Source organism: Flavobacterium rhizophilum (assembly GCF_046000485.1).
GTDB classification, from domain to species: Bacteria; Bacteroidota; Bacteroidia; order Flavobacteriales; family Flavobacteriaceae; genus Flavobacterium; species Flavobacterium rhizophilum.
The window spans coordinates 288,358-332,171 of record NZ_JBELQB010000004.1; the positions used below are offsets into that span (position 1 = coordinate 288,358).

Sequence of the window (43,814 nt, forward strand, 5' to 3'; positions counted from 1 at the left end):
TTGTACAGGCACAAAGCATTCATGTAGAGGGTACCATTAAAGATTCTACCGGAACAGGTTTGGAAATGGCTAATATAATGGCGGTTAACAAAACTACTAACGAAATGGAGTCGTATGCCATTACCAATGAGAAAGGTAAATATCAGCTTACCCTGAAAACCAATACCAGCTATATTTTAAAATCAAGCTATATAGGTTATACACCAAAGGAAGAAGTAATAACCACAACCACCGATGATATGGTAAAAGACCTTGTGCTTCAGCAGGGTGTAGAACTGGCAGGACTTGAAATTACCTATGAAATGCCGGTTACCATAAAAGGGGATACGATTGTGTATAATTCTGACTCTTTTACAAACGGTAGTGAGCGTAAATTGGAAGATGTGCTTAAAAAACTTCCGGGGGTTGAGGTGAATGACGACGGAGAGGTAACGGTGGAAGGTAAAACCGTATCCAAACTTATGGTTGAAGGGAAGGATTTTTTTGACGGAGATACCAAGCTGGGGGTTAAAAATATTCCTGCCGATGCGTTGGATAAGATTGAGGTACTTCGTAACTACAATGAGGTCAGCCAGCTAAAAGGACTTGAAAACAATCAGGACAATGTAGCAATGAATATCAAACTGAAAGATGGTAAAAAGAATTTTTGGTTTGGTGATGTTACTGCCGGAGCCAGTATAGGTGAGGGTGAGCGTTACCTTGTGAACCCTAAGTTGTTTTACTACAGTCCTAAATACAGTATTAATGTAATAGGTAACCTTAATAATAACGGTGAACTGCCGCTTACTATTCAGGATTATATGAAGTTCTCGGGTGGCTTTCGTAACATGATGCGTAAAGGTGGTACCAGTTTTAATATTGGTTCTAACGATTTGGGTATATCACTGCTAAGAAATAACAGGGCTAAGGAGATTGAAACCAAATTTGGCGCAGCTAACTTCAGTTATAATCCAACCGAATCGTTAACCATTAGCGGTTTTGGTATTTACAATTCAAGCCGTACGGAGACAGAAACTCAAACTCGTAACCAGATATTAGATCCTGAAACAGGGGAGACACAAACTACACAGGAAACAGATGAAAGATCACTGCAAAAAAGTGATTTTGCCCTATTTAAACTAAGCGGAAGTTATATTCCGAATAAAAATCTTCATGTTGATTACGATGCTTTCCTGAAGGCCTCAAGCCAACAGGAGGATAATGGTTTGTTCTCGTCGGTTTTTCCGGAAACAGAACAGGATCAGGAAATTTATTCGGTTAAAAAGCAAAAGCCCTTTTCGTTCAATCAAAACTTTAACCTGTACTATACTTTAGATGATAAGAATGTATTTGCCTTTGAGGCACAACACCTGTATCAGGATGAAGATCCGTTTTATAATGCCAACCTGGGTAACAATCCGTTCCCTGATTCCGGTATCGGAGACACATCGCTTAACTTAGGATTATCACCTGCTACCCGTTATGATATTTCGCAGGAGCGTTTTGTGATTACCAATAAGGTCGATGTTAAAGCTGACTATTATTATATGGTTACGCCTAAAAGTAATATCAACCTGACGCTGGGCGATACATATTCTTACCAAAGCTTTAATTCTGATATATTCCAGATCTTAGATGATGGCTCTCAGGATAATCTGGATGATAATAGTAAAAATGATGTGAACTATAGTTTTAACGATGTCTTCCTTGGATTACATTATAAGTTCATAACCGGTAAGTTTACTTTTAATCCAGGGGTGAGCCTGCACAGTTATAATGTATACAATGAGCAAAAGGATATTAAAGTAAATAATGATTTTTACAGGGTATTGCCGGATGTGTATGCGCTTTATCAGATTAAAAAATCAGAAAGCCTTACCTATACCTACAATATGACCACTCAGTTTACCGATGTGACCAACTTTGCACAGGGGCTTATATTTACCAACTATAACTCGCTTTTCAGAGGTAATCCATATCTTGAAAATGCACTTTATCAAAGTCATAATCTGCGCTACTTTAAGTTTGACATGTTCAACTTTACGCAGGTATTCGGTTCTCTTACCTATAATCATCGTATGGATGCTATTAAAAGCCTTGCGGGGTATAACGGGGCTAATAGTATAAGCACTATGGAGAACTCTAATTTTGCCGATGAGTCCTTAAGTGGTATGATAGGTTATAACAGGAGTTTCTGGCGTTACTATAAAGCCTCTGTAGGGGCTAATCTAAATTGGAATAAATACAACAACTTCAGGTTTGATCCGCAAAGCGGGGTGCAGGGAGTGCCATCACTGGAAAACTCAATAAGGCAGACTAACGAGCAGTTTACACAAAGTTATTCGGTTAGTTTCTCTACCAACTATAAAACGATGCCTAACTTAGAGCTTGGTTACAGTATAAGTATAAATGACTATGCTAATAACAAGTTCTATAATCATAGACCGTTTGCCAAATTGGATTATTATTTCTGGGATTCGTTTACCGTTACTGCTGATTATCAGTTTAATCATTACTATAATGATACAAGGACATCAGATAACAAATATGACTTTCTGGATGCTTATGTTATGTACAGGAAACCGGGAAGCAAATGGGAGTTTAAAGTAGGTGGAACCAACCTGCTTAATACCACTTCGCTTAATGATGACAGCTTTAACCAGTTCAGGACAAGCGTATCTCGATACAGGGTGCAGCCACGATATTTAATGCTTACTATAAAATATGGTTTATAAAAAATATTATTTGAAAACATTTTTAATTCTTTTTTTATGTCTTTCTGCAGGGTTGTCTTCTCTTCAGGCCCAGGTTATTCATGGTGTTGTTAGAGATAGTGTTACCGAAGAACCAGTATCGTTTGCAAATGTTACGCTGCTAAAAAAAGACCGTGGAGTATCTTGTGATGTTGAAGGTAGATTTGAGTTTGACCTTAATGATGAGAAAGATGATTTGCTGATAAGTTCTGTAGGTTATGAAAATAAAGTAATTAGCCCTCAGAGTTATAAAGGGGAACTATATATTGCTTTGGTTCAAAAAGCTTTAGTGCTTAATGAGGTGGTAATTGATTACAAAAAGAAAAAATATTCCGGCACTAAACATTTGGGTTTAAGCAGGAAATACAAGGTGCAGAAATCGATCCCTTTTGGAACTGAATTTTGCTCCTATATTGAAAATACAGAATACAAAGAAGGGAAAGTGAAGGCTGTATATCTGGATTTAAAAAATGAAAAAGAGTTTGATTACCAAGCAAGTTATAATATAAGGTTTTACGAATATGACAAACTGGAAAAGAAGCCTGGAAAAGAATTGTACGGGCAAAACCTTATGGTATTCCCTGATAATAAAACTTATGAGCTAAAAATAGATGTTGACAGTCTCAATATTATTTTTCCCCGAAATGGTATTTGTGTAGGTGTAGAAGTAATAAATACGCGTTATGAAGGTAAGCTTAAAAGTATGGCTGTAGTTGCTCCACGTATACTTTTTACTCATACTGAGAGAAAAATTATAACATGGAATCGATACCGAAACAAGGAATGGCGGATTGGTACAACAAAATCTCAGGTAAGGGAGGATTTTGTAAATGCCATGATAAACATAGATGTAGTGATAGAAAAATAAAAGAAAGGCAGCCAATTGGCTGCCTTTCTTTTATTTTTATCAATCGGGATATTAAAGCCCGAATGCTTCTTTTACTTTTTCTACATAGTCTAATTTTTCCCATGTAAACAATTCTACTTCCATCGTTTTTTGTTCCCCGTTTGGAGAAGTGAAAGTTTTTGTCACGGTTTCCGGCTTGCGGCCCATGTGTCCGTAGGCGGCAGTTTCACTGTATATAGGGTTTCTTAGCTTAAGGCGCTGCTCAATAAAGTAAGGTCTCATATCAAAAATCTCTTCTACTTTTTTAGCGATTTCACCATCCTTAAGGTCAACTTTTTTAGTTCCGTAAGTGTTTATGTAAATACCCATTGGTTTAGCAACTCCAATAGCATATGATACCTGTACTAAAATCTCATCGGCAACACCTGCAGCAACAAGGTTTTTGGCAATATGGCGGGTTGCATAGGCAGCACTTCGGTCTACTTTACTTGGATCTTTACCCGAGAAAGCACCACCACCGTGAGCACCTTTACCACCATAAGTATCTACAATAATTTTCCTTCCTGTAAGTCCGGCATCACCGTGAGGTCCGCCAATAACAAATTTACCGGTAGGGTTAATGTGGTACTCAATCTCATCATTAAACAGGTAAGCATACTGAGGATTCTTTTCCAGTATTCTCGGTATAAGGATGTTCAGTATATCTTGCTTAATTTTAGCAAGCATAGTTGGCTCATCAGCAAAATCATCATGCTGGGTTGAAATAACTATACTCTTTATTTTTACAGGTTTGTTGTCATCGTCATACTCAAGCGTTACCTGAGATTTAGCATCAGGTCGCAGATAAGTAATCTCTTTATCCTCACGGCGCAAAGCAGCAAGTTCCTGCAATAATTTGTGTGATAGGTTAAGTGCCAAGGGCATATAATCTTCGGTTTCGTTTGTAGCATAACCAAACATCATACCTTGGTCACCGGCTCCCTGTTCTTCCTTAGTAAGCCTGTCTACCCCCTGGTTAATATCCTGAGACTGCTCGTGTATGGCAGATAATACACCACAGGAGTTAGCCTCAAACATATATTCGCTTTTTGTGTAGCCTATTTTCTTAATTACATCGCGTGCAATTTGCTGCACGTCAAGGTAAGTTTTTGATTTTACTTCACCTGCAAGTACAACCTGTCCTGTTGTAACAAGAGTTTCACAGGCTACTTTTGAATCGGCGTCAAAAGCCAGGAAGTTATCAATCAGCGCATCCGAAATCTGGTCAGCAATTTTATCAGGGTGCCCTTCGCTCACTGATTCTGACGTAAATAAATATGCCATAAAATGTTTACTAATTTATGTAATGAAAAACAGTGCTGAATGCGGCAAGTGCTAAAGGGAAGTGGTCCTGCTTTAGCATTTTTTATTGAGGTTGCAATCAGTACAAATCTTTCCTCTAATTTTTTCTCCTGCAAAGGTATAAAACCTATTTGGAATAAAAAAAACTGCTTAGGATTTTAATATTTTTAAAAGAGTTTTTTAACGCTGTTTGTTTAAATACGTAGTATTTAAGTGCCAGCTTATGTGTTTTTAAAATGTTAATTTTTACTTTAGGTATTGTTTATGTCAGGAATTGTTCGGATGTTTGTTGTTCAAAATCAGAGAAATGAAATTTATTATTTGCAATATGTCATACTTTACGTGGAAAATTTCCGCAGGGGTGACTGTTGACTAATTTTAAATTAAAATTATATATGACAAAAAGCCCCTGCCAACAGCAGGGGCTTTTTTATTTTAATTATTTGGCAATAACCGTTATAGGGCATGAAAGTTTTTAATTCGTTTACATCGTTTACCACAACCATTTGTAAGTTCATCTGTATCTCGTATACCTGGATGTGGAAGCCCTATGTATATTGCCAAAAGCGAACGACTTAAATATTTAGTTTTATAATTCAAGTGTAAGGTCCTTTTGGTAAACTCCAGGAGGACCTTTTTTTATTTCAATCATTCTCATTTAAAAATAACAATATTATGAACACAACATCTATTAACGTACTGGGGTATACAGGTAACAATAAGCAATTTGTAGTTAAAACACTTAATACCGATTTAAGGATAAGCGAGAACGAAAAGTTCCCTGAACTGCAGGGGCCTAATCCTTACGAATACATTTTGGCAGGATTTGCAGGTTGTATCAATTCACTGGGACAACTGGTAGCAGAAGAGCAGGGTATAGCGCTGAACTCATTACAGGTAGAAATTACAGGAAATTTCAATGCGGCTAAATATGAAGGCAGGAACACGAAAGAAAGAGCCGGTTTCAGTAAACTGGAAATTACCCTTAAACCGTCAACAAAAGCTTCTTTAATAGCTTTACAGCGATGGGTAAAAGAGATTCAGGCGCGAAGCCCTGTGTATGATAACCTGGTCAACACTACACCTGTCGACCTCATACTCTACAAGGAATACCATTACTAATCGCGTAATGGTTTGATATAAAATATTTTAAGTTGTTTTTGTTTGTTTGTGAAGAATTGGTCTTTCCCCTGCGCCATAACAGGGGGGAGTCCATTCTTAAAAAAGGAAAAAGTAAAAAAGAAAATGAATAACAGGATAAACATAGTGCTCTTCGGTATAGGAAACGTGGGGAGCGCGCTCATAAATAAGGTTTTAAAAGAAAGAAAAGGCCTTGCTTTGGATAATAAAATAGACCTTAGGTTTCCGGTGATTACTAACTCATCAGTAGCCTTTTTTGAAAAAGAGGGCGTGAACTTTTCATGGGAGGCCAACTTTATACAGTTTGGCATTCCGTTCAAAATGGAGGATGTATTGCACTACCTGCATGCTAATAATATTAGCAATCTGATTGCGGTTGATGCTTCGGGAGATGACAGCCTTCCGTTAGATTATACAAAGCTGCTTAAAAGCGGGTTTAATGTAGTATCGGTAAATAAAAATGCAACAGGGTTACCTGCATCTTTTAAAGATGAGGTTAAACTGGCAGCATCGGTACACGGGTTGGAAGCCCTTTTTATAGGTACTCCTAAAGACAGCAGAGGTGAAATAGTACAAAAGCTATATGAAGCTCTGGTAGAGGTTGCCGAAAAACAAAAGAAACTGGCGGCTTAATAAAATAGGGACTAATAATTCATTATCATGTGTGTTTAAAGGGCAGGCCTAAGGGCCTGTCTTTTTTCTTGAATTGAATGGACGTTGCTGTAACTGTTTTGGAATTATATACTTGCAATTCAGTATGCTATTTTTATTTGCATAATATTAATTTATTACATTACTTTGCAGGGTTCTTATACAAATTGATTTGTTATCACGAAAGGCAGAGGGAATAGACCCGATGAAGCCTTAGCAACCCTTTAATCTTTTAAAGAAGGTGCTAAATTCTACCGCAAGCGCGGATAGATAACACAAGGAAAATACTCCCGTATTTTCTCTCTCCACTTTTTTGATGACATATTGATATTATAACGGAACATTAATCCGAATATAAACTATTATGTCAAAAATACATCAGGCTCTTAACGAAAGGATACTTATACTGGATGGTGCTATGGGTACCATGCTGCAGCGGTATAATTTTACGGAAGAAGATTTTAGGGGCGAAAGATTTGCAGATTTTCCGCATCCGTTAAAAGGGAATAACGACCTTTTATCACTAACCCAGCCACAGGCTATAAGGGATATTCATGCCTTATACTTTGAAGCAGGGGCTGATATTGTGGAAACCAATACCTTCTCTGGCACTACCATCGGTATGGCCGATTACCACATGGAACATTTGGTATATGAGCTTAACTATGAATCAGCTAAAATTGCCCGTGAGGTTGCCGATGAATATACTGCCAAAAATCCTGATAAGCCCCGTTTTGTGGCAGGCTCTATAGGGCCTACAAACCGTACAGCAAGCATGTCGCCCGATGTGAACGATCCAGGATCCAGGGCTATTACTTTCGACCAACTCCTAATTGCTTATAAAGAACAGGTACGTGCCCTTATTGACGGGGGTAGTGACCTACTTTTGGTGGAAACCATTTTTGACACACTTAATGCTAAAGCTGCGCTTTTTGCTATAGAGGAAGTAAAAGAGGAATTAGGGCTGGATATACCTGTAATGGTAAGCGGTACAATTACCGATGCTTCGGGCAGGACACTATCAGGACAAACGGTTGAGGCATTTTTGATATCCATTTCACATATACCGCTGTTGAGTGTTGGTTTCAACTGTGCACTGGGTGCCGATCAGTTAAAACCATACCTGAAAAGACTGGCTCACAATACATCATTTAATGTATCGGCACACCCTAATGCGGGACTGCCAAATGCATTTGGGCAGTATGACCAGACAGCAGAGGAGATGCAGGTGCTTATTAAAGAGTATCTGGATGATAATCTGATTAATATTATAGGAGGATGCTGTGGTACAACACCAGAGCATATTAAGTTAATTGCAGAAGTCTCGGCAAACTATGAACCGAGGAAGTTGCCGGTTGTTAGCTAAGAAGAAACATGAAGGAGAATATTCAAAGATATTTAAAGCTGTCGGGGCTGGAGCCGTTAATCGTTACACCCGAGAGTAATTTTATAAATGTAGGGGAACGTACTAATGTTACGGGATCCCGGAAATTCCTGCGTCTTATAAAGGATGAAAAATATGAAGAGGCGTTAGATATTGCCCGTGCCCAGGTTGAGGGTGGTGCCCAGATTATAGATATTAATATGGACGAAGGAATGTTGGACGGCGTTAGTGCCATGACAACATTTCTTAACCTTATAGCATCTGAACCTGATATTGCCCGTGTGCCTATTATGATAGACAGCTCCAAATGGGAGATTATAGAGGCAGGGCTTAAGGTGGTGCAGGGTAAAAGTGTGGTAAACTCCATCAGCCTTAAAGAGGGTGAGGAACTGTTTATTGAACACGCTAAAAAAGTAAAACGCTATGGTGCTGCCGTAATTGTAATGGCTTTTGATGAGGTAGGTCAGGCTGATAACTACCAAAGGCGTATTGATATCTGTAAACGATCATACGATATACTGGTTGATAAGGTGAATTTTCCTCCGGAAGACATCATTTTTGACCCGAACATTTTCCCTGTGGCTACCGGTATGGAGGAGCACCGCAAAAATGCGATTGACTTTTTCCGGGCAGCACAGTGGATACGGCAAAATCTGCCTTATGCCCATGTAAGTGGAGGAGTGAGTAATGTATCATTCTCTTTTAGGGGCAACGATAAGGTAAGGGAGGCAATGCACTCGGCGTTTTTATACCATGCCATTAAGCATGGTATGGATATGGGAATTGTGAATCCTGAAATGCTGGAGGTATATGATGAAATCGATGCGGCCCTTTTAGAGCACGTGGAAGATGTACTGCTTGATCGTAGGGACGATGCCACCGAGCGTCTTTTGGCTTTTGCCGAAAATGTAAAAGGCGATGCTAAGTCGGGAGAGAAGCAGGTGCAGGAATGGCGCTCGCTTCCGTTGCAGGAAAGAATTACCCATGCTCTTGTTAAAGGAATAGATGAATTTATAGAAGCCGATGTGGAAGAAGCACGCCTTTCTGCTGTAAAACCTATTGAGGTTATTGAGATAAACCTAATGGCAGGTATGAATGTGGTGGGCGACTTGTTTGGTAGTGGTAAAATGTTCCTGCCACAGGTGGTTAAGTCGGCACGTGTAATGAAAAAAGCAGTGGCATACCTACTGCCTTTTATCGAAGAAGGTAAAGGCAAGGGGACATCGGCCGGTAAGGTTTTGATGGCAACCGTAAAAGGAGATGTGCACGACATTGGTAAAAATATAGTATCGGTAGTATTGGGGTGTAACAATTTTGAGATTATAGACCTTGGGGTAATGGTGCCGCCGGAAAGGATTATTGAAACCGCCATAAAAGAAGAGGTGGATATTATAGGTTTGAGCGGACTGATAACTCCGTCACTTGATGAAATGGTGTATCTGGCAAAAGAACTGGATAAACTGAATATAAGTATTCCTATCATGATAGGCGGAGCCACAACATCAAGGGCACATACAGCAGTAAAGATAGCGCCTGAATATAGGGAAACAGTAGTGCATGTTAACGATGCTTCGAGGGCTGTAACCGTAGCCGGAAACCTTATTAATACAGGTACAAAAACCGAATATTCCAAAACTATAAGGGAAGAGTATGATAAGCTTAGGGAAGGCTACTTAAACCGTTCGCGCGATAAGGATTTTCTGTCTATAACCGATGCAAGAGCAAATAAGCTTCAGTTGGATTGGGAGAACTACACTGCCTATAAACCAAGGAAAACAGGTATACATACCATTTCACCTTCGTTAAAGGAGTTGGTGACTTATATTGACTGGACACCTTTTTTCCGTACATGGGACCTGCATGGTAAGTACCCCGATATACTTACAGATGAGGTAGTAGGGGAACAGGCAGTAGTCCTGTTTGATGATGCTAAAAAAATGCTGGCCTCTATTATTGATGAAAACTGGATGGAAGCAAAAGGGGTATACGGAATATTTCCGGCAAATCAGGTGAATGACGATGATGTTGTCGTGTATGACGAAAACGGAAACGAACTGGTTACGTTCCTTACGCTAAGGCAGCAGTCGCAAAAAACCAAAGGAGCACCAAACATTGCCCTGTCTGATTTTGTTTGCCCTAAAGAAACAGGTAAAACAGATTATATGGGTGCGTTTTGTGTAACTACCGGTTTTGGTGTGGATGAAAAAGCTACCGAATTTGAAAAGAATCATGACGATTACAACTCCATAATGGTTAAGGCACTGGGCGACCGTTTTGCAGAGGCCTTTGCCGAGTACCTGCATGAAAAGGTTAGGAAGGAATTTTGGGGATATGCCTCTAATGAAGACCTGAGTAATGAGGCACTTATAAAAGAAGAATATAAAGGTATACGCCCGGCACCGGGATATCCTGCCTGCCCGGATCACTTAGAGAAAACAACAATCTGGGAATTGCTGGATGTAGAGAAAAATACGGGTGTAACACTAACCGAAAGTCTTGCTATGTGGCCTGCCTCATCGGTATCGGGGTATTATTTCGGGAATTCTGAAAGTAAGTACTTCGGACTTGGAAAAATTAAACAGGACCAGGTGGAGGATTATGCCAAAAGAAGAAATATAACTATTGATGAAGCCATAAAATGGCTTAACCCAAATATTGCAGATTAAATGAAAGTTACTGAACATATAGAAAATGCAAACGGCAAAACATTGTTCTCTTTCGAGATACTACCTCCGTTAAAGGGACAAAACATACAGTCTATTTTTGATAGTATCGATCCGTTAATGGAATTCAATCCACCTTTTATAGATGTGACCTACCACAGGGAAGAGTATACCTATAAAGAGTTGGCAAACGGACTTTTGGAAAAAAAGGTAGTTAAAAAGCGTCCCGGTACAGTAGGGATATGTTCGGCTATACAAAATAAGTATGGGGTAGATGCTATTCCGCACATTCTTTGCGGTGGTTTTACCAAAGAAGATACCGAGAACTTTTTAATTGACCTTGACTTTTTAGGGATAGACAATGTAGTAGCCTTAAGGGGAGATGCAGTAAAAAGCGAAATTTATTTTAAGCCGGAAAAAGAGGGTAATCAATATGCCAGTGAACTGGTATCACAAATTGTGAATCTTAATAAAGGGATTTACCTGGATGACGATTTGCAAAACACATCGGCAACAGATTTTTGTATCGGGGTGGCAGGGTATCCTGAAAAACACATGGAGGCACCTAGCCTTGATAGTGATATTTATTTCCTTAAGCAAAAAATAAAAAATGGGGCATCATACATAGTAACCCAGATGTTTTTTGACAATAAGAAGTTTTTTGATTTTGTAGACAAATGCAGGAAAGAGGGTGTTACCGTTCCTATCATTCCGGGGTTAAAGCCGCTGTCTACAAAAAAACAGCTTAACCAGGTGCCACACCGCTTTAAGGTAGATCTTCCGGATGAACTTATTATGGAAGTAGTAAAGGCAAAAGATAACGATGCCGTTAGGCAAATAGGTATAGAGTGGTGTATTGCCCAAAGTAAGGAGCTGGTAAAAGCAGGTATACCTGTGTTACATTACTATTCTATGGGCAAGTCAGATAATATTAAGGCTATTGGTAAGGAAGTTTTTTAAACTTACTTCTTGGTCATTTCCCTGAAAACAGACTCCAGGTTTCTGTTTTTCAAATTAAGTTGTAACGTCTTGATGCCGTTATTTTGTGCAAAGTCAAAAATTACAGGGCGCATGTCTTTATCCGTACTGAACGTAAGTTCCCATATGTGTCCCTGTATGTTTTTGGCGATTGTAAGGTTGTCAAGTGTTTTTAGCTTTGCCTCTTCTACGGCAGTATCAAACTCCACCTCGATTATTTGCTGAGAATCCTGTACAAGGTTGTTCAGTTTTTTGTCGGTTACAATTTCTCCTTTATTAATAATGATAACGCGATCGCAAATGGCTTCCACTTCCTGCATAATATGTGTAGAGAGGAAAACGGTTTTATCTTTACCTATATTCTTTATAAGATCACGTATCTCTACGAGTTGGTTTGGGTCAAGCCCGGTTGTAGGTTCATCCAGTATAAGTACCTCAGGGTCGTGAAGTAATGCAGTAGCCAGTCCTACACGCTGACGGTACCCTTTGGAAAGCGAACCTATTTTTTTGTGTGCTTCCGGGGTAAGTCCGGTAAGCTGTATTACTTCCTCAATACGGGATTTAGCAACTTTATAAACATCGGCATTAAAAGCCAGATATTCCCTAACATACAGGTCAAGGTAAAGCGGGTTGTGCTCCGGTAGGTAACCTACCGATTTTTGTACCGCTTTCTCTTCGGTAGTAACATCATGTCCGTTTACACTTGCTGTACCTTCATCGGCAATAAGATAAGTGGTAAGGATTTTCATTAATGTAGATTTTCCGGCACCGTTAGGACCTAAGAAACCAACAATTTCTCCTTTTTTTACTGAAAATGAAACAGCATTAAGCGCTTTTTGTTCGCCGTAGCTTTTAGAAATACCCTTAACCTCGATTGACATATGTTGTGATTTTGAACAAAAGTACTAAGAAAAATAAATGTTGGGTATATAAGCTGTTAATTTTATGAAATTGTGTCATGCACTTGTTTAACCCTTATATACTTAGTATTTATAACGGGTAAATGCATTAAATTTGTATCCGGATGCAAAAAATGGAAAATAATATTGAAGTTAGAAGGTGGCTGGAAGATTTTAATCTTTCGCACCCGTTAGTTATAGCAGGCCCCTGCAGTGCAGAAACAGAGGAGCAGGTACTGGATATTGCAAAGCAGTTAAAACAATCGGACGTTACAATATACCGTGCCGGGATATGGAAACCACGTACCAGGCCGGGAGGTTTTGAAGGTGTAGGTGCCATAGGACTTAAGTGGCTGCAAAAGGCTAAGGAAGAAACCGGACTGCTGATGGCTGTTGAGGTGGCAAATGCCCACCATGTACAACTGGCACTGGAACATGATATAGATGTACTTTGGATAGGTGCCCGTACTACAGTTAACCCTTTTGCAGTTCAGGAAATTGCCGATGCGCTTGCAGGTACCAATAAGATTGTTTTGGTGAAAAATCCTGTGAATCCTGATTTAGCCCTTTGGATTGGCGGCATTGAAAGATTGTACAATGCCGGTATTGAAAAACTGGGGGTAATACACAGGGGATTCTCTACTTATGAGAAAACGAAATACAGGAACATACCGGAATGGCAGCTTGCGATAGAGCTTCATGAAAGATTTCCTAACCTGCCTATTATCTGTGATCCTTCACATATAACAGGTAAGCGGGATATGATTCAGCAGGTGTCACAACAGGCACTTGATCTTAATTATGACGGATTGATGATTGAAACCCATAATAATCCGGATAATGCCTGGAGCGATGCAGCGCAGCAGGTAACACCTGCTGCGCTTAAACAGATATTGAAAAATCTTGTGGTGCGCCATAAATCGGTAGAGGGGGATGCCTTTAATGATAAACTTGAGAAATTAAGGCTTCGCATTGATGAGTATGATACAAAACTGATAGAAATATTAGGTAACCGTATGCGTATTGCTGATGAAATTGGTGTTATTAAAAAAGAAAATAATGTAGCCATACTTCAAAACCGCCGTTGGAAAGCCATATTGGAAAAGATGAAAGCGGGCGGTAAGGAAGAAAGCCTGAGTGAAGAATTTATTCTTCAGCTTTTCAGGGCAATTCATCAGGAAAGCATCAATCATCAGCAAAACATTATTAATAAGGAAGAATAGCAAAACTCATGGGTTTAAAATAATTATCTTTGCCGAATGACAGGACTTGTTTATAAATCTACCGGAAGCTGGTATACCGTTAAAACGGAAGCCGGCGACTTTTATGAATGCCGTATTAAGGGTAAATTCCGTATTAAGGGAATTAAGAGTACTAACCCTGTAGCGGTAGGCGATGTGGTGGATTTTGAACTTGATGAGACTTCAGATGATACTACAGGTACCATTAATAACATCCACGAACGTAAGAATTATATCATTCGTAAATCGGTAAACCTTTCAAAGCAGGTACACATTATAGCTTCTAATATTGATAAGCTTTTCCTGTTGGTGACCATAAATAACCCTGTTACCACTACCAGTTTTATAGATCGTTTTTTAGTAACGGCAGAGGCTTATGGTATTGAAGCAGTAATTGTTTTTAATAAGATTGATACTTTTACCGAAGAGATGCTGGACGAACAGCTTTATCTGCAATACATATACACTACTATAGGTTATAAATGTTTAAGAGTTTCGGCTACAGAAAACAAAGGCATTGATGAGCTTAAAGAATTGATGAAAGGCAACGTGAACATGTTCTCCGGTCATTCGGGAGTTGGAAAATCAACACTTATCAATAAGCTACAGCCTTCTCTAAATCTTAAAACAAAAGAAATATCTGAACAACACAGTCAGGGACAGCACACCACAACCTTTGCCGAAATGTTTGAGCTTGATTTTGATGCCAAAATAATAGATACTCCCGGTATAAGGGGCTTCGGGGTTGTGGATATGGAGAAGGATGAACTGGGGGATTATTTTCCGGAGTTCTTTGCTCTTAAGGATCAGTGTAAGTTTAATAACTGCCTGCATAAAGATGAACCTCATTGTGCCGTTAAAGATGCTCTTGAAAATGATGAGATATCATGGTCACGTTATAAGAGTTACCTGCAAATGTTGGATGGTGAAGACGAGAATTACAGAACCGATATTTACGGCGATGGCCGTAACAGTGATAATCAGGAGTAATGAGAGTAGTAATACAAAGAGTAAACGAAGCATCTGTAACCATAGAGGGCAGAAAAACTGCCGATATTCAAAAAGGACTTTTAATACTTGTAGGTATTGAGGACGCAGACACTAATGAAGATATAAACTGGTTGTGTGCCAAAATAGCAAAGCTCAGAATTTTTGAAGATGATAACGGAGTGATGAACCTAAGTGTTACCGAAGCGGATGGCGATATCATTGTGGTAAGTCAGTTTACCCTGCATGCGGCTACCAAAAAAGGAAATCGCCCATCGTACATAAAAGCGGCAAAGCCAGATGTAGCAATTCCGCTGTACGAAACCTTTGTCAAAACACTACAACAGGAAACAGGTAAGGCTATTCAAACGGGTGAATTTGGTGCCGATATGAAGGTAGCGCTTATAAATGACGGACCTGTTACTATTTTGATTGATTCAAAAAACAAAGAATAATTTTCTGTTTTGTTAAAAACGGTTATTTTTGGATAAAAGTTTTAACAAAATGTTTTTAAGAATTTACACACCTTTACTGCTACTGTTCTTTTTTTATAATCTTAAAGCTCAGGAAAATCTTTCTGCATTTTCCATTCCGGCAGAGTTAAAAGAACATGCCAATGCCGTTGTGCGTTTAAATACTACAAATGTTGAGGTTTCGTCACGTAAATCCATGAAAGTTAGTGAGAAAAAAGTGATTACTTTTTTAAACGAAACAGGATTTGAAAGCGCCGGTTTTTATGAATATTTTTCTGATTCTGAAAAAGTTAAATCCTTACAGGCTGTAATATATAATGCGGCAGGGAGTGAGGTAAAGAAAATTAAGAAAAAAGATTTTAAAATGGCTTCGGTCTCTCAGGGTGCAGGTATTACAGATAATAAAGTGCTGTATCTTGATTATACTCCGGTACAATATCCTTTTACAGTGGTTTATGAAAGTGAAGTAGAAACTATAAATACAGCTTTTATCTCTCCATGGATTCCTGTAGAAGGGCTTTTCACTTCGGTAGAGAAGTCAGAATATACTATTACTTATGACCCCGGTCTTGGATTTAGATATAAGGAATATAGTACCGATGGTATTACAATAACTACAGAGGAGCAGGAAGGTCAGCTTAAATTGATATGTGAAAATGTTCCTGCGATCAAATCGGAGGCGTATACTCCATATTCTTCTATTATGCCAAAAGTAATGTTCTCGTTAACCAGTATCCACCTTGAAGGGGTAGACGGTGAGTTTTCAGACTGGGCTTCTTTTGGATCATGGTATTACAATAATTTGCTTGTGGGGACTGATGAACTTCCTGATGAGACTAAGGTGAAAATAAAAGAGTTAGTTGGTGCAGAAACCGATAGGTTAAAAAAAGCAAGAATAGTATATAAGTACGTTCAGGATAAAACCCGTTATGTTAGTATTCAGCTTGGTATTGGCGGATGGAGGCCTATGCTGGCTAAAGATGTAGACAGGTTGGGATATGGTGATTGTAAAGCACTTTCAAATTATACCAGGGCTTTATTAAAAGAGGTTGGGGTAGAGTCTTACTGTACAGTTATATACGGTGATCCCGGCAAAAGAGATATTACAGATGATTTTGTTTCTATGCAGGGTAATCATATGATACTCGCAATCCCGAACAATGACGAAATGATATGGCTTGAATGTACCAGTCAGGTTGTTCCGTTTGCATTTCAGGGTAATTTTACCGATGACAGAATGGCTTTGGTTATCAAGCCTGAAAAGGGAGAGTTAATGCGCACTCATGTTTATGAAAAGGAAGAGAATACTCAGTTTTTAAAAGGCAACTATACCCTTTCCGGTAACGGGAAAATAACAGGAAGTCTTACTGTAGTGTCAAAAGGTATACAATACAATAATAAGTACCATCTTGAGGGAAGTTCACAGGATGACCTGGATAAAGTTTACAAGTCCAGTTATTTTAGTAATATCAATAATCTTAAACTCAATAAAATCCAGCTTTCCAATAATCGCAAAGATGCTGAATTTACAGAAGAGTTGGAGCTTGAGGCAAACAGCTACGCAAGTCTAAGCGGGCAAAGATTAATATTTGCTGTTAATGCTTTTAACCAAAATGATAATGTACCGCAGCGCTACAGGAAGAGATATAATCCTTTTGAAATTCTACGAGGCTATTTTGATAGTGATGAGGTTGTTATAACCCTGCCTGAAGGGTATACTATAGAGGCTATGCCTAATCCTGTAGATATTAAAGAGAAATTTGGGGAGTACAAGGCAGAGTGTAATATTGTTGAGGGGAATAAGCTTATATATAAAAGGGCTCTTGTAATTAACAAAGGTATGTATGAAAAATCAGATTACGACCTGTACAGGCAGTTTAGGGAAAAAATAAGCCGTAATGATAATGCAAAAGTAGTACTACTAAAACAATAAAAGCACAAACCAAATCAAAACCAAACCTTACAATCATGAAGATTTTTAATTTTTTTATGCTCCTGTTTTTAACAGGTTATACTACCTATGCCCAAAAATATGAGCTTGGGAAAGTAACTAAAGAGGAACTGGCTGAAAAAAGGCATCCGTCAGACTCTACAGCGCCGGCAGCAATATTATTTTCAAGAGGGGAAACCTATATGGAGCTTTCAGAGAATGAAGGTTTTACTTTAGTTACCGAAGTTGATATGAAAATAAAGATATATACCAAGGACGGGTATGATTGGGCAAATAAAGCTGTAAGTTATTATCATTCTGATAACGGAGATGAGTCGGTTGATTTTAATAAAGCGGCAACTTATAACCTGGTAGATGGTAAAATTGAAAAAACGAAATTAAAAAGAGAAGGAGAGTTTGATGAAGAGTTAAGCAAGTTTTACAGGCAGAAAAAAATAATGATGCCCGATGTAAAAGAGGGTAGCATTGTAGAATATCAATATGAGATAAGATCTCCTTTTACCAGTATTTTTCCTGAGTGGAGATTTCAGGAGTCTATCCCGGTAAACTATTCTGAATATACAACCAGGATACCTCAATATTATACTTTTAACCCTGTGTTCAGGGGGTATCTTGTACCTAAGGTTAACAGGACAAAGAATAATAAAAAGTTTGTTTATACATCAAAAAACAGAAGTGGAGGACAGGGTTTTAGTGCTGTTAAAACCGGTTTTTCTAACAACGAGATTAACTATTTTGAAGATGTTGTAACCTACATTATAGAGAATGCTCCAATGCTAAAAGGAGAGCGTTTTGTTAACAATATAGATAATTATACCAGTAGTATTGAACATGAGCTTACCATGACGCAATACCCTAACGAGACAGTAAAATCATACTCTCATACATGGGAAGATTTGGCTAAAACTATTTATAAGAATGATAATTTTGGAGGTGAGCTCAAAAAAACAAATTATTTTGAGGATGATGTTGATGCTCTTATAGAGGGTATTACTTCGCCTGAAGAAAAATTAGCCATCATTTTTACTTATGTAAGAGACAGGATGAACTGGAATGATTATTATGGATATAGTTGTCATGATGGGGTTAAACAGGCCTATAAAAGTAAAACCGGTAATATTGCTGAAATTAACTTAATGCTTACAGCAATGCTCAATTATGCCGGTTTAGAAGCTAATCCGGTATTGGTAACTACCAGATCATCTAAAATAGCATTATTTCCTAACAGATCGGCTTTTAATTATGTGATTGCATCTGTTGAGCTACAGGGAGGCTTTGTACTTCTTGATGCGAGTTCAAAAGCTGCACTGCCTAATATAAGACCTATAAGGTCGCTTAACTGGGAGGGTAGATTGATAAAGAAAGACGGAACTTCGGTTGCGATTAATATGTTGCCTCAGTTTAACTCGAAGGAGAATATTACCATAATGGGAGAAATAGGAGAAGACGGAATTATATCTGGTAAAGCAAGAGATCAATATTATGATTATCATGCCTATTTGTTTAGGGAAGCATATAGTGGTACAAATGAAGATAGTTACCTTGAAAAACTAGAAAAAAGATATGATGGTATTGAGATCAATGACTACAATGTGGTATATGATGAATTTAGTAAGCCCGTAACAGAAGAATTTAATTTTACTCATAATAATATTACAGATGTAATAGGGGATAAGATGTATATTAATCCATTACTGTTTTTTACTAGAGAAGAGAATCCTTTTAAACAGGAAAAAAGGGAATATCCCATAGATTTTGTTTTTCCTTCGGAATATAGATATATGATTAATTTAAAAATTCCTGACGGATATATGGTAGAGTCGTTGCCGGAGTCTATTGCTTTGGCTATGGAAGAAAACATAGGGTCGTTTAAATTTACTATCCAGGCCCAAAACAATCAAATACAGCTTATGGCTGTTTCTGATATAAATTATGCCAATGTTTCTCCGGTGTATTATACTGTGATTAAGAATTTTTATCAGAAAATGATAGAAAAACAAACTGAAAAAATTGTACTTACAAAAAAGATTTAAATGAAAACAGGAAAACAAGCTAGTGTTTTATTATTGTTATTAACTACAGCTACTTTATTTGCTCAAAACTATAAGCCGGGGAAAGTGTCTGAAAAAGAGTTGGAAGAAAAAGCATGTCCCTATGATACTGATGCCCCTGCGGCTATACTGTATGAAAAAGGGGAAATTTCTTTTGATTTTAACAGTCAGGGCAAATGGATTATAGTAACCGATGTTTTTGTGAGACTTAAAGTGTATAGTAAAGACGGTTATGGTTATGCAAATGAAGGCGTGAGTTATTATGTTGATGGGGTAAATAGTGAAAGCGTTGATTTTTCAGATCTTGTTGTTTATAATTTGGCAGACGGAAAGGTTGATAAGACTAAAATTAAAGATGATGATGTTTTTGATGAAGGGATAAATAAAAAATGGAGGGTTAAAAAAGTAGCATTTCCTAATGTGAAAGAAGGTAGTGTTATTGAGTTTCGTTATGTGAAAAAAACGCCTTATATAGCTAGCCTGCCAGACTGGTACTTTCAAAGAGATATTCCGGTTAAAAGATCAGAGGTTGAATTTGCTGTACCACAATGTTTTGTTTACAGCAGGATATTGAGTCCTTACTTTCCTTTAGAACAGGATAAAAAAACCAGAAATGCCTATAAGGAGTATAGTACATCAGTAGGTAAAGGGGTTTATGGCACGTCAAGCGGATCTAACAAATCAGAAAAGGCATCATTAACATTTACTGAAAATGTATATATCTATAAAGCCGAAAACGTACCTGCTTTAAAGAATGAGATATTTGTAGATAATATTAATAATTACAGGTCTTTTGTGAAACATCAGTTATCCAGTTCACAAATGCCCGGAGAACCAGAAAAGAAATATGCCTCAGACTGGGATACTGTTGCAGCCAAAATATACGAAGATGAAGATTTTGGAAAACAAATTGAAAACCAGTCTTACTACAAGGAAGACGTTGATGCTCTATTGAAAGGAGTAACTGGCGATGAGAAAAAAGTAGAGATTATTTTTGATTATGTGAAAAATAAAATGGCATGGAACGGAGATAAATCATATTTGTGTACAGGCAATTTAAAAAGAGCATACGAGAGCAGAACCGGTAATTCTGCCGATATAAACCTTATGTTGGTTTCCATGCTTAAGTATGCTGGTGTAAATGCTAATCCAATACTTTTAAGTACGAGAGATAACGGGCACGTGGCTTTTGTAAACAGGAGCGAGTTTAACTATGTTATAGCAGGGGCTCAATTACCCGGTAAAGTAGTGCTTTTGGATGCTACAAGTAAAAATGCAGGTATTGATGTGGTTCCGGTAAGGACCCTTAATGTTTTCGGAAGGATGATTACTGATGACTTGAAGGCAAAGGAAATTAGTTTGATGCCTGAAAAGAAGTCCAGAACAAATGTTATGCTGATTGCTTCCCTGGATGCTGAAGGTCAAATAGATGCCAACATGAAAAAGCAGTATTTTGATTATGAAGCTTTAATTTACAGAGAAGAAAAAGTAAATACCTCAGATGATGATAAAATCAGAAGACTGGAAAACAGATATGGTATCAGGATTGAAGAATATACAGCATCAAATGTAAAAGAGGTTGGTAAAGCAGTAGTAGAAGAGGTGTCGTTTACAAGTGACGTAGATGTAGCAGGTAATAAAATGTACTTTTCTCCAATGCTTATGCTTGGTATGACACAAAATCCTTTTAAACAGGAAGAAAGGGTTTATCCTATTGATATTTTGTATCCGCGTCAGGAAAGATATGCTATAACAATAAATATTCCCGAGGGTTATAAAGTAGAGTCGTTGCCCGAATCAATGGCATTAGGCACACAAGACGATTTTGTTTCTTACAAGTTTGTAGTGGCTGTAAATCAAAATAATCAAATACAAATTATAGCACAGGAAGACGTTAAATATGCCAGGATTAACCCAGAATACTATAAGGACTTAAAAGCGTTCTACGGAGATCTGGTTAAAAAGCAAACCGAGAAAATAGTCTTGGTAAAAGAATAGTTATGAAAAAAATTACAATTCTCTTTTTTCTTTTAATATCACTTGTTGTAACGGCAAAGGATTATGGAGTAGGTAAAGTATCTAAAGAGGAGCTAATGGAGAAAGAGCATCCTCTCGATCCTTCGGCAGATGCAGCGATATTATACAAGAAGGGTAATACTCACTTTAAAATAGATAATGATAAATGGGTTATTATTACAGAAGTTGAGGTAAGGCTAAAGATTTATACTAAAAAAGGTTACAAATATGGAAACGTTAATGTGCCTTATTATTACAAAAGAGTAAATGGGGAGTCGGTTACTTTTGAAGAAGCTTCTACTTATAATCTTGTAAATGGTGAAATTGAGAAAACATCCCTTAAAAAGGGAGATGATCATACAGATGAAGTAAGTTCTACCAGACGGATAAAAAAAATAATACTCCAGGATGTAAAGGAAGGCTCGGTTATAGAATATAAGTATGTAGTAAAATCACCTTATATACATAGTTTTCCGGATTGGTATTTTCAGGAGAAAACCCCTGTAAACTATATAGAATATACTGTGAATATCCCTCAGCTTTTTACCTATAACAGAATTTTAAATTCTTATTACGAGCTAAAGGAAGAAACAGAAGTTAACAGGAAATCATTATATGTTAGAAGTGCGAAAATTACTTTTCAGGAAATTACGCAAACTTATACTATTGAAAATCTTCCGGCATTTAAAACAGAAAGCTATATAGATAACCCCGATAATTACAGGTTGTATGTAAAGCATGAGTTGGCATCGGCCAGAGATCTGGATGAAAAAGAAACAAAATATACCAGTAGTTGGGAGTCGGTAGCAAAAACTTTGTATGATGACGATGACTTTGGCAGAGAGATTAAAAAGACCTCTTATTTTAAAGATGATATTGATGCTTTGATTAAGGGCGTTGATGATGATAACGAAAAGCTCACTATTGTTTTTAATTATGTAAAAGACAGGATGGCCTGGAATGAAAAACGTGGTCTTTACTGTGTTGACGGAGTAAAAAAAGCATATGACGAAAGATCTGGTAGCTGTGCTGAAATAAACCTAATGCTTACTGCTATGCTAAGGTATGCCGGACTTAATGCAAACCCTGTTGTGTTAAGTACAAAAGATAATGGGTTTGCTACCTATGCAAGTATCAATTCGTATGATTTTGTAATATCTGCTGTTGAGGTAAACGATAAACAAATTCTGCTGGATGCGACCGAATCTTTTTCAAGTCCTGACATTCTTCCGGTAAGAGATTTAAATGGTTCAGGGTGGTTGCTAAGTGACAACAATACATGGAAGGAAGTTAAGCTTGATCCCGTAAAGCTGTCAAGAGAAATGGTATTTGTAAATGCTAAAGTTAGTGCAGACGGAACTGTTACGGGTAAGTTAAACTGTAAATATTCAGATTACGATGCCATGATGTATAAAGTGTATTTTGATAATATTCCGGATGATAAACACATGGCTAAGTTGGAAAACGCTATGGGGAATATTGAAATAAGTAATTTGGAGTATAAGCCCGATGAGGAAAGCTTAGTTCAGGTAAGTTATGATTTTAATTCTGTAGGACACGCAGAAGTAGTAGGCGATATAATTTATTTATCTCCGCTACTGTTTTATACAGAAACTGAAAATAGTTTTAATGAGGAAAAGCGATTATATTCGTTAGATTTTGTGTATCCTTCACAGGTAAGATATAACTTTGTGTTTACCATTCCCGAGGGTTATGCTGTTGAATCGATGCCCGAACCAATTCGTCTTTCAAGTGTAGACGGTATAATTGATTTTACTTTCAGGTTAAGCAGTTCCGGGAACCAGATACAGGTATTGTGCATAAGTGCACAAAATTATTCTACAGTTGGGCCGGAATATTATGAGAGCCTTAAGGAAATGGAAGGACTTACTTTAAAAAAGCAGGCAGAAAAAATAGTACTTAAAAAAATATAAAATGGATATTAAAAACGCACAGCAGGAAGTTGATAACTGGATAAAGGAACACGGTGTTCGTTATTTTAATGAGCTAACTAATATGGCGCAACTTACCGAGGAGGTAGGAGAGGTAGCAAGAATTATTGCCCGCCGTTATGGTGAGCAAAGTGAAAAAGAGAGCGATAAAAATAAGGACTTGGGTGAAGAGCTGGCCGATGTTGTTTTTGTAGTGTTGTGCCTTGCAAACCAAACAGGAGTAGACTTACAGGCTGCTTTTGATAAAAAAATGGACCTTAAAACCAAACGTGATCACGATCGTCATCACAATAATGAAAAACTAAAGTAAAATTTCTTATTTTTGAGTTGTTACAAGCCTAAATGATTATGAAAGAAAAAATAGCACATTTTATAGGGGGTATAGTTATCTTCTTTCCGCTTGCTGTCATTCTTGTCCTTATTGACGGGTGGAATGACTTTGAGAACAAATGGCGCTTTATGGCATCTTTTACTTTGTTTATGACATTTTTTGAAATGTTTGTATTGTCAAAGATTAGGGAAGGGAAGTGGTTTAGTAAGAAAAATAAAAATATTTAGATTAATGAATATTCTACTAAAAGCATCCTTCGGGATGCTTTCGTCGTCAATACACATAACAGGAAGTAAATCAGAATCTAACAGACTTTTACTATTACAGGCTTTGTATCCTCAAATTATCGTGAAAAATGTTTCCGACTCTGATGATTCATCTGTTATGACTAAAGCATTAGAGAGTGATGATAGCGTGATAGATATTCATCATGCCGGTACCGCCATGCGTTTTCTTACGGCTTATTTTGCGGTAACTCCCGGTAGGGAAGTAGTGCTTACGGGTTCTGCCAGAATGAAAGAACGCCCTATAGGTATTCTTGTAGATGCTTTAAGGAGTCTAGGAGCTAAAATAGAATATGTGGAAAATGAAGGTTATCCGCCATTAAGGATTACAGGAGCTGAGATAAATTCTGATAAAGTTACTTTAAAGGCAAACATAAGTAGTCAGTATATTACGGCTTTATTACTTGTTGCGGCTAAACTTAAAAACGGACTTGAAATTACACTTGACGGAGAAATAACATCATTGCCTTACCTTCAAATGACACTTAATCTTTTAAATCAGGTTGGAATATCGGCAACTTTAGAGAATAATGTGATTACGGTTGGGCCTGTACAGCAGGTAAAACCAATAACATTAACCGTTGAGAGTGACTGGAGTAGTGCTTCTTACTTTTATTCTCTGGTAGCATTGGCTCAAAAGGGAACAGAAGTAAGCCTTTCGTCTTATGTGCAAAAAAGCCTTCAGGGCGATAGTGCACTTGCAGAGGTTTATAAAAAGCTTGGCGTTGAAACCACTTTTAACAGAAATACAATCACATTAAAAAATATAGGGGAGGTAAAAAAACAGCTTGATCTCAATTTGGTAAATACACCCGATATAGCCCAGACCATTGCTGTAACCTGTTTCGGTTTAGGGGTAGGGTGCCATTTAACCGGACTCCACACCCTTAAAATTAAGGAAACCGACAGGCTGGAAGCTCTTAAAACAGAGCTTACAAAACTAGGAGCTGTAGTTACCGTGACTAATAATTCCCTTACATTAGAACCGTCAACTCATATAAACAGTGAAGTAGCTATAAATACTTATAACGATCATCGTATGGCAATGGCATTTGCTCCGCTTGCATTAAAAACATCGGTTATAATAAATGATGCTGGTGTGGTTTCTAAATCTTACCCATCATTTTGGGACGACATGCAGCAGGTAGGTATAGCTGTAAAAACGCTTTAAATTAAAGGCTTTTGTCAGTTAAAAAATAAATATATCCCAAAATACTTGACAACCCCTGTTTCGCGGTAGTATATTTGCATCCAATTAAAAATACAAAGATGAAATTATCAAACTTCAATTTCAATCTGCCAAAAGAATTGCTGGCTGAATTTCCTGCAGAAAACAGGGATGAATCCCGTTTAATGGTGGTTAACAGAAAAACAAATACTATTGAGCACAGGCTTTTTAAAGATATTCTTGAGTATTTTGACGAAGGTGATGTAATGGTGCTTAATAATACTAAAGTATTTCCTGCCCGTTTATATGGTAATAAAGAAAAAACCGGAGCTAGGATTGAGGTTTTCCTGTTACGTGAACTGAATTCAGAACAACGTCTTTGGGATGTGCTTGTAGATCCTGCAAGGAAAATCAGGATAGGTAATAAACTTTATTTCGGAGATGATGATTCTCTTGTAGCTGAGGTTATAGATAACACTACTTCAAGGGGAAGAACTTTACGATTTTTATACGATGGCTCATACGAAGAGTTTAGAGCTAAACTTAACGAACTTGGAGAAACTCCAATACCTAAATACATAAACAGGGAAGTGGTTCCTGAGGATGCAGACCGTTACCAGACTATCTATGCTAAAGAAGAAGGAGCTGTTGCTGCGCCAACTGCCGGACTTCACTTCTCTAAACACCTTTTAAAAAGGCTTGAGATAAAAGGTATTGACTTTGCAGAGGTTACGCTTCACGTTGGTTTAGGAACTTTTAACCCGGTTGAGGTAGAAGATCTTTCTAAGCATAAAATGGATTCTGAAGAATTAATCATTACTCAGGAGGCCTGTGATATTGTAAACAAGGCTAAAACTGCTAAAAGTAAAGTATGTGCTGTAGGTACAACTACTATGAGGGCAATGGAAAGTTCGGTTTCTTCACAAAAAACATTAAACCCTTATGTAGGATGGACTAACAAGTTTATATTCCCCCCATATGATTTTAGTGTTGCTGATTGTATGATTACTAATTTCCATACACCAAAATCTACACTTCTTATGATGATTAGTGCATTTATGGGGCATGATTTAATGAAGAAGGCGTATGAAGAGGCAGTGAAGGAAGGGTATAAATTCTACTCTTACGGAGATGCGATGCTTATTCTTTAATTAGAAAAATGATAAAAAATTAATCCTGCTTTTAACGGCAGGATTTTTTGTTTCCTGTTTTTTTATTAATTATGTAATTTTACGGCCCAACAAACAAATAACAATGGAATTTCAAAATACAAGAGAATTTGCAAGGCAGCTTGATGCCAACGATAAACTTGCCGGATACAGAGACGAATTTATTTTTCCTCATGTAAACGGTAAGCAGGTAATTTACTTTACGGGTAACTCGCTTGGGTTACAGCCAAAAAGAACTAAAGCCTATGTTGACGAAGTAATGGATGACTGGGGTAAACTGGCAGTAGAAGGTCACTTTTATGCCGATAAGCCTTGGTGGGATTACCATGAGCGTTTTGCAGCTCCGTTAAGTAAGGTAGTTGGTGCTTTGCCAAGTGAGGTAACGGTAATGAATACCCTAACGGTAAACCTTCATCTTATGATGGTTACTTTTTATCAGCCTACACAAAAAAGGTTTAAGATAATTTGTGAGGAGAAAGCATTTCCAAGCGATCAGTACATGATAAAAAGCCAGGTTAAATTCCACGGTTATGATCCGGAAGATGCAATTGTAGAGATTAAAAGAAGACCGGGTGAGCATAACATTAGACATGAAGATGTTATTAATACAATTAAAGAAGTAGGTGACGAGCTTGCACTTGTTTTAATGGGTGGTGTAAACTACTATACGGGTCAGGTATTTGATATTAAAGCTATAACTAAAGCCGGTCAGGATGCAGGTGCTTATGTAGGATGGGATTTGGCTCACGGTGCAGGTAACATTCATTTGGAGTTGCACGAATGGGATGTTGACTTTGCTGCATGGTGTAGCTATAAATATATGAACTCGGGTCCAGGTAATGCATCAGGAGCATTTGTTCATGAAAGACATCATAACGATATGGATCTTCCTCGTTTTGCAGGATGGTGGGGTCACAATAAAGAAAGAAGATTTCTTATGGAGCCTCAGTTTGACCCTATTCGTGGGGCAAACGGATGGCAGGTAAGTTGTTTGCCTGTACTTTCTTTAGCACCATATTTAGCATCGGTAGAAATGTTTGATGAAGTAGGTATGCCGGCACTTATACAAAAACGTGATTTGATTACGTCATATCTTGAGTACGTGCTTCATGAAATTGATAAGGAAGTAAACGGTAACTTTGAGGTTATTACCCCTTCTGAACCTAAAGAGAGAGCAAGTCAAATTTCGGTTTATCTTCACGGTGAAGGAAGGTCGTTATTTGATTATCTGATGGAGAATGGCGTTATTACCGACTGGAGGGAGCCTAACGTAATCAGGCTGGCACCGGTACCATTGTACTGTTCGTTTGAAGATATGTATGAATTTGGTCAGATTTTAAAGGCTGGTATACAATCACACAAATAATAAAATGACAAAAGAGCAAAAAATAGCAACATTCGACCCAAGTCAGCCAGGATTGGCAGATGCGAGTGTTTTCGGGTTGCCGTTCACGGCCGAAGAAAGTGAAATTATTATTGTTCCTGCCCCTTGGGAAGTAACTGTGAGTTATGGAGCGGGTGCATCTCAGGGACCCGAAGCTATTTTGGAGGCTTCGTTTCAGGTAGATTTGCTTCATCAGGAGTTTCCTGATTTATGGAAACTGGGTATGTTTCTTGACCTGAATGATAAAACCGAAGAGTGGTCTGACCGAAGCAGGAAATATAAAAACCTTGCACAGCCTATTATTGAAACTCTGGAAAATGGAGAGAAAATAGAAGATAATCCAGAGCTTATAATCCACCTTAATGAAATAAACACTATTTGTGCTCAGTTTAAGGATGAGGTAAAGTCAAGGGTTAAGTACTGGTTAGAGCAGGGTAAAAAAGTAGTGCTTTTAGGAGGTGATCACAGTACACCACTGGGTTATTACGAAGCTTTGGCGGAGAAGTATAACGACTTCGGTTTACTTCATTTAGATGCTCATATGGATTTACGTATTGCCTATGAAGGTTTTACCTATTCGCATGCTTCTATCATGTATAATGCACTTAAGCTTCCGCAAATATCAAAAATCGTTCAGGTAGGCATTCGTGACTTCTGTAAAGAAGAAGTAGAAGTGGTAGAGGCAGAAGCCGGACGCGTAAAGGTATTTACAGATCGTGACCTTAAAGCTGAAACTTTTGAAGGTGTAACGTGGAAACAGCAGTGTGAAACTATAATAGCACAATTACCTCAAAAAGTTTGTATCAGTTTTGATATAGATGGTATGTATCCGTGGTACTGTCCTAATACCGGAACTCCGGTGCCGGGAGGTTTCTCCTTTGAGCAGGCGGCTTATTTGTTCAGCCTTCTTGCAAAAAGCGGAAAGGAAATCATTGGATTCGATCTTGTAGAGGTAGCTCCGGGAGAAGAAGGTGATGATTGGGACGGTAACGTAGGGGCAAGAATGCTTTTCCATATGTGTGGTGTTTTGGCAAAAAACAACAATATGGAAACCGGAAAAGAAGTTAAGTTCTAACTTATATATTGTGTTTACAAAACAAAAAGCCCTGCTAAAGCAGGGCTTTTGTATTTTAAGTAAAGCTGTTTACGGGCGTCGGCCTACAGCCAGTCTGTAAAGTATTCCTATAATAGCCAGTACCAGCAGGATATGTATAAAGCTACCTACTGCTTCACCAAATCCAAAGAACCCTATTAACCAGCCTATAATAAGAATAACAATAATTAACCAGATTAAATCTCTCATAACAGTATTTTTTTATAGTTAGTGAGGTAAAATTACATATAGTGATTCGTATATGTTAATTAATTAAGAATCCTTTATGTGCAAAAGTTTTCTTAATAAAATACTGAGGATGAAATAAATTCCTAAAAACAAAGGCTTGTGATATTAAATCAGTATTTTTGCAGTGTTTTAGATTATTTTCCATGCAAACTCCCTTAAAAATTGCTGTAGTGGGATCCGGACTCGTAGGATCTCTGTTAGCAATATACCTAAAAAGAGCAGGGCACACAGTACATGTTTATGACAGGAGCCCGGATATACGAACTGTAGAGTTTTCAGGACGTTCCATTAATCTGGCAATGTCGCACAGAGGATGGAGAGCGCTTGATGATGTAGGTTTGGGAGAGGAGATAAGGAAAATAGCAATCCCAATGGAAAAACGTGCTATCCATGCAATAGGAGAGCCACTTAATTTTCTGTACTACGGGAAAGATGGTGAAAGTATCTACTCTATTTCACGCGGTCTGCTAAACAGAAAGATGGTTACCCTTGCTGAAGAAGAAGGTGTTAAATTCTTTTTTGAAACAAAAATATGGGACGTAACTCTTGCTGATGCTACCCTTCATGCCGGTGAAACGGAAAGAGGAGAGTGGAAAGAGCTTCAGTATGATAAGGTTTTTGGTGCCGATGGTGCTTTTTCAAGAATCCGTCACAGGATGCAAAGACAAAGTATGTTTAACTACTCTCAGCAGTTTTTAAATACCGGTTATAAAGAACTGAACATACCACCAAACGCCGATGGTACTCATAAGCTGGATAAGAATTCACTGCACATTTGGCCAAGAAACGATTTTATGTTAATCGCATTGCCGAACCTTGATGGTAGCTTTACCTGTACGCTTTTCATGCCTTTTGAAGGAGAAAATTCGTTTGAGGCTTTAAAAGATAGAGAAACTCTGGAGAAATTCTTTGCTGATTATTTTCCTTCTACCATTGATGTAATACCGGAACTGGTGGAAGACTTCTTTAAAAATCCTACCAGTACACTGGTTACCATGAAATGTTATCCATGGACTTATTCTGATAAGGTTGCCCTTATAGGAGATGCCTGTCATGCAATTGTTCCGTTTTACGGTCATGGTATGAATGCAGGTTTTGAGGATATAACTATACTTAGCCAGTTAATGGAGCAGTATGGAGATGATTGGGATACTATATTTAAGGAGTATCAGGTGAGTCGTAAACCAAATGCTGATGCAATAGCCGAACTGTCTTACCGTAACTTTATGGAGATGAGTTCTAAAACCATAGATGATAAGTTTCTTTTACAGAAGAAGATAGAAAAATGGTTTTCAGACAGGCATCCTGATAAATGGCTTCCGTTATATAGTAGAGTAACATTTAGTTACAGGCCGTACTCTGAAGCCCTTGAGATAGGAGACAGGCAAAAAGCCATTATGGATGAGGTGATGCAAATAGACGGTATAGAAGATAAATGGAATAGCCCCGAAGTGGAGCAAAAAATAATAGAGCTGCTTAAATAAGCAGCTTTTTTTATACCTCGCGGTTAGCAGTTTCTATTGTAAAGGCAGGTGTACAAACGGCTATATACTCACAGGGTTCATCAAATGGATTTGAGTATTGTACTCTTGCGTTTTTCATTATTTTGATAGACTGGCCTGCTTCCAGTATTATTGTCTCATCATTAATAATAAACTGTTTCTTTCCTTTTATTATATAGGTGTATTCGTCAAACTCCGGGGTTTGAAAAGGCTCGCTCCAGTGTGGAGGGGCTATCATGTGGGCTATAGATATGTTACTGTCTCCGTTTGAGGCATTTCCGAAGTGTTCTTCTATTAGTTTGCCGTCGTTTGTAGGTACTACAAATGGCTTTTTCTGTGTAAAATATTGTTTCATAATGAGTTATTTTTTAATTAAAATATAGCATGCTGTTAGGTGATTTGATGTTTTAGTTGTAATTTTATAAAGATTGTACTACAAAACGTTCTTTGTTTAAGGTAATAAAGTGCTGGTTTGAGCATTAATTTCGTGAAAAAAAACTATTTTACAATGCGTGCACAATAAAAACGGGGGATTTATGTTATTTATACGTAATCTATATAAATTTAAAGGAAATACTAATGAAAAACAGATTTGTAAGTAAAAAAATAGAAATTGTTTAAATTGAGCCCTTAATTTGGGTGTTTATGAATCTTTAAGATTGTGATAATTTAATGTTAAGAAATGAGAAAAAAAATCATTTTATTTTTTTTTATCTCCTAATAATATAAATTTGCCAATCTTATTTTAAAAAGCAAAAAAATAACAATAAGAACTATTATTAAAAATCAAAAAAAACTAAATTTTTAAAAGAAATGGCAAACGCATCTATTCAGAAGGAAAAAAAAGAAGGTGGATCTAAAGGGTCAAATGTTTTCGCTGCATTAACAATTGTATTGTGTATCGTAATCGGTATACTTGTATGGAGGTACATAATGGGTGCTCCGTCAAACTTCGAAAATGAGAAAGAAATAATTGAGCTTGGTGCTGAGGCTGGTCACCCAAAACCGGGTAACTATCTTGGAATGGTGTATAAGGGAGGTTATGTAGTACCTGTACTTATGGGACTTTTCCTTATGTCTGTTGTATTCTCAATTGAGCGTTTAATTTCAATTTCAAAAGCAGCTGGTAAAGGTAATGTAGGCGCTTTTGTTGAAAAAGTACAAAAACAAATCAGTAATGGTAACATTTCTGAGGCTATGGCTGAGTGCGACAAGCAACAAGGTACTGTTGCAAATGTTGTAAAAGCAGGTTTATTAAAATATGAAGAAGTTAAAAGAGAAGGTTTTGACAGCGAAAGAGCTGAAGCTGCTATCCAGCAGGAAATCGAAGAAGCAACTTCTCTTGAAATGCCAATGTTAGAGAAAAACTTAGTTGTAATCTCTACTCTTGTGTCAATTGGTACGTTAGTAGGTCTTCTAGGTACGGTAACAGGTATGATTAAAGCGTTCTCTGCTCTTGGTGCAGGTTCTACTCCGGATTCAGCTCAGCTGGCAAACGGTATTTCTGAGGCGCTTATCAACACTGCAACAGGTATCTCTACATCTACAGTAGCGATTATCGCTTATAACTCATTTACTTCTAAAATTGACAAGCTAACTTACTCTATCGATGAGGCTGGTTTCACAATCGTTCAAACTTACAGAAGGTTTAGAGCGCGTGCAAACAACGCATAATTGATAAAAAGAGTTAAGTTTTAATAATAGTGTAAGGTTTAAAAAGTGTGCGACTGCGCACACTTTTTTGCCCTTTACATGTAAGCTAAAAATTTAAGAATGGCTAAAGTAAAAGTTTCTAAAAAAAGTACAAGGATTGACATGACCGCGATGTGTGATGTGTCCTTTCTTTTGCTTACGTTCTTTATCCTTACAGCTACGGCAAAAATGCCGGATCCGCACCCTGTGGATGCACCGGCTTCAACCGTACAAACAAAGTTGCCTGAAGACAACCTGGCAACAATTACTGTAGGTGATAACGAAGTTTTCTTTAACGTATTAGGTAAAGAAGTAAGAAGAAAAACCTTAGAGCGTATTTCAGAAAAATATAATATTCCTTTCACAGAAGAGGAGTATACTAGTTTTTCTTTAATGGAAGGGTTTGGTGTTCCTGTAAATCAACTTAAAGGTTTATTGGGAATGAAGCCGGCTGAAAGAAATGAGCCGGGTCTTCAAAAAGGTATACCGTTTGATACTATTAATGATCAGTTAAGTGACTGGGTTAAGTTTTCACGTGAAGCTTCAAGAGAGTTCCTTAATGATGAAATTAACAGTGGTAAGAAAGATGTTAAGTATGTTGATCTTGATATTGCCATTAGAGGTGATGCTGATGAAGACTATACTACTATTAAGAGAGTTATAGATATCCTGCAGGAACAAAAGAAGAACAGATTCTTCCTGGTAACAGGTTTACGTGATGAAGATTTTTAATATTATAAACTATAATATAAAATGGCAGAATTAAATACCGGCGGCGATGGCGGCAAGGGTGGCAAAGTAAGAAGTAAGAAATCGAATCCGGGGGTAGACCTTACAGCGATGGTTGACCTTGCATTCCTTTTGATTACCTTCTTCATGCTTACCACATCGTTATCAAAGCCACAGTCTATGAATTTGGCTATGCCAGATAAAGACCCAACGGATACAACTAAAACAGATGTTCCGGACGATAGGTCTCTTACTATCCTTATGGGTAAGGATAATACACTTTTATGGTATTTAGGTAAGTTTGATGAGCCTCTGGCTGCTCCAACTGAAACTCAATATGGAAAAGATGGTATCCGTCAGATTTTATTACAGCGTATTGCTGCAGTGAAGTCTGTATACGGAGATGATAAAGATAAAGGTCTTATAGTAATCATTAAGGCAAGTGATAAAACACACTACAAAAACCTTGTAGATATTCTTGATGAAATGGCAATTACCAATGTACAGCTTTATGCTATTGGTGATATATCTGAACCGGAAGTGAAATTGTTAGAGGAAAAGGGAATGTATTAATTCCTGATTTCAGCTAATCAAAAAATATAAATTATGTCTAAACTTAATATATTCAAACAAGAATGGATTGACATAGTTTTTGAGGGCCGTAACAAAAAATATGGTGCTTACAAACTAAGGTCAGAAAATCCTAAGATAACGGTGAGAGCCTTCTTTATCGGTGCAGCCCTTTTTGTTTTCTTAATTTCACTACCTAAGATTTATGCAGCTTTTGATAACTTAGTTGGTAAAAAAGACAAACAGGAAACTATCGATAAGGTGATAGAAGTAATTGACTTACCACCACCACCGGTAGAAGATGTGCCACCGCCACCGCCACCACCACCGGTAGAGGTTAAACAAGCCCCTAAATCGGTAGTTGAAGAGGTGAAATTCAAAGAGCTTGAAGTTAAGAAAAAAGAAGAGGTTGTTGAAGAGCCGCCTAGAACAGAGCAGTTTGAAAAAGCTGATCCAAGTTCAAGAAATGCTGAGGCTAGCCCAACAGGTGATATCGTAATTGGTACTCCTGCAGGAGATCTTGATAAAGGTGTTGAACCGGAAGATACAAATGTATATAGTACAGCAGGTCTTCAGGTACAGCCGGAGTACCCTGGTGGTATGAAAGCTTTTTACGACTATGTAAACAACAACTTCAGAATACCTGATGTTGACAGAGATATGACTGCTAAAATCTATCTATCTTTCGTAATTGAAAAAGATGGTTCTATGAGTAATATCAAAGTTTTAAGAGATCCGGGATACGGTATGGGTAAAGAAGCTATCCGTGTACTTCAGTCAATGAAGAAAAAATGGTCTCCGGGTGTTCAGAATGGTAAAAATGTAAGGGCTTCATTTACGCTGCCTATTACAATTAACATCAGATCATAAATTAAAATATAAGAGATGCTTTCACAACGTAGAAACTCTCAAAGAGAAAAACAGAAATCGCTTCACAAGCGATTTCTGTTTGTTTTTGGCTTATTCTTCTTCTTAATGTATTTGGGCTTAGGCCTTATGATAATTTTTTGGAAAACTTTACCTTTGCCGTTATCGTATAACCAAAGGATGGCTTTAGGAGTTGTACTTATAGTGTATTCAGCTATACGTTTTATAAGGCTAAGGCAAAAATATAGTTAACCAAAAAAGTACTTCAATGAAAATTATAAATAAATACACATTCGTTTTTTTTGCTGCTGCATTAGTTGTGGTATCAGTTGTTTATTCCTGTAAAAACAAAAATGAAAACGGTGAGGAGATAATTGAAGAGACTCTTACTTCTGGTAAGGCCACTTTGGTTACAGATAATACAGTGGCTCCTATTATTGAAGATGTGCTTGCTGTTTTTCATAGCGTTTACACACGAGCCGAAATTACACAGGTAAACAAGCCACAACAGGAAATTATAAATGCACTTTTACAGGATTCTATTTCGGTTGCTGTTTTGTCCCGCAAACTAACTGCCGAGGAAGAACAGCACTTTACTAACAGAAAGATTACACCAAGAATAACAGAGTTTGCCAAAGATGCCATAGCTTTGTTATCCAATAATAAACGAAATGATACTGTAGTTAAACTTGAGGATGTTTTAAACATACTGAAAGGTAAAGCTACAGGGAATATTAAAAGCTTAGTTTTTGATAATCCGGGATCAAGTACGCTTGAATATATGAAGCAACTAGCCGGAATTGATAAATTACCACAGGAAGGTATTTATGCCTTTAAAACAAATGAAGACGTAATAAAATACGTTCATGATAACGATGGTGCCATAGGGGTTATAGGTATTGACTGGATTGTACAGGCACCACCACACCTTACACAATATATTAATGAAATTACAGTTTTAGCAGTGGACAATGTTAAAACTGACAAGGGTGAAGAAAAATATTATAAACCTAACCAAAGTAACATAGCCACAGGTGATTACCCTTTAATAAGAACACTTTATGTAGTGAATTATCAGGGGCGCCAGGGTTTAGGCATGGGTTTTGACACATATATAAGTGCGCGTGAAGGACAAAGGATAATTTTAAAGTCCGGTCTTTTGCCAATTGATATACCAACGAGAGAGATATCTGTTCGTAAAAAGTTATAAACAAAGAAGAAAAGTAATATTATATATTTAAAAAGGAGAATTAAAATGAAAGAATTAAAAATCATTGGCTTGTCATTATTGGTTTTCGGTACAGCTAATGCGCAGGATGCAGAGCAGGCTTTGAAGGCGATTGATGCCGAACAATATCAGAAGGCCAAAACAATTTTAAAATCTTTAATTGCATCAGATTCTGACGAGGGTAGAAACTACTTTCTTTTAGGAGACGTATATCTTAAACAAACAGAGCAGGATTCTGCTGCTATGTATTTTAATAAAGGTGTTAAGGTAAAACACGATCCTGAATATAACACAATTGGTCTTGGACAAATTGATTTGAATAAAGGGAATGCATCGGCTGCAGAAGCTAAATTTAATGCGGTTAAAGATGAGTTAAGAAGAAAAGATGTTGAGCAACTTATTTATATTGGTAGAGCTTATATCGAATCGGACAACCCTGATTATAAAAAAGCGATTGCTATATTAAAACAGGCAATTGAAAAAGATTCACAATCAGCGCAGGCTTACCTTAGCTTAGGTGATGCTTATGTGGGAGATAAAAACTATAACGAGGCTTACAGAGCTTACCGTACAGCATCTTCTCTTGATTCAAACCTTTTAAGAGCGGATGTTCAACTTGGCGTAATCACTAAAAATACAAGAGCTGCTTTCCCGGAGGCGGTTGCTGCATTTAACAAAGTGATAGCTAAAGATCCTAACTATGGTCCTGCTTACCGTGAACTTGCAGAAACATATTACCTATGGGGTGCTTACGACCAGGCAAAATATAATGAGAATGTAAAGAAAGCTTTAGAGTATTATGAAAAATACATGACGCTTACTGATTACTCTCTTAACTCACGTATGAGACATGCTGACTTCCTTGTACTTGCCGGTGATTACAAAGCTCTTGAAGAGGAAGCTAAAAAAATGCAACAGCTAGACAAGGTAAACCCTAGAATTCTACGTTACCTTGCTTATTCTGCTTACGAAAACGGTAACTACGAGCAAAGTATTAAAGCGATGACCGACTTTATTTCTCAGGTAGATACTAAACGTGTTATTGCAAGAGATTACCTATACTTAGGTTTAGCTGAAATGGCTTCTGTTATCAGTGAAGACGAGCAGGGTAATACAATTATTACTGATCAGGCTGTATTTGATAAAGCAATTACTGATATCAAAGCTTCTGCTGAAAAAGATATTGAGATTACTAACCAGTTTAACGCTATTGGTAAAAAATTATTCGGACAAAAATTATATGGTCCTGCCTCAGTAGTGTTTGAAGTAGCTACTACAAACCCAGACAACAGAAACCTGTTCTATGATAACTTCTATCTGGCTTACTCAATTTATTTTGATCACTTAAACAAGTCGCCTGAAGCTCAGGAACAAAATGCAGAGCAACTTCAAAAAGCTGATGCTGCCCTTGACTATGTAATCAAACTTTCTCCGGATGCTCAGGATGCTTTCCTTTACAAAGCAAGAGTTAACCAAAGAATTAAAACAGATGAGTCATACCAAAAAATGGCTGAGGCTTATAATGAATACATAAGGATAGTTACAGAAAAAGGAGATGCTGAAGTTGCAAAACAAAAAGCGAACCTTATCGAGGCTTACTCTAACGCTGCGTCTTACTATGCAGTAACAGAGAAAGAAAAAGCTATTGAGTACTATAATAAAGTTTTAGAGCTTGATCCAAACGACGGATATGCTAAAGGCGAATTAGAAAGATTAAAGTAATTTACTGCTTTTAATATTGAAAAGCCGACAGTTAACTGTCGGCTTTTTTTATGGATTTTATTGCGCTCATTTTTTTATACGTATCTTTGCCAACTATTTTGAATTAAAATGCTGAAGAAAGATATACAAATAGCAGTAGAGAAAGGGGTAATGCTCCCGCTTATGGAGGAGTTTTATACCATTCAGGGAGAGGGATACCATACAGGTACTGCGGCCTACTTTATTCGCGTAGGCGGATGTGATGTTGGTTGTCACTGGTGTGATGTTAAAGAAAGCTGGAATGCTGATTTGCACCCTCCAACCCAAATTGAAGCTATAGTGGATAATGCAGCCAAGTATGCTAAGACTATTGTGATTACCGGAGGTGAACCACTAACTTGGGACATGGGGCCGTTAACGGCAGGTTTAAAAGAAAAAGGATTAAAAATACATATTGAAACTTCCGGAGCTTATCCCCTAACAGGAATATGGGACTGGATATGCCTTTCTCCTAAAAAAACAAAGCTTCCGGTTGATGAAGTTTACAACAAAGCTCAGGAACTTAAGGTCATAATTTATAATAAGCACGATTTTATTTTTGCTGAAGAACAGGCTGCCAAAGTAAATAAGGATGCTATTTTATTTTTGCAACCCGAATGGAGTAAGAAAGAGGAAATGACTCCGCTTATTGTAGACTATGTAATGAATAATCCTAAATGGAGAGTGTCTTTACAAACACATAAATATTTGAATATTCCTTAATTTATAACAACTAAATAATAACCAATGAAAAAATTGCTTTTAATTTTCGTTTTTGCTCTTACAGCAAACTTAGTGTCAGCACAGGATGATGCTTTTAGAAATGATGTTAAGAAACTAATTGAGATGACAGGATCAACTTCACAAATTGAAGTTGCTAAAAAGCAGGTAATAGGTATGATACCTGCCGATAAACAAAAAGAGTTCTTAAAAGAGTTTGATGAGTCTTTAAAGCCGGTGTTTAAAACTATGGAAGATTTTTATCTTGAGAATTATACACATCAGGAAGTAAAAGAAATTATTAAGTTTTATGAAACTCCTGTAGGTAAAAAAATGACATCTAAAGCAGGAGCACTTACAGAAGCTTCGTTACAATCAATACAGGAATGGAGTATGTCACTTCAAAGTATGATAATGAAATACGCTCAATAATATTGTATTAATACATACATATTGAAAAGTCCGGTAAAACTACCGGACTTTTTTTATATTGCACCTGTAATAATAACGTCTTACCAATGAAAAAAATATTTTTAAGCGGTATACTGCTTTTTTCTTTCCTTTTTACTTCTGCCCAGGATGCTTCCTTTAAAGAAGATGTTAGCAAGCTAGTGGAAATTACTGTTGATACTAAAGATATGTCACTTATGAGACGTGCTTTGTCTGTAAGGCTTAATGCTAAGGAAAAAGAGAATTTCAATAAAGATTATGATGTAATAGTATCTGAATTTACAGGTGATATTGAAAAATACTACTTAGATAAATATACCCATGATGAAATTAAACAGCTTTTGGCATTTTATGAAACCCCTGTAGGGAAGAAGTTTTTATCAGATAAAAGGCTTCTTGTTGAAAATGATTTCCCTGATGAATATCCTCTAGGAATGGAGATATATAAAATGAAAAAGAAAGAAAAGGAGAAAAAAGAAGAATAGTACATCATGAAAAAAATATTTTATACAGCATTATTGTTATTAGCAGTTTTATCTGTAAAGGCTCAGGATGATAGCTTTAAAAAGGATGTAAACGAGTTAATTAAATTAATGGGTGTCACTGAGCAAACAGAACACACCCGTGAGGACAAGATACTTTCTGTTAGTCCTGAAAATGAAGCAGAATTCACTAAAAAACTGGATTCTTTACTTGTGGTATATAATCAGGAAGTGGAAAAACACTTTTTAGAAAAGTATACTCATGAAGAAATAAAAGAGATAATTAAGTTTTATAATTCACCTTTGGGTAAAAAGTTTTCGGCTGAAAACAAAAGTTATATTGCCGCATATGATGAGGCTAAAAGTCTTTTTTATGAAAAAACGGGCGATTTACAGTATTATGTTAAAGTTGGTAAATATAAGGTTGAAGAATAAGGAGTAATGATTTACTATAAGCTGAGTTTTGCTAAATAATCAAAATGTTCCCCTTCTAAAATAAGTTCGCAGTTCAGGCCATTGGCATGAGCTGCATTTTGCATTGTGTTATAATCAATGTAAAGCCAGTCAAACTGTTCTTCTTTCTCACCTTTATAGGTTATAGTGAAAGTAAGTTCTCCATAATAATCCGTATCTGTGGGGATCCATTTACCTCCATCCTCATCTTCATCAAACATATAAATAATGTCAGATGAATCAATCAGTATTTGTCCTCCGGGGTTAATTAGTGATTTTAGTTTCTCAAGATACTGAGTTATATTTTTCAGTTTACCGAAAATTCCGGTTCCGTTCATTAAAAGAATTATCGTGTCATACTTTTCATTGTCAAGATCTAGTACATTAATAGTACGACAAACTTTTATACCCCTAAGTTTGCAGGCTTCAACGGCATTTTCCGATATGTCTATAGCCGTAACATCAAGTTTCTTTTCGTTTTGCAGGTATAAGCTATGACTTCCGGCACCGCAACCTACATCGAGTACGCGGCCTTTACATAACGAAAGTGCCTTTTGTTCAGTTTTTGGCATTTGCTTATAGTTCCTAAACAAATAGGCAACGCTCATTTCATCTTCTTCAGATATTGATGTTTCCGTAATAATATCCTCGGGAGAATTGTTGGTTTGATAATCCAGTATTGCTTTGCCGAAAAGGTCTTTCATTTTTTTATACTTTTGCTGCTTACTATAATATGATTTGTGTGATGGAGAAATTTTTACAACAGCTACCAAAACTTGCCAAAGATAAGCATAACGAGAACAAAAAGTTTTTTGATAAGCTGAAAAAGAAAGCTCCAAAAAATCTTGATTACATTATGCAGGATTTGCATGACAGGGAGTTTGAAAGGACAGATTGCCTTACTTGTGCAAATTGCTGTAAAACTACAGGGCCATTATTTACAACAGCCGATATTGAAAGAATTGCAAAGCACTTTAAAATGAAGCCTCAGCAATTTATAGAAAAGTATTTAAGGATAGATGAAGATAACGATTATGTGTTGCAAAGTGTACCCTGTACTTTCCTGGATACTGAGAATTATTGTATGATATATGATGTAAGGCCTAAAGCTTGCAGGGAATTTCCGCATACCGATAGAAAAAAGTTTCAGCAAATTGCAAATCTTACCCTTAAAAATGTTGCTATTTGCCCGGCGGCTTATAATATTGTAGAAGAAATGAAAAAGAAAATCGTTTAATTAAGTATGAAAACACCTCAAAGACTTTTATTACTATACGTACTCGCTTTCTTTATATCATTATCATTGTTGTTTATAAATAGTGATTTGATTGATGCAGGCTGGACCGCCAAAATGTTTGAAGTATTAAGTGTGTCACTGTTACTGTTTATAATTTTTGCAATACTACACGCAATAGTATGGCTGATAGTAAAAATTATAAAATCTATTAAAAACAGAAAAAATAAAAAAGCCCTCCGGTAAATAGGAGGGCTTTTGTTGTATTAAGCGGCAACTTCTTCGTGATATTTAATTTCGCTTATAATATCCTGAATGTGCTGTATTTTTTCATCTATATATTCAAGTAAGGCATCTATGTTTTCCTTTAACATGGTAAAAAACTCAATTACCTCATTTATGTAACCTTTTGCTTTATCAATCATCCCTACGATGTATTGTATTACATTGTCTATTGTTTCTGCTATATTCATGGCTTATTTTTTTAGGTTAATACTTAGAATAAAGTTACAAAACAATAATAGGAAGTAAAACTACTTTGTAAAAACATTAAGAATTACCTGTTACTTACTTATATATAAGATATTTTTTTCTTGTTTGTTTAAAGCTGTTAAGTCCCTTTTCCCAGCTCTTTCTTATTTCGGTTTCACTTATACCATTCTCAATTTGCTCCTGAAGTTTTTTGGTGCCTGCCAGTTTAGTGAAAAAAGAAATAAAGAATTTTGATTTGTCTTCAGTTTTACTGTAAGACTCAATAAGCCATTTTAATTCCAGTTGTTTCGGTTTTTCTACATTGGTTAAATCTTCGCCAAAACAAACTTTACCATTATACATTGGGTCTTTAGCGCCTTCGTTTGGAGCCGGAGTAAAACTGAAGCTTGTTTTTGGCAGGAAAGGAGAACCATATACCTGGAACTGTCTATTTGTACCACGGCCCACGCTTACATTTGTGCCTTCAAAAAAACAAAGACTGGGATATAAACTTATCGATTGATCATTTGGAAGGTTAGGCGATGGCTTTACCGGTAAATGATATTCCATATCTCTGTTGTAATTTAAACAAGGTATTACGGTAAGCTTACATTGAGTACCGTTGTTTAGCCATTTTTCACCATTAATCATTTGCCCGTACTCACCAATAGTCATTCCGTGTAATACAGGTATAGGGTGCATACCAACAAAACTGGTATATTCTTTTTCCAAAACAGGTCCGTCAACAATACTGCCATTAGGGTTGGGTCTGTCTAATACTATTAACTGTATATTGTTTTCGGCGCAAGCCTCCATTACATAATGTAGTGTAGATATATAGGTGTAAAAACGGGCACCTACATCTTGCAGGTCAAAAAGCATAATGTCTATTCCCGCAAGTTGTTCCGTTTTAGGTTTCTTATTGTTTCCGTAAAGTGATATAATAGGTAGCCCTGTTTGGGTATCTTTTCCGTCCTTAATATGTTCGCCTGCATCAGCAGTACCCCGAAAACCATGTTCAGGAGCGTATATTTTTTTTAGGGCTACTTTCTTTTCGAGTAAAAAATCAACAACATGACCTGTTTCTCCATTATTAATTATGGTCCCTGTCTGATTGGTTACAATACCAACATTTTTTCCTTTAATTAAAGGTAAGTATGCCGAATAGTTTTCTGCTCCGGTTTTTATTTCGGTGACCAATTGATTCTCACGATAAGTTATCTCTGCCTGTTCCTTGTGGGCTTCAGGTTTTGCTTTTTGTACCGAAACCGAATTTCCGCATGACCCAATCAGTATAAATGAGAATAAAAATGTATTTTTGAGCAAAGAAAAAGATACCATACAAATTGAATTTAGAATATTTTATAGCCAAAAGGCTGATTACTTCAAAAGACCATAAAAGTAGTATTTCGGCACCAATAATAAAAATAGCAATTATAGCTATAGCTATTGGTATTATAATGATGGTGGTATCTATAGCTACGGGTGTAGGGCTGCAGGATAAGATACGTGAAAAGATATCTGCTTTTAACGGACACATAATTATATCCAACTTTGACGATAACCAGTCGGAAGTCAGCGTAGAGCCTATCAGTATTAATCAGGACTTCTATCCGGAGTTTAAAACCGTACAGGGAATTAATCATGTTCAGGCCGTAGCTTCTAAGGCCGGTATTATAAGGACAGAAAAAGCTTTTGAAGGGATTATATTTAAAGGAGTAGGTCAGGATTATAAATGGGATAACCTGGAAGAGTACTTAAAGGAGGGGAGGATTCCTAACCTGAAGGAGAAGCTTAATGAAGAAGTTATACTTTCAGAATATATGGCTAACCGACTTGAGCTTAAAGTGGGCGATAGGTTTAGTACCTATTTTATGAAAGAAGACGGAAACAGTATGCCTAACCTTAGGGTTTTTGAACTGGTAGGGATTTATAATTCGGGATTTCAGGAATTTGATGCCTCAATAGTAATAGGAGATATAAGACATGTACAGCGTATTAATAAATGGAAGAAAGATCAGGTAGGCTCTTTTGAAGTTTTTATTGATGACTTTGATAAAATAGAGGAAAAGGGGGATGAGATATATTCGGCGATACCGCCTACACTTGATAGTCGTACCATAGAAAATAAGTATATCAATATATTTGAATGGTTAAAGTTGTTCGACTTTAATATTCTTCTTATAATAACAATTATGATAGTGGTTTCTACCATTAATATGATAGTGGCTTTGTTAGTACTTATACTGGAGCGTACTCAAATGGTGGGAATGCTTAAAGCTGTGGGGGCGCCAAACTGGTCAATCAGGAAAATATTTTTATATAATGCGGCTTTTCTTGTAGTAAAAGGGCTTATTTGGGGTAATGTAATAAGTATAGGTTTGCTTTTAATTCAGAAATATTTCGGAATAATTAAGCTACCACCCGAAAATTATTATGTAACAGTAGCACCGGTTAGTATAAATGTGCCGTTTATTTTAGCGGTAAACATAGGAACAATACTAATTTGTTTACTTTTATTATTAGTACCGTCCTATATAATAACTAAAATTTCCCCCGTAAAAGTACTTCGTTACGAATAATAGATTGAAAAATTAATAATCTATATATGTTTTAAAAGTCACTTTTTCAGTAAGTTATGAAATAAGGTTAAAAAAAGATTAAAAAAAAGGCATTAAAAGTTTGCGGAAGT

Annotated in this window: 40 protein-coding genes and 1 riboswitch (1 of these 41 running past the window's edge); of the genes, 33 read left to right on the top strand and 7 right to left on the bottom strand. The window is 36.9% G+C overall.

Annotated elements, in window-relative coordinates; genetic code table 11:
• Positions 1-2,714: the 3' portion of a carboxypeptidase regulatory-like domain-containing protein gene (locus ABS768_RS07115; protein ID WP_408074260.1), read on the top strand. The gene continues 43 nt to the left of window position 1, outside the view; the window shows 2,714 of its 2,757 coding nt (coding positions 44-2,757); its start codon lies beyond the left edge, outside the window; the stop codon is at positions 2,712-2,714.
• A gap of 10 nt (positions 2,715-2,724) precedes the next feature.
• The gene (locus ABS768_RS07120) at positions 2,725-3,600 is read left to right on the top strand and encodes a carboxypeptidase-like regulatory domain-containing protein (protein WP_408074261.1); all 876 of its coding nucleotides are present in this window, start codon (positions 2,725-2,727) and stop codon (positions 3,598-3,600) included.
• Between the two features lie 51 nt (positions 3,601-3,651).
• Here ABS768_RS07120 and metK read toward each other — a convergent pair whose 3' ends face one another.
• A complete protein-coding gene (gene metK / locus ABS768_RS07125) occupies positions 3,652-4,902 on the bottom strand; it encodes a methionine adenosyltransferase (protein WP_408074262.1) in 1,251 nt (416 codons plus the stop codon).
• A gap of 693 nt (positions 4,903-5,595) precedes the next feature.
• Here metK and ABS768_RS07130 point away from each other — a divergent pair.
• The 5 genes from ABS768_RS07130 to metF all read left to right on the top strand — a co-directional run bounded on the left by ABS768_RS07130 (position 5,596) and on the right by metF (position 11,718).
• Positions 5,596-6,042 (top strand): OsmC family protein, encoded by a 447-nt coding sequence (locus ABS768_RS07130; RefSeq protein ID WP_408074263.1) that lies wholly within the window; start codon positions 5,596-5,598, stop codon positions 6,040-6,042.
• A 123-nt stretch (positions 6,043-6,165) separates the two neighbouring features.
• The gene (locus tag ABS768_RS07135) at positions 6,166-6,693 is read left to right on the top strand and encodes a hypothetical protein (protein WP_408074264.1); all 528 of its coding nucleotides are present in this window, start codon (positions 6,166-6,168) and stop codon (positions 6,691-6,693) included.
• Positions 6,694-6,883: 190 nt separating this feature from the next.
• A riboswitch (SAM riboswitch) is annotated at positions 6,884-6,988 on the top strand.
• 87 nt (positions 6,989-7,075) lie between these two features.
• The gene (locus tag ABS768_RS07140) at positions 7,076-8,077 is read left to right on the top strand and encodes a homocysteine S-methyltransferase family protein (RefSeq protein WP_408074265.1); all 1,002 of its coding nucleotides are present in this window, start codon (positions 7,076-7,078) and stop codon (positions 8,075-8,077) included.
• A gap of 8 nt (positions 8,078-8,085) precedes the next feature.
• A complete protein-coding gene (metH, locus tag ABS768_RS07145) occupies positions 8,086-10,761 on the top strand; it encodes a methionine synthase (protein WP_408074266.1) in 2,676 nt (891 codons plus the stop codon).
• Positions 10,762-11,718, top strand: coding sequence for a methylenetetrahydrofolate reductase [NAD(P)H] (gene metF / locus ABS768_RS07150; RefSeq protein WP_408074267.1), 957 nt, complete (start codon positions 10,762-10,764; stop codon positions 11,716-11,718).
• A 2-nt stretch (positions 11,719-11,720) separates the two neighbouring features.
• On the opposite strand, the gene gldA is transcribed toward metF, so the two are convergent.
• Positions 11,721-12,617: a gliding motility-associated ABC transporter ATP-binding subunit GldA gene (gene gldA, locus ABS768_RS07155; protein WP_408074268.1), complete on the bottom strand. Its 897-nt coding sequence runs from the start codon at positions 12,615-12,617 to the stop codon at positions 11,721-11,723.
• Positions 12,618-12,769: 152 nt separating this feature from the next.
• On the opposite strand from gldA, the gene ABS768_RS07160 reads away from it, so the two are divergent.
• The 13 genes from ABS768_RS07160 (at position 12,770) to ABS768_RS07220 (ending at position 28,717) form a co-directional block, all read left to right on the top strand.
• Positions 12,770-13,858, top strand: a complete 1,089-nt coding sequence (locus ABS768_RS07160) for a chorismate mutase (RefSeq protein ID WP_408074269.1) — start codon at positions 12,770-12,772, stop codon at positions 13,856-13,858.
• A 36-nt stretch (positions 13,859-13,894) separates the two neighbouring features.
• Entirely contained in the window at positions 13,895-14,866 is a 972-nt protein-coding gene (rsgA, locus tag ABS768_RS07165) for a ribosome small subunit-dependent GTPase A (protein ID WP_408074270.1), read from the top strand.
• Positions 14,866-15,318: a D-aminoacyl-tRNA deacylase gene (dtd, locus tag ABS768_RS07170; protein WP_408074271.1), complete on the top strand. Its 453-nt coding sequence runs from the start codon at positions 14,866-14,868 to the stop codon at positions 15,316-15,318. The genes rsgA and dtd overlap by 1 nt, the downstream gene beginning before the upstream one ends.
• 49 nt (positions 15,319-15,367) lie before the next feature.
• Positions 15,368-17,269 (top strand): DUF3857 domain-containing protein, encoded by a 1,902-nt coding sequence (locus tag ABS768_RS07175; protein WP_408074272.1) that lies wholly within the window; start codon positions 15,368-15,370, stop codon positions 17,267-17,269.
• 35 nt (positions 17,270-17,304) lie between these two features.
• On the top strand, positions 17,305-19,320 hold the full coding sequence (locus tag ABS768_RS07180; protein WP_408074273.1) for a DUF3857 and transglutaminase domain-containing protein: 2,016 nt from the start codon (positions 17,305-17,307) through the stop codon (positions 19,318-19,320).
• Positions 19,321-21,336 carry a DUF3857 domain-containing protein gene (locus ABS768_RS07185; RefSeq protein WP_408074274.1) on the top strand — a complete coding sequence of 672 codons (2,016 nt, stop codon included), beginning with the start codon at positions 19,321-19,323 and terminating at the stop codon, positions 21,334-21,336. It begins immediately after the preceding gene.
• A gap of 2 nt (positions 21,337-21,338) precedes the next feature.
• Positions 21,339-23,288: a DUF3857 domain-containing protein gene (locus ABS768_RS07190; protein ID WP_408074275.1), complete on the top strand. Its 1,950-nt coding sequence runs from the start codon at positions 21,339-21,341 to the stop codon at positions 23,286-23,288.
• A gap of 1 nt (position 23,289) precedes the next feature.
• Positions 23,290-23,616: a nucleotide pyrophosphohydrolase gene (locus ABS768_RS07195; protein ID WP_035133884.1), complete on the top strand. Its 327-nt coding sequence runs from the start codon at positions 23,290-23,292 to the stop codon at positions 23,614-23,616.
• 38 nt (positions 23,617-23,654) lie between these two features.
• Entirely contained in the window at positions 23,655-23,864 is a 210-nt protein-coding gene (locus tag ABS768_RS07200) for a hypothetical protein (RefSeq protein ID WP_408074276.1), read from the top strand.
• A gap of 4 nt (positions 23,865-23,868) precedes the next feature.
• Positions 23,869-25,092 carry a 3-phosphoshikimate 1-carboxyvinyltransferase gene (gene aroA / locus ABS768_RS07205; protein ID WP_408074277.1) on the top strand — a complete coding sequence of 408 codons (1,224 nt, stop codon included), beginning with the start codon at positions 23,869-23,871 and terminating at the stop codon, positions 25,090-25,092.
• Positions 25,093-25,190: 98 nt separating this feature from the next.
• Positions 25,191-26,240 (top strand): tRNA preQ1(34) S-adenosylmethionine ribosyltransferase-isomerase QueA, encoded by a 1,050-nt coding sequence (gene queA, locus ABS768_RS07210; RefSeq protein WP_330442514.1) that lies wholly within the window; start codon positions 25,191-25,193, stop codon positions 26,238-26,240.
• 103 nt (positions 26,241-26,343) lie between these two features.
• Complete coding sequence (gene kynU, locus ABS768_RS07215) at positions 26,344-27,624, top strand: kynureninase (protein ID WP_408074278.1); 1,281 nt, start codon at positions 26,344-26,346, stop codon at positions 27,622-27,624.
• A gap of 4 nt (positions 27,625-27,628) precedes the next feature.
• Positions 27,629-28,717 carry an agmatinase family protein gene (locus ABS768_RS07220; protein WP_408074279.1) on the top strand — a complete coding sequence of 363 codons (1,089 nt, stop codon included), beginning with the start codon at positions 27,629-27,631 and terminating at the stop codon, positions 28,715-28,717.
• 69 nt (positions 28,718-28,786) lie between these two features.
• Here ABS768_RS07220 and ABS768_RS07225 read toward each other — a convergent pair whose 3' ends face one another.
• Entirely contained in the window at positions 28,787-28,945 is a 159-nt protein-coding gene (locus ABS768_RS07225) for a lmo0937 family membrane protein (RefSeq protein WP_408074280.1), read from the bottom strand.
• A gap of 182 nt (positions 28,946-29,127) precedes the next feature.
• On the opposite strand from ABS768_RS07225, the gene ABS768_RS07230 reads away from it, so the two are divergent.
• Complete coding sequence (locus ABS768_RS07230; protein WP_408074281.1) at positions 29,128-30,468, top strand: FAD-dependent oxidoreductase; 1,341 nt, start codon at positions 29,128-29,130, stop codon at positions 30,466-30,468.
• Between the two features lie 10 nt (positions 30,469-30,478).
• Here ABS768_RS07230 and ABS768_RS07235 read toward each other — a convergent pair whose 3' ends face one another.
• Positions 30,479-30,841 carry a cupin domain-containing protein gene (locus ABS768_RS07235; RefSeq protein WP_408074282.1) on the bottom strand — a complete coding sequence of 121 codons (363 nt, stop codon included), beginning with the start codon at positions 30,839-30,841 and terminating at the stop codon, positions 30,479-30,481.
• Between the two features lie 458 nt (positions 30,842-31,299).
• Between ABS768_RS07235 and ABS768_RS07240 the strand changes: the two genes are divergently transcribed.
• The 10 genes from ABS768_RS07240 (at position 31,300) to ABS768_RS07285 (ending at position 39,399) form a co-directional block, all read left to right on the top strand.
• Positions 31,300-32,160, top strand: coding sequence for a MotA/TolQ/ExbB proton channel family protein (locus ABS768_RS07240; RefSeq protein WP_408074283.1), 861 nt, complete (start codon positions 31,300-31,302; stop codon positions 32,158-32,160).
• Between the two features lie 99 nt (positions 32,161-32,259).
• Positions 32,260-32,910, top strand: coding sequence for an ExbD/TolR family protein (locus tag ABS768_RS07245; RefSeq protein WP_408074284.1), 651 nt, complete (start codon positions 32,260-32,262; stop codon positions 32,908-32,910).
• Positions 32,911-32,931: 21 nt separating this feature from the next.
• Positions 32,932-33,480 carry an ExbD/TolR family protein gene (locus ABS768_RS07250; RefSeq protein ID WP_408074285.1) on the top strand — a complete coding sequence of 183 codons (549 nt, stop codon included), beginning with the start codon at positions 32,932-32,934 and terminating at the stop codon, positions 33,478-33,480.
• 33 nt (positions 33,481-33,513) lie between these two features.
• The gene (locus ABS768_RS07255) at positions 33,514-34,347 is read left to right on the top strand and encodes an energy transducer TonB (protein ID WP_408074286.1); all 834 of its coding nucleotides are present in this window, start codon (positions 33,514-33,516) and stop codon (positions 34,345-34,347) included.
• A 265-nt stretch (positions 34,348-34,612) separates the two neighbouring features.
• Positions 34,613-35,554 (top strand): PstS family phosphate ABC transporter substrate-binding protein, encoded by a 942-nt coding sequence (locus ABS768_RS07260; protein ID WP_408074287.1) that lies wholly within the window; start codon positions 34,613-34,615, stop codon positions 35,552-35,554.
• Between the two features lie 45 nt (positions 35,555-35,599).
• Positions 35,600-37,294 (top strand): tetratricopeptide repeat protein, encoded by a 1,695-nt coding sequence (locus ABS768_RS07265; RefSeq protein WP_408074288.1) that lies wholly within the window; start codon positions 35,600-35,602, stop codon positions 37,292-37,294.
• A 108-nt stretch (positions 37,295-37,402) separates the two neighbouring features.
• Entirely contained in the window at positions 37,403-38,035 is a 633-nt protein-coding gene (locus ABS768_RS07270) for a 7-carboxy-7-deazaguanine synthase QueE (RefSeq protein WP_408074289.1), read from the top strand.
• A 24-nt stretch (positions 38,036-38,059) separates the two neighbouring features.
• A complete protein-coding gene (locus tag ABS768_RS07275) occupies positions 38,060-38,464 on the top strand; it encodes a DUF2059 domain-containing protein (protein ID WP_408074290.1) in 405 nt (134 codons plus the stop codon).
• Positions 38,465-38,550: 86 nt separating this feature from the next.
• Entirely contained in the window at positions 38,551-38,967 is a 417-nt protein-coding gene (locus tag ABS768_RS07280; protein ID WP_408074291.1) for a DUF2059 domain-containing protein, read from the top strand.
• 6 nt (positions 38,968-38,973) lie between these two features.
• Entirely contained in the window at positions 38,974-39,399 is a 426-nt protein-coding gene (locus tag ABS768_RS07285; RefSeq protein WP_408074292.1) for a DUF2059 domain-containing protein, read from the top strand.
• 14 nt (positions 39,400-39,413) lie between these two features.
• Here ABS768_RS07285 and ABS768_RS07290 read toward each other — a convergent pair whose 3' ends face one another.
• The gene (locus tag ABS768_RS07290; protein ID WP_408074293.1) at positions 39,414-40,121 is read right to left on the bottom strand and encodes a class I SAM-dependent methyltransferase; all 708 of its coding nucleotides are present in this window, start codon (positions 40,119-40,121) and stop codon (positions 39,414-39,416) included.
• 41 nt (positions 40,122-40,162) lie between these two features.
• Here ABS768_RS07290 and ABS768_RS07295 point away from each other — a divergent pair, with 41 nt between their 5' ends.
• The gene (locus ABS768_RS07295) at positions 40,163-40,654 is read left to right on the top strand and encodes a YkgJ family cysteine cluster protein (RefSeq protein WP_408074294.1); all 492 of its coding nucleotides are present in this window, start codon (positions 40,163-40,165) and stop codon (positions 40,652-40,654) included.
• Positions 40,655-40,917: 263 nt separating this feature from the next.
• On the opposite strand, the gene ABS768_RS07300 is transcribed toward ABS768_RS07295, so the two are convergent.
• Entirely contained in the window at positions 40,918-41,124 is a 207-nt protein-coding gene (locus ABS768_RS07300; protein ID WP_035133838.1) for a hypothetical protein, read from the bottom strand.
• Between the two features lie 94 nt (positions 41,125-41,218).
• Positions 41,219-42,463 (bottom strand): exo-beta-N-acetylmuramidase NamZ family protein, encoded by a 1,245-nt coding sequence (locus ABS768_RS07305; protein ID WP_408074295.1) that lies wholly within the window; start codon positions 42,461-42,463, stop codon positions 41,219-41,221.
• A gap of 5 nt (positions 42,464-42,468) precedes the next feature.
• Between ABS768_RS07305 and ABS768_RS07310 the strand changes: the two genes are divergently transcribed.
• The gene (locus ABS768_RS07310) at positions 42,469-43,704 is read left to right on the top strand and encodes an ABC transporter permease (protein ID WP_408074296.1); all 1,236 of its coding nucleotides are present in this window, start codon (positions 42,469-42,471) and stop codon (positions 43,702-43,704) included.
• The last annotated feature ends 110 nt before the right edge of the window (positions 43,705-43,814 follow it).

What these genes read in the sequence shown, in the direction of transcription:
- ABS768_RS07240 (WP_408074283.1), top strand. Translation starts at nt 31,300, where the DNA reads ATGGCAAACGCATCTATTCAGAAGGAAAAAAAAGAAGGTGGATCTAAA.
- ABS768_RS07255 (WP_408074286.1), top strand. Translation starts at nt 33,514, where the DNA reads ATGTCTAAACTTAATATATTCAAACAAGAATGGATTGACATAGTTTTT.
- dtd (WP_408074271.1), top strand. Translation starts at nt 14,866, where the DNA reads ATGAGAGTAGTAATACAAAGAGTAAACGAAGCATCTGTAACCATAGAG.
- ABS768_RS07270 (WP_408074289.1), top strand. Translation starts at nt 37,403, where the DNA reads ATGCTGAAGAAAGATATACAAATAGCAGTAGAGAAAGGGGTAATGCTC.
- ABS768_RS07260 (WP_408074287.1), top strand. Translation starts at nt 34,613, where the DNA reads ATGAAAATTATAAATAAATACACATTCGTTTTTTTTGCTGCTGCATTA.
- ABS768_RS07130 (WP_408074263.1), top strand. Translation starts at nt 5,596, where the DNA reads ATGAACACAACATCTATTAACGTACTGGGGTATACAGGTAACAATAAG.
- ABS768_RS07295 (WP_408074294.1), top strand. Translation starts at nt 40,163, where the DNA reads ATGGAGAAATTTTTACAACAGCTACCAAAACTTGCCAAAGATAAGCAT.
- ABS768_RS07285 (WP_408074292.1), top strand. Translation starts at nt 38,974, where the DNA reads ATGAAAAAAATATTTTATACAGCATTATTGTTATTAGCAGTTTTATCT.
- ABS768_RS07140 (WP_408074265.1), top strand. Translation starts at nt 7,076, where the DNA reads ATGTCAAAAATACATCAGGCTCTTAACGAAAGGATACTTATACTGGAT.
- metK (WP_408074262.1), bottom strand. Translation starts at nt 4,902, where the DNA reads ATGGCATATTTATTTACGTCAGAATCAGTGAGCGAAGGGCACCCTGAT.
- metF (WP_408074267.1), top strand. Translation starts at nt 10,762, where the DNA reads ATGAAAGTTACTGAACATATAGAAAATGCAAACGGCAAAACATTGTTC.
- ABS768_RS07195 (WP_035133884.1), top strand. Translation starts at nt 23,290, where the DNA reads ATGGATATTAAAAACGCACAGCAGGAAGTTGATAACTGGATAAAGGAA.
- ABS768_RS07225 (WP_408074280.1), bottom strand. Translation starts at nt 28,945, where the DNA reads ATGAGAGATTTAATCTGGTTAATTATTGTTATTCTTATTATAGGCTGG.
- ABS768_RS07230 (WP_408074281.1), top strand. Translation starts at nt 29,128, where the DNA reads ATGCAAACTCCCTTAAAAATTGCTGTAGTGGGATCCGGACTCGTAGGA.
- ABS768_RS07235 (WP_408074282.1), bottom strand. Translation starts at nt 30,841, where the DNA reads ATGAAACAATATTTTACACAGAAAAAGCCATTTGTAGTACCTACAAAC.
- ABS768_RS07135 (WP_408074264.1), top strand. Translation starts at nt 6,166, where the DNA reads ATGAATAACAGGATAAACATAGTGCTCTTCGGTATAGGAAACGTGGGG.
- ABS768_RS07160 (WP_408074269.1), top strand. Translation starts at nt 12,770, where the DNA reads ATGGAAAATAATATTGAAGTTAGAAGGTGGCTGGAAGATTTTAATCTT.
- ABS768_RS07275 (WP_408074290.1), top strand. Translation starts at nt 38,060, where the DNA reads ATGAAAAAATTGCTTTTAATTTTCGTTTTTGCTCTTACAGCAAACTTA.
- ABS768_RS07280 (WP_408074291.1), top strand. Translation starts at nt 38,551, where the DNA reads ATGAAAAAAATATTTTTAAGCGGTATACTGCTTTTTTCTTTCCTTTTT.
- ABS768_RS07250 (WP_408074285.1), top strand. Translation starts at nt 32,932, where the DNA reads ATGGCAGAATTAAATACCGGCGGCGATGGCGGCAAGGGTGGCAAAGTA.
- aroA (WP_408074277.1), top strand. Translation starts at nt 23,869, where the DNA reads ATGAATATTCTACTAAAAGCATCCTTCGGGATGCTTTCGTCGTCAATA.
- ABS768_RS07220 (WP_408074279.1), top strand. Translation starts at nt 27,629, where the DNA reads ATGACAAAAGAGCAAAAAATAGCAACATTCGACCCAAGTCAGCCAGGA.
- ABS768_RS07185 (WP_408074274.1), top strand. Translation starts at nt 19,321, where the DNA reads ATGAAAACAGGAAAACAAGCTAGTGTTTTATTATTGTTATTAACTACA.
- gldA (WP_408074268.1), bottom strand. Translation starts at nt 12,617, where the DNA reads ATGTCAATCGAGGTTAAGGGTATTTCTAAAAGCTACGGCGAACAAAAA.
- ABS768_RS07175 (WP_408074272.1), top strand. Translation starts at nt 15,368, where the DNA reads ATGTTTTTAAGAATTTACACACCTTTACTGCTACTGTTCTTTTTTTAT.
- ABS768_RS07180 (WP_408074273.1), top strand. Translation starts at nt 17,305, where the DNA reads ATGAAGATTTTTAATTTTTTTATGCTCCTGTTTTTAACAGGTTATACT.
- queA (WP_330442514.1), top strand. Translation starts at nt 25,191, where the DNA reads ATGAAATTATCAAACTTCAATTTCAATCTGCCAAAAGAATTGCTGGCT.
- ABS768_RS07305 (WP_408074295.1), bottom strand. Translation starts at nt 42,463, where the DNA reads ATGGTATCTTTTTCTTTGCTCAAAAATACATTTTTATTCTCATTTATA.
- rsgA (WP_408074270.1), top strand. Translation starts at nt 13,895, where the DNA reads ATGACAGGACTTGTTTATAAATCTACCGGAAGCTGGTATACCGTTAAA.
- ABS768_RS07290 (WP_408074293.1), bottom strand. Translation starts at nt 40,121, where the DNA reads ATGAAAGACCTTTTCGGCAAAGCAATACTGGATTATCAAACCAACAAT.
- metH (WP_408074266.1), top strand. Translation starts at nt 8,086, where the DNA reads ATGAAGGAGAATATTCAAAGATATTTAAAGCTGTCGGGGCTGGAGCCG.
- ABS768_RS07245 (WP_408074284.1), top strand. Translation starts at nt 32,260, where the DNA reads ATGGCTAAAGTAAAAGTTTCTAAAAAAAGTACAAGGATTGACATGACC.
- ABS768_RS07200 (WP_408074276.1), top strand. Translation starts at nt 23,655, where the DNA reads ATGAAAGAAAAAATAGCACATTTTATAGGGGGTATAGTTATCTTCTTT.
- ABS768_RS07265 (WP_408074288.1), top strand. Translation starts at nt 35,600, where the DNA reads ATGAAAGAATTAAAAATCATTGGCTTGTCATTATTGGTTTTCGGTACA.
- ABS768_RS07300 (WP_035133838.1), bottom strand. Translation starts at nt 41,124, where the DNA reads ATGAATATAGCAGAAACAATAGACAATGTAATACAATACATCGTAGGG.
- kynU (WP_408074278.1), top strand. Translation starts at nt 26,344, where the DNA reads ATGGAATTTCAAAATACAAGAGAATTTGCAAGGCAGCTTGATGCCAAC.
- ABS768_RS07190 (WP_408074275.1), top strand. Translation starts at nt 21,339, where the DNA reads ATGAAAAAAATTACAATTCTCTTTTTTCTTTTAATATCACTTGTTGTA.